Raw genomic sequence first — 57,671 nt, 5'->3', positions numbered from 1 at the left:
TTGTCGTGCTGAGCCATCGCTTGGCAATGCACAGCCGGAAGACCGTTTCCAGTTCGAGCGCGAAGGCTACTTCGTTGCGGATATGAAGGACTCGAAACCAGGTCAGCCGGTATTCAACCGTACCGTGACCCTGCGTGATTCGTGGGGCCAGTGATTCAGCGTCAAAGGAAATAACGTGCTAACGATCTACAACACGCTCACCAAGAGCAAAGAAGTCTTCAAGCCGCTGGATGGCAACAAGGTGCGCATGTACGTCTGCGGGATGACCGTGTACGACTACTGCCACCTCGGCCACGGCCGCAGCATGGTCGCGTTCGACCTGGTGACGCGCTGGTTGCGCTTCAGCGGTTACGACCTGACCTACGTGCGCAACATCACCGACATCGACGACAAGATCATCAACCGCGCCAACGAGAAAGGTGAATCGTTCGAAGCGTTGACCGAGCGCATGATCGCCGCGATGCACGAAGACGAAGCGCGCCTGAACATCAAGAAGCCGGACATGGAACCGCGCGCCACGGATCACATTCCAGGCATGCACGCGATGATCCAGACCTTGATCGACAAGGGTTACGCCTACGCTCCGGGCAACGGTGACGTGTACTACCGCGTTGCGAAATTCATGGGCTACGGCAAGCTGTCGCGCAAGAAGATCGAAGACCTGCGCATCGGCGCCCGCATCGAAGTCGACGAGTCGAAACAGGACCCGCTGGACTTCGTGCTGTGGAAAGCCGCCAAACCGGGCGAGCCGAGCTGGGAATCGCCATGGGGCGCCGGGCGTCCGGGCTGGCACATCGAGTGCTCGGTGATGTCCACCTGCTGCCTCGGCGAGACCTTCGACATTCATGGCGGCGGCAGCGACCTCGAGTTCCCGCACCACGAAAACGAAATCGCCCAGAGCGAAGCGGCCACCGGCAAGACCTACGCCAACGCGTGGATGCATTGCGGCATGATTCGCATCAATGGCGAGAAGATGTCCAAGTCCTTGAACAACTTCTTCACCATTCGCGACGTGCTGGAAAAGTACCACCCGGAAGTCGTGCGTTACCTGCTGGTGTCGAGCCACTACCGCAGCGCGATCAACTACTCGGAAGACAACCTCAAGGACGCCAAAGGCGCACTCGAGCGTTTCTACCACGCGTTGAAAGGTCTGCCGACGGTGGCGCCGGCCGGTGGCGAAGCGTTCGTCGAACGTTTCACCACAGTGATGAACGACGACTTCGGCACGCCGGAAGCCTGTGCGGTGCTGTTCGAGATGGTTCGCGAGATCAACCGTCTGCGCGAGAGTGATCTCGACGCAGCGGCCGGTCTGGCAGCGCGTCTGAAAGAGCTGGCGAGCGTGTTGGGTGTGTTGCAGCTCGAAGCCGATGACTTCCTGCAGTCGGGCGCTGAAGGGCGTGTCGATGCGGCTGAGGTTGATGCACTGATTGCTGCACGTCTGGCGGCGCGGGCGGGGAAGGATTGGGCTGAGTCCGATCGTATCCGTGACCAGCTGACGGCGATGGGTGTGGTGTTGGAAGACGGCAAGGGTGGCACGACCTGGCGTCTGGCTGACTGACCGAACCTGCTCTGCTTGGGAACGATCAGAACAAAACCCGCCTTGTGCGGGTTTTTGTTTGGCTGCGAGAAAGAGCCCCTCACCCTAACCCTCTCCCGGAGGGAGAGGGGACCGAATGGGGGATGCTCAAGAAATACACCGACCTGAAAGTTTTTCTCCGAATCCATAATCGCCACAATCTTTCAGGTCGATGCACAACGCCAGACACCTCGGTCAGCTCCCTCGCCCTCTGGGAGAGGGCTGGGGTGAGGGTTGCTTTTGACGTTCGCGTAGGTCTTGATGTCGGCAACGTGTTCAGCCGGATGCTGAGCGGCGATGATTATGGAAGGGAGACACCATGGCTAATCACTATCGCGAGTTGCTAACGACCCCCGGCGCCACGGGGTTAGTGCTCGCGAGTTCCATTGCGCGGCTGCCGCAGGCAATGATCGGCATTGGCATCATCACCATGCTGGTGCAGCAAACCGGCGTTTACTGGCTGGCTGGCACAGTCGCCGGTACGTTCACCCTGGCCAATGCGCTGCTCGGCCCGCATATCTCGAAACTGGTGGACCAGCATGGCCAGAGTCGGGTGCTGCCCGTCGTCACCGCGTTCAGCATTGCCATGTTGCTGGCACTGATCCTTGCCGTCTACCTGCGAGCGCCCGCCGCATTGCTGTTTGTTCTGGCGGCACTGGCGGGGACGATGCCGAGCATGCCGTCGATGATCCGCGCGCGATGGTCGCAGTTGTTCCGTGGCAAGCCGCAGTTGCACACCGCATTCTCGCTGGACACGGTTCTGACCGAACTCGCTTACATTGTCGGCCCGCCCCTGGCGATCGGTTTGAGCGTGAGCTTTTTCGCCGAAGCCGGGCCGCTGGTCGCGGTCGGGCTGCTGGCCGTCGGCGTGACGGCGTTTCTCCTGCAACGCCAGACGGAACCCAAAGTTGTCGTCGGCCACGCCAGCCAAAACGGCTCAACCCTGTTGATTCCCGGCGTGCGCACCATTGTTCTCGCGTTGCTGGCGATGGGCGTTATCGGTGGGGCAATCGATGTCGCCGTTGTGGCCTTCGCCAATGCGCAAGGCTGGCCGGGGGCGGCGACCTTCATCCTCGCTGCTTATGCGTTCGGCTCACTGGTGGCTGGCCTGACGTTTGGTGCATTGCGGGTTTCCCTGGCGATTGAAAAGCAGTTTCTGGCCGGGATATTGGTCACGGCGTTCACCGGAGTGCTGCCTGTTTTTGCAGCGGATGTTTATGTGCTGACAGCGGCGCTGTTTATCGCCGGCATCTCGTTTGCTCCGACGATGGTCGTGGTCATGAAAATGGGGACGATCATTATTCCTCCGTCGCGGATCACCGAAGGACTGACGTGGATGACAACCGGTATCAGCGTGGGTGTTGCACTCGGCGGCATGCTGGCGGGGTTGGTTATTGATGCCTTTGGCGCGCGCGCGGGATTTGCGGTGGCTATTGGTGCAGGTTTGATGATGGTGGTGGTTGTGCTGGTCGGGTTGCGCACATTGGAGGCGGCTTCGGTTGCGCATGTTGAGCCGGAATTTTCGCCCTCACCCTAGCCCTCTCCCCCAGGAGAGGGGACTGAATGGGGGATGTTCAGGAAATACACCGACCTGAGCGATTTGCGCTGAATCCATAATCGCCACGATGTTTCAGGTCGATGTCCGGCGCCAGACACCTCGGTCAGCTCTCTCTCTCCCTCCGGGAGAGGGGACTGATTGGGGGATGTTCGCGAGATACACCGACCTGAACGGGATGCTTTGAATCCATAATCGACTGGTTTTTCCAGGTCGATGTACCCCGCCAGACACCTCGGTCGGCTCCCTCTACCTTTGGGAGAGGGCTGGGGTGAGGGGAACGGGGTTCACTCAACCCTCAATCTGGCGCAGCCGCTTGTAAAGCGTATTCCGACTCACCCCCAAACGTCGCGCCAGATGCGAAATATTCCCCCCAGCCGCTTTCAACTCCCGGTTCAACGCCTCGACATCATTCAGATCCAGCCCCAACGGCACCGCGCTTTCAACCGGCTCCATCTCCAGATCCACAAAAAAATCATCCGGCAAATGCTCCAGCCTCACCGGTTGCTCCTCAGCCATCGCCAGTGCCACCTGCATCACGCTGCTGACCTGACGTAAATTCCCCGGCCACGGATGACGGCTGAACAGCTCCAGCACCTCCTGGCTCAACCCCGCCCACTGCGTCGGCTCACGGTGCTGCTCCCACAACCGCTTGAACAACGCCTCTTTATCACTGCGCTCGCGCAATGGCGGCAGCTCCAGGGTCAATCCGCCAATGCGGTAGTACAAATCCTCACGAAACCGGCCCAATTGCACTTGTTCGCGCAAAGAACGGTTAGTCGCCGAGATAATCCGCAAGTCCACCGGGAACAACTCGCTACTGCCCACCGGTTGCACACAGCGCTCCTGCAACACGCGCAGCAACCGCGCTTGGGTCGGCAACGGCATATCACCAATCTCGTCGAGAAACAGCGTGCCTCTGTCAGCCTTGCGAATCAGTCCGATGCTGCCTTTCTGGTTGGCGCCGGTGAACGCGCCTTTCTCGTAGCCGAACAGTTCGGATTCGACCAGTTCGGCGGGGATCGCTGCGCAGTTGACGGCAATAAACGCCTGTTTGCTGCGAGAGCTGGCCTGATGCAGAGCTTTGACGAAAACTTCTTTACCGACCCCCGTTTCGCCATGAATCAACAGGGGAATGTCTTTCTCCAGCAATCGCTCAGCCTGACGCACGGCTTTTTCCACGCGGCTGTCGCCGAAGTGCAGGGTGTTGAGGCTGATGGCGCCCGCTGGTTTGAACGGTGTTTCGGCGCTTCTCGCTTCTGCAAACAGCCGAGGCTGAATCGGTGCCTGTTTCGGCCGCTTCAACAAACACTGAAAACGATTACGCCCGGACGTCTGCAAGGCAAACGGCAACCCGTCCGGCTGATTGATCAATTCCAGCAGTGACACCTTGAACAGGCTTTCAACGCTCACTCGCGACAGACGCACGCCGAGCAGATTGTCGGCGCGGCGGTTGGCCGACAGCACCTGACCGCTCTCATCGAAGATCAACAACCCGGCCCACTGACTGTCGAGGTTGTTCAACCCGGTGTTGAAGGTCAGTTGAAAGTGCTGGCCATGGAACAGGTTGAGGATCAGCCGGTTTTCCACGGTCTGGCTCATCATCTTGACCATGCCCAAGGTGTGCGAGGGCGGCAGGTAGCTGTCGCTGGACACGTCGAGAACGGCGATGACCTTGCGCTCGGCATCGAAAATCGGTGCGGCGGAACCGGTCATGAAGCGGTTGGCTTTGAGAAAGTGTTCATCGTGTTCGATATGCACCGCTTGCTCACAGGCCAGCGCCGTGCCGATCGCGTTGGTGCCGCTGCAGCGCTCCATCCAGCTCGCCCCGGCCTGAAACCCCCGGGCCAGATTCGGCTCGATAAAGCGTTGCGTGCCCCACGAGGTCAGCACCTGGCCCTGATTGTCGGCGAGCATGATCAGGCAGTTGGAATTGCTGAGGATGTTTTCGTAATAGGGCAGGACTTCCTGGTGCGTGGTCTGCACCAGCGAATGATGGCTGTCAAGCAACTGCGCAATGCCGGCGGCGGGCAGTTGATCGAAGGCCGGCGTGCTCTGGTGGTCGAGACCGAACGCGCGGCAACGTTGCCAGGAGGTCTGGATGATCGCGTCGTGGGACAGCGGCGGGGCAGGTGCGGCCATGGCAGGTCAGCCTCTGATGCAGCGATTTTTATTGTTGTTATGAACGAAACAGACACCGTGTAGGAGCTGCCGAAGGCTGCGATCTTTTGATCTTGTTTTTAGAAACCAAAGTCAAAAGATCGCAGCCTTCGGCAGCTCCTACAGGGGAATCCGTTCGCAAAAAGCGTTCATAGAGTGTTGTTCACTATTGTTCATTGTCAATCGCCCGACTGTTCAAATGTGTTCAGCAATGAACGCCGTTTCCCCACGCTTTCAACGATTTTCACGACAAATCAATCACTTGCCATTTCTGGCACGAAACTCGCTCCCGTGCACAGGTCGCTTGACTCCAATAATAAAAAGGCCGAGCCATGTCACTCACCCTGGAGCACGTCAGCCGTACCGTCGAGGGCCAGATCTGGATCGACGATGCGTGCCTGAAATTCGAACCCGGTTCGTTCAACGTTTTGCTTGGCCGCACGCTGTCCGGCAAAACCAGCCTCATGCGTTTGATGGCCGGTTTAGACAAACCTGACAGCGGACGCATCCTGATGAACGGCGTCGACGTCACCCAACGCCCGGTGCGCCTGCGCAACGTGTCGATGGTTTATCAGCAGTTCATCAATTACCCGACCATGACCGTGTTCGAGAACATCGCCTCGCCGCTGCGTCAGGCCGGTGTGTCCAAAGAGATCATCCACAGCAAAGTGCAGGAAACCGCGAAGATGCTGCGCATCGAGAAGTTTCTGCAGCGCTATCCGCTGGAGCTGTCCGGCGGTCAACAGCAACGCACGGCCATGGCCCGTGCGCTGGTCAAGGACGCCGAGCTGATTCTGTTCGATGAGCCGCTGGTCAACCTCGACTACAAACTGCGCGAAGAGCTGCGTCAGGAAATGCGCGAGCTGTTCAAGGCGCGCCACACCATCGCCATTTACGCCACCACCGAACCCAACGAAGCGCTGGCACTGGGCGGCACCACGACCATTCTTCACGAAGGCCGGGTGATTCAGAGCGGCCCGTCGACATCGGTGTACCACCAGCCGCAATCCGTGTTGGCGGCAGAATTGTTCTCCGAGCCGCCTATTAACCTGATGCCGGGACGAATTGCCGGTAACGAAGTCAGCTTCGCCAACTTCGTACACTTCCCGTTGAACGTCGATCTGCGCCCGGTGGGTGAGGGCGAGTTCCGCTTCGGCGTGCGCCCCAGCCACATCTCGCTGGTGCCGAGCAACGATGACGATCTGGAATTGGCAGTCACCGTCGAAGTCGCCGAGATCAGCGGTTCGGAAACCTTCCTGCATGTGCGCAACGAGCATTTCCTGCTGGTGCTGCACCTGCCCGGCGTTCATGAATACGACGTCGATGCGCCGATCCGCATCTATATCCCGACCCACAAACTGTTCGTTTTCGATGCGCAGGGCCGTCTGGTGCAAGCACCGGGCCGGCGTGTCGCGAGGGTTGCCTGATGGCCGAAATCCGTTTGCAGCACCTCGCCCACAGCTACAGCAAAACCCCGAGCGGCGCGGAGGATTATGCAATCCGCGAGATGGATCACGTCTGGGAGCAGGGCGGCGCCTATGCGTTGCTCGGGCCGTCGGGTTGCGGCAAGTCGACCTTGCTCAACATCATTTCCGGCCTGCTCAGCCCCTCGCAGGGCCACGTGTTGTTCGACGGCAAAGCGGTCAACGACCTGACGCCGGAGAAGCGCAACATCGCTCAGGTTTTCCAGTTTCCGGTGGTCTACGACACCATGACCGTGTTCGACAACCTCGCTTTCCCCCTGCGTAATCAGGGCATGGCCGAGGCGAAAGTGCACAGCAAGGTGCAGGAGATTGCCGAGGTCCTCGACCTGCAAAACCTCCTGAGCAAAAAGGCGCGCAACCTCACCGCCGACGAAAAACAGAAAGTTTCCATGGGCCGTGGTCTGGTCCGTGACGACGTTTCCGCCATCCTCTTCGACGAACCGCTGACGGTGATCGACCCGCACCTGAAGTGGAAACTGCGGCGCAAGCTCAAGCAGATCCACGAGCAGTTCAACATCACCATGGTCTACGTCACCCACGATCAACTGGAAGCCTCGACCTTCGCCGACAAGATTGCGGTGATGTACGGCGGCCAGATCGTCCAGTTCGGCACGCCACGGGAATTGTTCGAGCGGCCGAGCCACACCTTTGTCGGTTATTTCATCGGCAGCCCGGGGATGAACCTGATCGACGTGCAGCCGCAACCCGGTGGCGTCGGTTTCGCTTCGACGCACCTGCCGTTGTCCGACGCCATGCAGCGCCATATCGAACACGGCCAGTGGAAAAATCTGAAGGTCGGCATCCGCCCCGAGTTTATTCACGTGTGGGACGAGCCGTTTGATGACGCGATGCAGGCCAGGGTCGTACACGTCGAAGACCTCGGCACCTACAAGGTCATGACCCTCGACCTCGACGGCGCGCCGCTGAAAGTACGTCTGGCTGAAGACAAACCGGTGCCACAGGGCACGGCGTATATCAGTTTTCCGGCGCAGTGGCTGATGGTCTATGCCGATGAGTTTCTGCTGGAAGCCGATGAAGAGGTGCAGCCATGAACAAGGTGCAGAACAACAAGGCGTGGTGGCTGGTGTTGCCGGTGTTCCTGCTGGTGGCGTTCAGTGCGGTGATCCCGATGATGACCGTGGTCAACTATTCGGTGCAGGACATCTTCGACCAGTCCAGCCGCTACTTCGTCGGCGCCGACTGGTACAAGCAGGTTCTGCTCGACCCGCGTTTGCACGATTCGCTGCTTCGCCAGTTCATCTACTCCGCGTGCGTGTTGCTGATCGAGATTCCGCTGGGCATCGCCGTCGCGTTGACCATGCCGACCAAGGGCCGCTGGTCTTCAGTGGTGCTGATCATTCTGGCAATTCCGCTGCTGATCCCGTGGAACGTGGTCGGCACGATCTGGCAGATTTTCGGCCGCGCCGACATCGGTCTATTGGGTTCGAGCCTTAACGCCATGGGCATCAGCTACAACTACGCCGCCAACACCATGGACGCCTGGGTGACGGTGCTGGTGATGGACGTCTGGCACTGGACTTCATTGGTGGCGCTGCTGTGTTTCTCTGGTTTGCGCGCAATTCCCGACGTGTATTACCAGGCTGCGCGCATCGACCGCGCCTCGGCCTGGGCAGTGTTCCGTCACATTCAGTTGCCCAAACTGAAGAGCGTGCTGCTGATCGCGGTGATGCTGCGTTTCATGGACAGTTTCATGATCTACACCGAGCCGTTCGTGCTCACCGGCGGCGGGCCGGGCAATGCCACGACCTTCTTGAGTCAGACGTTGACCCAGATGGCCGTAGGGCAATTCGACCTCGGTCCGGCAGCGGCGTTTTCGCTGGTGTACTTCCTGATCATCCTGTTGGTGTCCTGGCTGTTCTACACCGCCATGACGCACTCCGACGCCAACCGCTGAGGCCCGGCCATGAGCAAGAGAAAGCTGATCCCATTGCTGGTGTACATCCTGTTCCTGCTGGTGCCGATCTACTGGCTACTGAACATGTCCTTCAAGAGCAACACCGAAATCCTCGGCGGCCTGACCCTTTTCCCACAGGACTTCACGCTGGCGAACTACAAGGTGATCTTCACTGATCCGAGCTGGTACACCGGCTATTTGAACTCGCTGTATTACGTCAGCCTCAACACGGTGATTTCCCTGAGTGTCGCGTTACCGGCGGCCTATGCGTTTTCACGCTATCGTTTCCTCGGCGACAAGCACCTGTTCTTCTGGCTGCTGACCAACCGCATGGCGCCGCCGGCGGTGTTCTTGCTGCCGTTCTTTCAGCTGTATTCGTCGATTGGTCTGTTCGATACGCACATTGCCGTAGCCTTGGCGCATTGCCTGTTCAACGTGCCGCTGGCGGTGTGGATTCTCGAAGGCTTCATGTCTGGGGTGCCCAAGGAAATTGACGAAACCGCCTACATCGACGGCTACAGTTTTCCCAAGTTCTTCGTGAAGATTTTCATCCCGCTGATTGGCTCCGGCATCGGTGTCACGGCGTTTTTCTGCTTCATGTTTTCCTGGGTCGAACTGCTGCTCGCACGCACGTTGACCTCGGTAAATGCCAAGCCGATTGCGGCGGTGATGACGCGTACGGTTTCAGCATCGGGTATCGATTGGGGCGTGCTGGCGGCGGCGGGGGTGTTGACCATTCTGCCGGGCATGCTGGTGATCTGGTTTGTTCGCAACCACGTGGCCAAGGGCTTTGCCCTCGGTCGAGTCTGAGGAGCTGATGATGGAATGGATGAGCTGGACCACGCCTACCGCAGCATTCTTCATCGTCATCGGCCTGATTCTGGTCGGCATGACGACGTGGGAATTGCGCTCGCCGAGCATCCTGCGGCGAGGTTTTCTGCCGATTGCCACCACCCGTGGCGATCGTTTGTTTATCGGTCTTCTCGGCAGCGCCTACCTGCATTTGCTGGTGATCGGCGCCACCGACTGGAGCATCTGGGTGGCGTCCGCGTTGTCCCTGGTGTGGCTGTTGGCTGTGATGCGTTGGGGCTAGTCGAGTCGTTCGGCAACGCGGCTCCACAACTTAAACAGGAGGTCTCTATGTTCGACAAAAACAATAAGCTGCGACATAGCATTTCATTGGCAGCCATGCTGGCACTCAGCGGTTTGAGCGCCGCCGCGTGGGCGGATGCCTACGAAGACGCGGCGAAAAAATGGATCGGCAGTGAATTCAAACCGTCGACCCTGACGGCCGAGCAGCAACTCGAAGAACTGAAGTGGTTCATCAAGGCGGCCGAGCCGTTTCGCGGCATGGACATCAAGGTCGTTTCCGAAACCCTGACCACCCACGAATACGAGTCGAAAGTGCTCGCCAAGGCGTTCAGCGAAATCACCGGGATCAAGCTCACCCACGACCTGCTGCAAGAAGGCGACGTGGTCGAGAAAATGCAGACGGTGATGCAGTCGGACAAAAACATCTACGACGGCTGGGTCAACGACTCGGACCTGATCGGTACGCACTTTCGCTACGGCAAGACCGAATCGATCACCGACCTGATGGCCAACGAAGGCAAGAACTTCACTTCGCCGACCCTCGACATCAAGGACTTCATCGGCATCTCCTTCACCACCGCGCCGGACGGCAAGATCTATCAACTGCCCGACCAGCAATTCGCCAACCTGTACTGGTTTCGCGCCGACTGGTTCGAACGTGCGGACCTGAAAGCCAAGTTCAAGGAAAAGTACGGCTACGAATTGGGCGTGCCGGTGAACTGGTCGGCCTATGAAGACATCGCCAAATTCTTCAGCGAAGACGTCAAGGAAATCGACGGCAAACGCGTTTACGGGCACATGGACTACGGCAAGAAGGACCCGTCGCTGGGCTGGCGCTTCACCGATGCCTGGTTCTCCATGGCCGGTGGCGGCGATAAAGGCCTGCCAAATGGTTTGCCGGTGGACGAGTGGGGGATTCGCGTCGAGGACTGCCACCCGGTCGGTTCCAGCGTGACTCGCGGCGGCGACACCAACGGCCCGGCGGCAGTGTTCGCCACCACCAAGTATGTCGACTGGCTGAAGAAGTACGCGCCACCGGAAGCGGCGGGCATGACCTTCTCCGAGTCCGGCCCGGTGCCGTCCCAGGGCAACATTGCTCAGCAGATTTTCTGGTACACCGCATTTACCGCCGACATGACCAAACCGGGCCTGCCAGTGGTCAACGCCGACGGCACACCAAAATGGCGGATGGCACCATCGCCGCGCGGGCCGTATTGGGAAGAGGGCATGAAGCTTGGGTATCAGGACGTGGGATCGTGGACGTTCATGAAGTCCACGCCTGAGAAACAGAAACTGGCGGCGTGGCTGTATGCGCAGTTCGTCACTTCGAAAACCGTTTCGCTGAAGAAAACCATTGTGGGACTGACGCCGATTCGCGAGTCGGACATCAACTCGCAGGCGATGACCGATCTGGCGCCGAAGCTCGGTGGTCTGGTCGAGTTCTACCGCAGCCCGGCCCGCGTGCAATGGACCCCGACCGGGACCAACGTGCCGGACTATCCGCGTCTGGCGCAACTTTGGTGGAGTCACATTGCCGAAGCGGCGAGCGGCGAGAAGACCCCGCAACAGGCGCTCGACGGTTTGGCCAAGGATCAGGACGCAATCATGACGCGCCTGGAACGCTCCAAGGCTCAAGCCACTTGTGCACCTAAAATGAACCCGGAGCGCGATGCGCAGTACTGGTTTGATCAGCCAGGTGCACCGAAACCGAAACTGGCGAACGAGAAGCCGAAAGGCGAGACCGTGAGCTACAACGAACTGCTGAAGTCGTGGGCGGATGCGCGTAAGTGATGGTTGATGTGTGAAAAGCAAACGGCACCGTGAGGTGCCGTTTTTTTGCTGCCTGATCTACCGCCATCGCTTGCAGGCAAGCTCCCACAGGTTTCTGTGGTGGCCACACATTCCGGGTACACCCGAAAACATTGTGGGAGCTGGCTTGCCAGCGATTCGGTCTGACATTCAACATTGATATCGACTGACCCACCGCTATCGTCAGCAGGCTCGCTCGCACAGGTTTCAGGGGCGGTGATTAGACTAAAACAGCCAAATCGGTGTACCGCGCAACCAAAGCATCAGCCGTGAGCAACTTCATCGGTTCGGTCATTGCTGTGGCCACGATAATGCGGTCAAACGGATCGCGATGATGGTGCTCAAGATCCTTCACGGCAATCGCGTGTTCTGCCGTCACCGGTAGTTCGATGAATCCGCTATCGATGCAATATTGGCGAATTTCTTCCAGATCAACATTCAGCTTGCCGAGCCCGACCTTGATCGCCATTTCCCAGAAGGTGGCGGCGCTGATGTAGATTTCGGCGGCGTTCTCAATCAGTTTTCTGGCTTTGCCGGACAGTCTGGCGTCATCACTGAGTGTCCAGAGCAAAATGTGCGTGTCGAGCAGAAGCCTCATGCTTGAGTGCCCTCAAATGCATCAAGCATGTCATCGGGCAATGGTGAGTCGAAATCGTCGGGCAACACCAGTTTGCCTTTCATTGCGCCAATACGTTGAGCGCTGGGTTTTCCTACGGGAACGAGGCGAGCCATCGGCCGGCCATGCTTGGCAATCGTGATGACTTGGCCAGCAGCGGCATCATCGACGAGTTTGGATAAATTGTTTTTGGCTTCAGCCAACGGAACGATGATCATCAGCTCACTCCTGTATTCTGGACAAATATAGCCAGAATATTTCAGCGCTGCCAATTCATAGACTTATTCAGCCCATTCGCAAACGATATCCCTGTTCATTTTTTGCCTCTCGTCGGTATTCCATCTGCCACGGCCTCCACCATAGAGCTATCTACTCAAAACTGGCTGTAGGACAAAACGGAGGTTGCGGCGAGAGCTTTCGGCGTTTGTGTGGGGACGGGAGAAAATCGGTAAAAAATCGTACAAAAATATCGACTGACCCGCCGCCATCGCGAGCAGGCGAAGGCCTGTAGGTTTCAGTGGCGTTCACAAAACCTGAGTGCCCCGCAAATCACTGTGGGAGCTTGCCTGCAAGCGAAGGGGCCATTGGCGGCACCGCGGGAAACCCAAGCCGGAACACGGTCATCGCACCCGGCAAACTCTTCACCTCCGCCACACCCTGATGCAGGCTCATGATCGAGCGCACGATCGCCAGCCCCAACCCGGTGCTGCCCTGCGAACGCGAGCGGCTGCTGTCGACGCGGTAGAAGCGGTCGAACAGATGTGGCAGATGTTGTGCTTCAATTCCGGCCCCGGGGTTGCTGACCAGCAGGGAGGCCTGGGTCGCACCTTGTTCGATCAGCAACGTCACGGTTTTCCCGTTCGGGCAGTGGCGCAACGCGTTGGAAAGCAGATTGGAAATCGCCCGTTGAATCATCAGCCGATCACCCAGCACCGACGCGCTGCCGACAACGTTCAAATGAATGCTCTTATCCTGCGCCGACAGCGAAAACATCTCCGCCACCTTCGCCGCTTCTACCTCCAGCGCCACCGGTTCAAACGGTGCCAGCGATGACGGATGGCTCACTTGCGCCAGAAACAACATGTCCGAGACAATCCGCGCCACGCGCTCCAGTTCCTCGGTGCACGACACCAACACATCTTTGTACTCATCCACCGAGCGCTCGCGCGAAAGCGTCACCTGCGCCTTGCCCATCAGGTTATTGATCGGCGTACGTAGCTCATGCGCCAGGTCATCGGAGAACTGCGATAACTGCTGCACCCCGGCATCCAGCCGATGCAGCATGAAGTTGATGCCCTGCGCCAGTTCGCTCAGTTCCTGCGGCATGTTGACCACGGACAATCGATGGTCCAGATCCTGGGTCGAGACCATCGCCGCGACCTTGCGAAACTCACGCAGTGGCGCCAAACCACGCTGCACCGCGCCCCAGGCGGTCAGGCCGATGAACACCAGCAACAACGGCAGAGCGATCAGCGTCGAGCGCAGATAAGCGCTGAGCAACGCCTGATCGTGGGCGTTGTCCATCGACAGCAGCACCGGCACGCTGCTGCCGTCCTTGAGACGAATCAGCTTGGAAGCAGTGAGGAATTTAGCCCCTTCAGCATTGATGCTGTCGGAGTAAGCCAGTTGATCAGTGGTCGCCCGCACCGCTTTCAATTCAACCCGTGGATCGCTCAAACCACTGCCGGATTTGAGCAGCGGCGCGCGCAAATTCAGGCGGTCATAAATCGTCAGAGTGAGGTTGTCATGACCCATCACCTGATCGAGCAGAATATGCGGCTTGCCGGTGATTTCATTGGCATCGACGTATAACGACAAGCTGTGTTCGACCTGCGCCATCTTCTTCTCGAGACTGTCGCGGGACAGCGCATTGAGTTCATGGGTCAACGCGAAATAGGCGAGGATCGCCAAAAAAACCACCAGCAGCGCACCGAGAATACTCACCGTCAAACCCAGGCGCATCGACAGGCTGGAGGGCTTCATTCCCGTGCCTCCAGCACATAACCGACACCGCGCAGGGTGTGGATCAGTTTACTGTCGAACGGATCATCGATCTTCGCCCGCAAGCGGCGGATCGACACCTCGACCACATTGGTGTCGCAGTCGAAATTCATGTCCCACACCAGCGAGATGATCTGCGTACGCGTCAGCACTTCGCCGGACTGGCGCATCAGCAGATGCAGCAGGGCGAATTCCTTGGTGGTCAGGTCGATACGCTGCGCGCCACGAAACGCGCGATGGCGGCCCGGATCGAGTTCCAGATCGGCGACTTTCAGCACCTGCGGCACCGGGATGTTTTCGCTGCGCCGCATCAACGTGCGCACCCGCGCCAGCAGCTCAGGAAACTCGAACGGCTTGACCAGATAATCGTCGGCGCCCAGATCGAGGCCGCGAATTTTGTCGGCCAGACGCCCGCGCGCGGTGAGCATCATCACCCGCGTGGAGTGAGTGCGGCGCAGTTGTTCCAGTACGCTCCAGCCATCCAGTTCCGGCAGGTTCACATCGAGAATAATCAGGTCATACGCGTGTTGTTGCGCCAGGTGCAGGCCATCGGCACCGGTGGCGGCGTGGTCAACGACATAACCACTTTCGGTCAAACCCTGATGCAAGTATTCGGCAGCTTTAAGCTCGTCCTCGACGACAAGGATTCGCATGATCTTTCACCACTTTTATTTAATGGGTATTTAATTAAGGTGACCGGGAAAGTTATTGTTTTTGTAAGGTCTTCCGGACGTTGTTCAATAACGATAAGAAGCCCCTCACCCTAACCCTCTCCCAGAGGGAGAGGGGACTAAACGTGGGATGCTTCAGAACTGCACCGACGTGGACCATCTTTACGGAATCCATAGTCGACTTGATTTAACAGGTCGATGGAAAGTGTCATACACCTCGGTCGGCTCCCTCTCCCCCCGGGAGAGGGCTGGGGTGAGGGGAAGTGCGGACAATAAAGGTTGTAGCGGCTACAGGGTCAACCTCCAAGCGCTTTAAAACGCTGCTCTGCGACACCCGGTCACAGCACAAGCCACAAAATCCCCATGAGTTTGATTCCGGCAAGTGCAATTCAGCAGATAACTACCGTGTTTTTGTTTCGATGTATTTCGATAAAACCATTTGCACTTCGCATCCTAGAACAAAACAACTTCGGCAAACCGTGGATAACGGATTTGTAATGTTCCAGTCACCTTGTCGATAAGTTCAAAACCCTACCGTGGCGGCATCAAAAATCCTCAATTGAAGGAAGTCTTCCATTGCCCGGTTCAAGACAACTGACGGCGCGATCACGCCTGCGAAAAACAGCCAGCGGCATTCTGTTGTTGGCCAGTACCAGCCTTGCCAGTGCATCGACCCTGACCCTCGAACAAGCGCTGCAAACCGCCTTCGCCGGCAACCCGGAACTGGCCGCTGCGCAATGGGAAATCGGCATTGCCGAAGGCGATCGTCAGCAGGCCGGGCTGATCCCCAATCCTGAATTGTCGTGGGAGGCCGAGGACACCCGGCGCAATTCGCGCACCACCACAGTGATGCTCAGTCAGCCGATCGAACTTGGTGGCAAACGCGGTGCACGCATCGATGTTGCCAGCCGCGCGCAGGACGCCGCCGGCATCGAACTGGAGCGCAAGCGCAATGCCCTGCGCGCCGATGTCATTCAGGCGTTCAACAGCGCGCAAACCGCGCAGCAGCGTTTGCAGCTGTCCCGGCAATCCCTGCAATTGGCCGAGCACGGTTTACGTGTTGCCCAAGGGCGCATCGAGGCAGGTAAATCGTCGCCTGTCGAAGGCACGCGGGCGCAGGTGCAGCTCTCGGAAGTGCGCCTTGAATTGAGCCGCGCCGAACGCGATCAGGCCACCGCGTACCAACAACTGGCGCAGGTCATGGGCGCGCCGCTACCGACCTCGACCAAGGTGCAGGCGCTCACGCAAAGCATGCCGGCCGTACCACCACCGACAAGATTGCTCGAGCGTCTGAACGAGACTGCCGAACTGCGTCTGGCCAAGCTGCAGATCGATCAGCGCGAAGCATCGCTGGGCCTGGAAAAGTCCCAACGCATTCCCGACCTCACCGTGAGCATCGGCAGCCAATACAGCGAAACCGAGCGCGAGCGGGTCAACGTGGTCGGCCTGTCGATGCCGATTCCGCTGTTCAACCGCAATCAGGGCAACGTACTCGCCGCAGCACGCCGAACCGATCAGGCGCGGGATCTGCGCAACGCCACCGAGTTGCGCTTGCGCACCGACATCCAGACCAGCCTGGAGCAATGGCAGACCGCCAACGGCGAAGTCACCGCGTTCAACCAGACCATCCTGCCCGCCGCGCAAAGTGCAGTCGACAGCGCCACCCGTGGTTTCGAAATGGGCAAGTTTGGCTTCCTCGATGTGCTCGACGCCCAGCGCACGCTGATCGCCGCGCGCAGCCAATACATCCAGGCCGTCAGCGAAGCCACCGACGCCCGGGTACGCATCGAACGGATCTTCGGCGACCTCAGCGTCAGCCCTTGAATTTCACTTTTCACATCACTGCGCGCAGGTATGACGCAGAGGAGTTTCCATGGATAAAAAACTGATGGTGGTCGCGGTGGCGACGTTGGCGCTGGGCATTGGTATCGGCTCGCAGTGGTCAGGTAACGCAAGCATCGACGCGCATGCCGACGAGGCTTCCGAGCATGCCGATCACGCTGAAGAAGGCGCAGCGGCTGAACATGCCGAAGAAGGGCACATCGAATTGAGCGCCGAACAGATCACCGCTGCCGGCATTCAACTCGCCGAAGCGCAGGCGCAAAACATCAGCCGCGGCCTGCCGTTCCCCGGCGAAGTGCGCTTCGACGAAGACCGCACTGCCCACGTCGTGCCGCGCGTCCCGGGCGTGGTCGAGTCGGTGGCAGTCAACCTCGGGCAAACGGTGAAGAAGGGCCAGTTGCTCGCGGTGATCGCCAGTCAGCAGATCTCCGACCAACGCAGCGAACAAGCCGCCGCGCAACGTCGTTTGGCCTTGGCGCGTACCACCTACGAGCGCGAGAAAAAACTCTGGCAGGACAAAATCTCCGCCGAGCAGGATTTCTTGCAGGCGAAGCAGGCGCTGGAAGAAGCGGAAATCGCCATGAACAACGCCCGGCAGAAAATCAGCGTGCTCAGTGGCAGCGTGGTCGCCACGGGCGGCAATCGCTACGAATTGCGCGCACCGTTCGAGGGTGTAGTGGTGGAAAAACACCTGACGCCGGGGGAGGTGGTCGATGAAACCACGGCGGCGTTCACCCTCTCGGATCTGTCGCGAGTGTGGGTGACGTTTGGCGTTTCACCGAAGGATCTGAACAAGGTTCAAGTAGGCAAAGCGGTCACCGTCAGCGCCCCGGAATTGAACGCGGAAGTCGTTGGCAGCGTGGCTTACGTCGGCAGCTTGCTCGGCGAACAAACCCGCACCGCGACCGTTCGTGTAACGCTGGAAAACCCCCAAGGCTCGTGGCGCCCCGGTCTGTTCGTCACCGCGCTGGTGGCGACCGACAGCCGCGAAGCAAAAGTCGCCGTGCCGGAAACCGCGATCCAGACCGTCGAGGACAAGCCCACGGTGTTCGTGCGCACCGACGATGGTTTCGAAGCGCGCGCAGTAGAGCTGGGCAGCCGCGCCGCCGGCCACGTCGAGGTCACCCAAGGCCTGGAAGCGGGCGTGCAAGTCGCCAGCGCCGGCAGCTTCGTCCTCAAATCGGAACTGGGCAAAGCCTCAGCCGAGCACAGTCATTAATTCTGGAAGGTCCTCATGTTCGAACGCCTGATCCAGTTTGCCATCGAGCAGCGCATCATCGTCCTGCTCGCCGTTCTGCTTATGGCCGGCCTCGGCATCGCCAGTTATCAAAAACTGCCGATCGACGCCGTGCCGGACATCACCAACGTCCAGGTGCAAATCAACACCGGCGCCGCCGGGTTCTCGCCGCTGGAAACCGAGCAGCGCATCACCTTCCCGATTGAAACCGCCATGGCCGGTTTGCCGGCGCTGGAGCAGACCCGTTCGTTGTCACGCTCGGGCCTGTCGCAAGTCACGGTAATCTTCAAGGACGGCACCGACCTGTTCTTCGCCCGCCAATTGGTCAACGAGCGTTTGCAGATCGCCAGGGCGCAGTTGCCTGAAGGCGCGGAAGCAGTGATGGGGCCGATTTCCACCGGTCTCGGCGAGATCTTCTTGTGGACCGTGGAAGCCAAGGAGGGCGCACTCAAGGACGACGGCACAGCCTACACACCGACCGATCTGCGGGTGATTCAGGACTGGATCATCAAGCCGCAATTGCGCAACGTGCCGGGTGTGGCGGAGATCAACACCATCGGTGGTTTCGCCAAGGAATATCAGATTGCGCCGGACCCGAAACGCCTGGCCGCGTACAAGCTGACCCTCACCGATCTGGTCACTGCGCTGGAGCGCAACAACGCCAACGTCGGCGCCGGTTACATCGAGCGCAGCGGCGAGCAATTGCTGATCCGCGCGCCGGGGCAAGTGGCGAGCACCGAGGACATCGCCAATATCGTCATGGCCAATGTCGACGGCACGCCAATCCGGGTGAAGAACGTCGCGACAGTGGAAATCGGCCGCGAATTGCGCAGCGGCGCGGCCACGGAAAACGGTCGGGAAGTGGTGCTCGGCACGGTATTCATGTTGATCGGCGAGAACAGTCGCACGGTCTCGCAAGCGGTGGCCAGCAAGCTCGAACAGATCAATAAATCCCTGCCCCAAGGCGTGATCGCCGTGCCGGTGTACGACCGCACGCACCTGGTCGACAAAGCCATCGCCACGGTGAAAAAGAACCTCATCGAAGGGGCGATTCTGGTCATCGCGATTCTGTTCCTGTTCCTCGGCAACATCCGTGCGGCGCTGATTACCGCGATGGTGATTCCGCTGTCCATGCTGTTTACGTTCACCGGGATGTTCAGCAACAAGGTCAGCGCCAACCTGATGAGCCTCGGCGCGCTGGACTTCGGGATTATTGTCGACGGCGCGGTGGTGATCGTCGAAAACACCCTGCGTCGGTTGGCCCATGCGCAGCAGCATCACGGTCGTTTGCTGACCCGCGCCGAGCGTTTCAAGGAAGTCTTTGCCGCAGCGAAAGAGGCGCGGCGACCGCTGATCTTCGGCCAGCTGATCATCATGGTCGTGTACCTGCCGATCTTCGCCCTGAGCGGTGTCGAGGGGAAAATGTTCCACCCGATGGCGTTTACCGTGGTGATTGCGTTGCTCGGTGCAATGCTGCTTTCCGTGACCTTTGTGCCAGCGGCCATCGCGTTGTTCGTCACTGGCAAGGTCAAGGAAGAAGAGGGCGCGGTGATGCGTGGTGCGCGTCGTGTTTATGCACCGGCGCTCGCCTGGGTCATGTCTCATCGCACAATCGCAGTGGGTGCGGCGTTGGGCGTGATCGTCCTTAGTGGCGTGCTCACCAGTCGTATGGGCAGCGAATTTGTGCCCAGCCTCAGCGAAGGCGATTTTGCCCTGCAAGCGCTGCGCGTGCCGGGCACCAGCCTGACGCAATCGGTGGATATGCAGCAGCGGCTGGAGACCTTGATTCTGGCCAAGGTGCCGGAAGTCGAACGCGTCTTTGCCCGCACCGGCACAGCGGAAATTGCCTCCGACCCGATGCCGCCGAACATCTCCGACAGCTACGTCATGCTCAAGCCGAAAGAGCAGTGGCCGGACCCGGGCAAGTCCCGCGAAACCCTGATGGCCGAGTTGCAGGCTGCCGCCGCGACACTGCCGGGCAGCAACTATGAACTGTCACAGCCGATTCAGTTGCGCTTCAACGAACTGATCTCCGGTGTGCGCAGCGATGTCGCGGTGAAGGTGTTTGGCGATGACATGGACGTGCTCAACGCCACCGCTGCGAAGATTGCGACGGCGATGCAGAAGGTCAATGGCGCGTCCGAGGTCAAGGTTGAGCAGACTACCGGGTTGCCCGTGCTGACCATCAACATCGATCGCGATAAGGCCGCGCGCTACGGGCTTAATGTCGGTGATGTGCAGGACACCATCGCCGTCGCGGTGGGCGGGCGTCAGGCCGGGACGTTGTATGAGGGTGACCGGCGTTTCGACATGGTCGTGCGTTTGTCCGATGCCATGCGCAAGGACATCGACGGTTTGTCGGCGCTGCTGATTCCGGTGCCCGCACCTTTGAATGGAGCGGCGAATCAGATCGGCTTCATCGCGCTGCAAGACGTCGCCAGCCTCGACCTGGTGCTCGGGCCGAATCAGGTCAGCCGCGAGGACGGCAAGCGTCTGGTAATCGTCAGCGCCAACGTGCGCGGGCGTGATATCGGCTCGTTTGTCAGCGAGGCCGGCGAGGTGATCGAACGTGATGTGCAGATCCCGGCCGGTTACTGGACCCGTTGGGGCGGGCAGTTCGAGCAGTTGCAATCGGCGGCCAAGCGTTTGCAGATTGTGGTGCCGGTGGCGCTGCTGCTGGTGTTCGGCTTGTTGTTCATGATGTTCAACAATCTGAAGGATGGCTTGCTGGTGTTTACCGGGATTCCGTTTGCGTTGACCGGTGGGGTCATGGCGCTGTGGTTGCGCGATATTCCGCTGTCGATTTCTGCTGGCGTCGGATTTATTGCATTGTCCGGGGTGGCGGTGTTGAACGGCCTGGTGATGATTGCGTTTATTCGTAATTTGCGTGAGGAGGGGCGTTCGCTGTCCGACGCTATCAACGAAGGCGCGCTGACGCGGTTGCGGCCTGTGTTGATGACGGCGTTGGTGGCGTCGCTGGGGTTTATTCCGATGGCTCTCGCAACGGGAACAGGTGCTGAAGTGCAACGGCCACTGGCAACCGTGGTGATCGGCGGAATCCTGTCTTCGACGATCCTCACGCTGCTGATGTTGCCGGCGCTCTACCAACTCGCCCATCGCCGGGATGAGGACGCTGTTCCAACTAAATAGGTAATCCCCCTGTGGGAGCGAGCCTGCTCGCGAAGACGGTCTGTCAGTCAACAATGATGTGACTGAACCACCGCTTTCGCGAGCAGGCGCGCTCCCACAGGGGTTATGTGCACTGATCCGGCACATAACGGATATGTAATTTCCCCGCCACCGTCACGAAAGGTGCGCCTTGTTACCTTGATCCCGTCAGCTACTTAAACGAGGAATCAACGATGAAACTTGCCCAACTCAGTACCTTCGCAGCCGCTCTGGCGATCTCTTCCGTGGCCCTGGCCGAAGGCGGCGGCGACCGCACATTCGAGCGGATGATGACCAGCAATGACCGCTCCATGGAGCTGTTCGTCGCCAAGGAAAAAGCCGCCGGCAACCCGGTGGTCGTCAACGACAAGAAAGACGAAAAAACCCGCGATCTGTAAGCCTGATGCAGTTATAGAAGCCCTTCATCGCGCATCGATGCCGGGCTTTTTTTCAAGCCCGGACGGGAAGGAAATGGATATGAAAATACTCAAGTTGATCGCATTCGCCGCTGTCATGGCGATGTCTGTGAATGTGCTGGCTGAAGGTGGCGGTGACCGCACTTTCGAACGTGCGCTCAGCGCCAACGCCAAAGCCATGGAACAGTACGCCGCCAACCAGGGCAAAGCACCGCCGGTGGTGAAGGATTACGCGTACGGCATGAAGCTGGACGTGGTCAAAGTGGTGAGCGTGGTGAAGCCGCAGCCTGCGTGCAAAGTGGTGCCGACGGCCATGACTTATGAGGATTCCAAGGGTCAGCTCAACACCATCAAGTACAACGTGATGGGCGTGTGTCGAAACGGCGGCAGCTGAATCTGTAACGCCTGAACGCGGTCCCCTGTAGGAGATGCCGAAGGCTGCGATCTTTTGATCTTGATCTTAAAAATCAAAGTCAAAAGATCGCAGCCTTCGGCAGCTCCTACAGGGCCGAATTTCAATATCACGATGCGTATTTCAATTCGTGATGTTTAAAGGCTGTGTTAGAAATACGGAACCTTCCCACAATGTTTTCAGGTTGTCCGTCGGACGTCCGCTCTCTAGCCTGTGTGGGTCGCTGCCAATTCAGCGATCGGGATTGGAACCCCGCGGCTCAACTGAAGCAAAACGCACTGTTCATGACGTATGCTTGCGCACTTTCATGTGTGCACTCCGTTATGGCGGCTGTGCGCGGGAGACTTCGAGTCTGTCGGGTTTGCTCAGTTGCCCGGGTTCCAACCTGCGTACAGCTGCCACCCTTTCGCGTGGAACCGAAAGGGCCAGCTCCACCTTCAAGCTGAGTAAAACATTATGAAAAAGCCAACCCCAAATCCCCCCGAAGCAGACGCCATCCCCGACGCCAACTCAACATCCCCCCACGCCTCCGTCGACACCCGAAAACTCCACGAAGCCGCCGACCGCGCCCTCGACTTCTACCTCAAACCGTCAGCCGCGATCATGTCCGCGCCGTACATTCCCAACCAGATGTTCCTGGTCAATCCCAACGCCGACACTGAATCGCTGCTGGCCAACGCCAGTGAATCGCTGTCGTCGGCCACAGTCATGCTCGGTGACTTCGCGGCATTGCTGGAAGGCACTCATCGCAAGACGCTGTTGGGGATTGCGCAGGTCGTCATGCTCGGCGAACTGGCGGTGAACAAAGCGCTGGACCGGATCAACGTGCCGACCTAGTTGCCGCTTTTGATCTGAAGGCAGTAAAGAACCCGGCCCCGCACGCAGGGCCGGGTTTCTCCCGTGACGACTATTTCGCCGGCAGCGACTCGACATCCACAACGGCCGGCACCGGCGCGGCCTCATGGTTCAATTTGCGTCGGGCAATCTCGGCGCCGCGCAAACGCAGCGGCGTTTCGATAAAGCGGTAATTGAGTTCACTCAAGACCACCAGCACAACCACTGACGTCAGTATCAACTCCAGGGTAAAGCGCCCGTCCAGCGGCACGCCCTGACTCGCCGCCACACGCGTCCAGATCTCGGTACTCAGGTGATTGGTAAACACGTGGATCACGTACAGGCCATACGACCGCGAGCCGAGCCACTGCATGAAGCCACGCATGAACACCGGACAATAGATGTAGCCTTTCTGGTAACTCGCCAGCCAGACAATCACGAGCGCGACGATCGCGACCATGCCCACCGCAATCGGCATGGCGATCAGCTGTATGGCCACGGCGCCGAGCATGTAGAGCAGAAACAGCGTGCACAGCAGCGGTTTGAGCGTCCCCTGACCCAGCCCGAGCGGTTCGATCTGCTGGTAGAGACGGGTGCGAGTGAACAGGCACAGGACAATACCCCATAGCATGGCGTCGAGGCGGAAGTTTGCGAGCAGGCTGCTTGTCGGGGTGCCGAACGGATTTCGATCCAGACCGAATTGCAAGGCAATCAGCGCCAGCAGGGCAATGATCCGCCAGCGCGGCGCCGTGATAAACAGCAGAAAAAACGGCAAGAAAAAGTAGAACTGCTCTTCCAGCGCCAGGCTCCAGTAGTGAGGGCTGGAACCCAATAGCGAGTCGTAACCGTGTGCCAGGTTAGCGCTGAATGTCGCAACAGCGGTGAAGCTGCGCAGGTTGTCGAACCACGAACCGAAGGCGTTCGACTGGTTGAATACGAGGGAGAAGCACAGTGGCATGAGGATCCACAGCCAGGCGGTGGGCAATAGGCGGTAGGCGCGCCGCAACCAGAAACACGCTGCTGCCAGACCAAACTGACCCTGCGTGCGGTGCTTGTCGAAGTAGTCCAGATAAGCCTTGCTCACCACGAAACCGGAAATGCAGAAGAATAGATCTACCCCTGTCCAGGGCATGAAAATCGAGAATATCCTCAACAGCGTATCGGTATGGAACGGCAACATCATGGTGACATGGCTGAAAAAGGTCAGGCCGACAGCCACGCCTCGCAAGTATTCGATCTCCAGGTTTTTACGGCTACTCATCGGTCCCTCGTTATTGTTGTTTGTCCGCCCGGGCGAAGATGGCAGGTGGCCTGCGCTTCGGTCAAGGCAACGAGAGCTTTTTCCAGCGCAAAAAAAAGGCGCCCCGAAGGGCGCCAAAAGATTCACCTCTTACCAAAGGAGCAAGGCGCTTCTAAAGGTGAATTTGCATCGACCATGCAGTCAGAGAATGGCCAGTGGGTATTCGACAATCACCCGCACTTCTTCCAGGTCCGACTCGAACGCCGTGGCGCGGGTGGTGGCCTGGCGCAAGCGCAGTGACAGGTCTTTCATCGAGCCGGTTTGCACCACGTATTTGACTTCGATATCGCGCTCCCAACGCTTCTGATCGGTCAGCGGATTGCCCTCGGCATCGCGGCGCATGTACACGGCGTTAGCGTTGGAATAATCGGCGTCGGTGCCGCGCGCGTAGCGGGTCATGAACGACAAGCCCGGTACGCCGTAAGTGCTCATGTCGAGGTCATAACGCACCATCCACGAACGTTCTTTCGGTGAGTTGAAGTCGCTGTACTGGATCGAGTTGTCGAGGAAGATCGAGTCGGACTGGCGCAGGTAATCGAAGTCGTCATTGCCGTTGTTGCGCTGGTGGGAGAGGGCGACCGAGTGGGCGCCGAGTTTCACGCCGATACGGCCGCTCCAGATGTTGTTGTCGAATTCGCCAAGCAGTTGTTTGCCTTCGTCGACGGCCTTGTAATAGTTCAGGCCACCGAACAGCGACAGGTCATCAGAGAGTGGGTAGGTCCAGGCAGTACCGGCGTAGTACTGATTCCAGGCGTCCTTGAGGCGACTGGAGTACAGGCTGAAACTGAGGTTCTTGTTCAGCACATAATCGCCGCCGCCATACGCGATCCACGGCGAATTGACCGGGCCTGCGTAAAACGTGGCGAAGTTCTCGCGCATGTCGCTGGACACCGGTTGGCTCATCGCGTGCAATCGACCGCCCTGCACCGACAGACCTGCGATGCTGGTGTTGCTCGCCGTCACCCCGCGAAAGCTCTCCGGCAGCAAGCGCGAATCACCGGCCGCCACCACCGGATTGGCCGGGAACACATCACCGGCCTTGATCACTGTATCGAACGCCCGGATTTTCGCGGCGCCACCCACCTTGGTGTATTCGTCTCGCGCGTCGCCGTCGCTGTTGACCGGCAACACATCAAACGAGCTGCGCCCGCCATTACGGCCGTCGCCGGTATCGAGTTTCAGACCCATCATCGCAAACGCATCAACACCGACCCCGACGGTGCCTTGGGTAAAACCGGATTCGAACTTGCTGATGACCGCATGCGACCAGGCTTCGGAATAACCGTTGCCGGTCGGGCTTGACTGGCCGTTGCGATGATCACGATTGAAGTAGAAGTTACGGTTGAGCACCGTCAGGCTGCTGCCTTCGACGAAGCCTTCAGGCTTGTCTTCTGCAAACACCATGGACGGCCCGGCGCCGACCACCACCGCTAAAGCGGCCATCGACATTTTTGAATTGTTAACCATCAAACACTCCTTGGGTTCGGCAGAACGGGAACGTGCGTCGGCGTGGTTTTATTGTTCGACGGGCAAGGGCCCGCCGGCATTGGTCGCCGGGTCACATCGTTGCAAGCTGCGGATAACGCCAAGGTGATGAGGGAATTACAATTTCGTCATGTGGTTATATGGATTGAGTGAACGCCACATAAACCTGTGGGAGCGAGCCTGCTCGCGAAAGCGGAGTGTCAGCCAATCAAGATGTTGAAAGTGCCTACGCCTTCGCGAGCAGGCTCGCTCCCACAGTGGGTTGAGTGAGTCTGATAGATCACATGTGAGCAGATGTGGCTTTTATCTTTCGGAGGTATCCAGCAAACCGTGTGATAGAGGGGCATCAGTTTCGGCGGGAAGTATGAGTTTGCCCTTCATGGCGTCGATCTGTTCTACACGCGTCTTCTTCAAGGTGATTTTGCCTTGGCGTTCTTTGGCTATCGCATCAAGGCCATCCATCAACTCTGAAAAAATATCCCGTTTCATGGTTCGTGGATCTCCACTTGATAGGTGATGCTCAAATTTAACCGCAATTTCCTTGTGCAGAATGTCAGCCATTGCTCGCCGCTTTGCAGGCAAATTCCTAAAAAGGGGAGAGCGTTGTAAGTCAAAAAATCGCAGCCTTCGGCAGCTCCTACAGACCGCCCACCATCCCAATGTAGGAGCTGCCGAAGGCTGCGATCTTTTGACGTTAAATCCCACAAAAACAAAAACGGCACCCGAAGGTGCCGTTTTCATTTCTAGCCAGCCAAGCAATCAGCCCGCCAGACCCGCCTGCTGAACCAGGGTCAGCAATGGCTGCGGGTACACACCCAGGAAGAACGCGACCAGGGCGATGGCCAGCAGCATCACGCCGCCTGCCTTCTGTTCCCAGTGCAGCTGGGCGTCGTGGCGACGCAGGTTTGGCTCGATCAGGTACAGGGTGACCATCACGCGCAGGTAGTAGAACACGCCGATGGCGCTGCCCAGTACCAGCGAACCCACCAACCACCACTGATGCGATTCAACACCGGTAGCGATGATGTAGAACTTGCCGATGAAGCCAGCGGTCAGCGGGATACCAGCGAGGGACAGCATCATCACGGTGAGGACGGCGGTCAGGTACGGACGACGCCAGAACAGGCCGCGGTACTCGTACAGCGCGTCGGCGTCACGGCCGTTGTACGGCGAGGACATCAGGGTGATCACCCCGAACGCGCCGAGGCTGGTGATGACGTAGGTGACCAGGTAGACGCCGATGGCTTCCACCGCCAGACCCTTGCTCGCCACCAGTGCGATCAGCAGGTAGCCGAAGTGAGCGATGGACGAGTAACCGAGCAGACGCTTGAGGTTGCTCTGGGTCAGGGCCAGCAGGTTACCGAACAGGATCGAGGCGATGGCAATGACGGTCAGCACGTCGCTCAGTACGCCACTGCTCGCAGCAGGGGAGATCTGGAACAGACGCACCACCACCGCAAACACCGCAACCTTCGAAGCGGTCGCGAGGAACGCGGCCACCGGTGCCGGAGCACCTTCGTAAACGTCCGGCGTCCACAGGTGGAACGGTACCAGCGACAGCTTGAACGCCAGACCGATCAGCATCATGCCCAGACCCAGTTGTGCCAGCGAGCTAGGCAGGCCAGTCGCGGCCAGCGCCTGACCGATGCCAACGAAGCTCAGCGAACCCGAGTCGGCGTACAGCAGCGCCATACCGAACAACAGGAACGCAGAACCGGCGGCCGACAGCACCATGTACTTGATGCCGGCTTCCAGCGAACGCTTGTTGAAGAAGGCATAAGCCACCAGACCGTAAACCGGCACCGACAGCAGTTCCAGACCGATGAACAAGCCGGCCAGGTGCTGCGCGCTGACCAGAACCAGACCACCGGCGGCGGCCATCAGGATCAGCAGGTACAGTTCTTCACGGTTGCCCGGGTAACCCGAACCGCCATCGCCCAGATAGGCGTGGGCGAGGGTCACACAGGCGAGGGTGGCGACCAGGATCAGCGCCATGTACAGGCAAGCGAAGGTGTCGATCTGCAGCAATGGAGTCACGGCCAGAGGCGCGACTTTCAGGGCCGGCAGGATCGACAGCAAAGCCAGGTTCAGACCCGCCACCGAGATCAGGAAGGTCTGCGAGTGGTTGCGGCGCCAGGCGATTGCCAGCATCACCACGATAATGGTGAGGCTGGTGATCAACAGTGGCGCAAGCGCAATAAAGTGTTGAATCGTGAATTCCATAGCGCTCTTACCGGGCCGAAGCGAGTTGAGTGAAGGCGGTGCCGAGCCACTGCTGTACGCCATGCATCGTGGCGGCAGAAGTGTCGAGGAACGGTTGCGGGTAGACGCCGAGGTAAATCAGCAGCACCGCAAGGCCCAGCACCATGATCAGTTCGCGACCGTCCATGCCGTGCAGTACCGCGTCCGATTTCGACGGACCGAAGTAGGCACGGTGGATCATGATCAGCGAGTAGACCGAACCGAACACCAGACCGGAGGTGGCAATCGCGGTGACCCATGGCGCGCTGGCGAAGGAACCGATCAGGATCAGGAACTCGCCGACAAAGTTACCGGTACCCGGCAAGCCCAGCGACGCGGCGGCGAAGAACAGGCTGATGGCTGGCAGGTAAGCGATACGCGACCACAGACCGCCCATCTCACGCATGTCACGAGTGTGCAGGCGCTCGTACAACTGACCGCTGAGGATAAACAGTGCCGCCGCCGACAGACCGTGCGCCAGCATCTGGATCACCGCGCCTTGCAGCGCCAGTTGGCTGCCGGAGTAGATGCCGATCAACACGAAGCCCATGTGGGAAACGGAAGAGAAGGCGATCAGACGCTTGATGTCGGTTTGTGCGAAAGCGAGGAACGCACCGTAGAAGATCCCGATCAGACCGAGGGTCATGGCGATCGGCGCGAACTCGGCCGACGCATTAGGGAACAGCGGCAGGGCGAAACGCAGCAGACCGTAGGCAGCGGTTTTCAGCAAGATACCGGCGAGGTCGACGGAACCTGCAGTCGGCGCCTGGGCGTGGGCATCCGGCAGCCAGGAGTGGAACGGTACGACTGGCAGCTTGACCGCGAAGGCGATGAAGAAACCGAGCATCAGGATGTACTCGGTGGTCATCGACATCTTGGTTTTCAACAGGTCGGCGTAGTTGAAGGTAATCACGCCGGTGTTGTTGAAATTGACCAGCACCAGACCGAGGATCGCCACCAGCATGATCAGGCCGGAAGCCTGAGTGAAGATGAAGAACTTGGTCGCTGCGTAGATGCGGGTTTTCTTGCCGTCCGAAGAACTGTGACCCCAGAGCGCGATGAGGAAGTACATCGGCACCAGCATCATTTCCCAGAAGAAGAAGAACATGAACAGGTCGAGGGCGAGGAACACGCCGACCACGCCGCCCAGGATCCACATCAGGTTCAGGTGGAAGAAGCCAACGTGACGTTGAATCTCTTTCCACGAGCAGAGTACCGAGAGGATACCCAGCAGGCCGGTCAGCAGGATCATCAACAGCGACAGGCCGTCGAGGGCCAGGTGCACGTTGATGCCGAAGCGCTGGATCCAGACATGCTTGAACTCAAGCGCCCAGGTCGGATCGGCGCCGGGCGCCGGCGCAAATGAATAGTCACCGTGGGCCCACAGCCAGAGGCCGAGGGCGAGTTCCAGGGTCATGGTCAACAGCGCAATCCAGCGCGGGAGGGTAGCGCCGAAGCGCTCACCCATCCAGCACAGCAGGCCGCCGATGAAGGGGATCAGGATTAGCCAAGGCAGAATCATGACGGGCTCGTTTCCTTTCGCAAATTCGCAAGGTTCATATCAGACCGCTACCAGCACGATGGCGCCAATCACCAGCACGGCACCAGCAGCCATCGAAGCAGCGTACCAACGCAGTTGACCGGTCTCGGTGCGGCTCAGGGCAGTGTGACCACCCTTGGCCATACGCGGGATCAGACCGATGGTCTGGTCGAGCGGGTCTTTGCGCAGTACGTGGCTGATCGCCAGGTAAGGCTTGACGAACAGTTTGTCGTAGATCCAGTCGAAGCCCCAGGCAGCGAACCACCAGGCCGAAAGGAAACGGCCGATGCCGCTGTTGGCGATGGCCGTGACGAAGCGACGCTTGCCGAGGAACAGCAGCGCTGCCAGCAGGATACCGGCCAGGGCGATGGCGCCCGAAGCGATTTCCAGACTGTGCTTGGCTTCGCCACCGGCATGGCCAACGCTTTCTGGCAGAACGCCGTGCAGCGGCGGCACGATCATGGCACCGACGAAGGTCGACAGCACGATCAGCACCGACAGCGGCAGCCAGTGAGCGATGCCGTGACCGGCGTGGGCTTCAGTCTTGGCTTCACCGTGGAACGTGATGAAGATCAGGCGGAAGGTGTACAGCGAAGTCATGAACGCGCCGACCAGACCTGCGTAAAGCAGACCGTGGTTGCCGCTGGCGAACGCTTCCCAAAGGATTTCGTCCTTGGAGTAGAAGCCTGCGGTGACCAGTGGCAGAGCGGCCAGCGCAGCACCACCGACGATGAAGCTGGCGTAGGCCAGTGGCAGTTTTTTCCACAGACCGCCCATCTTGAAGATGTTCTGCTCGTGGTGGCAGGCAACGATCACCGCACCGGAAGCAAGGAACAGCAGGGCCTTGAAGAAGGCGTGGGTCATCAGGTGGAAAATCGCGCCATCCCATGCACCCACGCCCAGCGCCAGGAACATGTAGCCGATCTGGCTCATGGTCGAGTAGGCGAGGATACGTTTGATGTCGGTCTGTACCAGCGCGGCGAAACCGGCCAGTACCAGGGTCACGCCACCAACGATGCCCACCAGGTGCAGGATTTCCGGCGCCAGGGTGAACAGACCGTGGGTACGAGCGATCAGGTAGACACCGGCGGTCACCATCGTCGCGGCGTGGATCAGTGCCGAAACCGGAGTCGGGCCAGCCATCGCATCCGCGAGCCAGGTTTGCAGCGGCAGTTGTGCCGATTTACCGACCGCGCCACCCAGCAGCATCAGGGTCGCCAGGGTGATCCAGAAGTCGCCGACCTGGAATTTCTGCGGTGCCAGCACCAGCAGTTCCTGGATGTTCAGCGTGCCCACTTGCTGGAACAGGATGAACAGGCCGATGGCCATGAACACGTCGCCGATCCGGGTCACGATGAAGGCCTTGAGTGCGGCGTTACCGTTGTTGCGGTTGCTGTAGTAGAAACCGATCAACAGGTACGAGCACAGGCCCACGCCTTCCCAGCCGAAGTACAGGAACAACAGGTTATCGCCGAGCACCAGGAACAGCATGCTGGCGATAAACAGGTTGGTGTACGAGAAGAAGCGCGAGTAGCCCGCTTCGCCGCGCATGTACCAGGACGCGAACAGGTGGATCAGGAAACCCACACCCACCACCACGCCGAGCATGGTGATCGACAGGCCGTCGACGTACAGGGCGAAGTCAGGCTTGAAGCCTTCCACCGCCATCCACTGCCAAAGTACCAGGGTGTAGTGACCGCCTTCGGGTGGCGCGACGTTGAATTGCCAGATGACGTAGGCGGCGACAATCGCCGACAAGCCAATGGAACCAACGCCGACCAGCGCCGAGAGGTTTTCCGACCAGCGTCCACGGGAGAACGACAGCAGCAGGAAACCGATCAGAGGGAATACGAAAGTCAGAAAGATAAGATTCATCCGCGCATCTCACTGGCAGCGTCGATATCGAGCGTGTGGAAGCGGCGATACAGTTGCAGCAGGATCGCCAGACCAATACTGGCCTCGGCGGCTGCAAGGCTGATCACCAGGATGAACATGATCTGTCCATCCGGCTGCGCCCAGCGGGCGCCCGCCACGATGAAGGCCAGTGCAGAGGCGTTCATCATCACTTCCAGACTCATCAACACGAACAAAATGTTGCGGCGGACCATCAGGCCGACCAGACCAAGGCAGAACAGGATGCCGGCGACGGCCAATCCATGCTCGAGAGGGATAGCAGGCATGTCTTACTCCTTCGCCTCGTTACGGCCCAAATGGAACGCCGTGACGGCTGCGGCGAGCAGCAGCATCGAGGCGAGTTCGACCACCAGCAGATACGGACCGAACAGGCTGATGCCCACGGCTTTCGCGTCTACGGTGGTGTGGCCGATGGCCTGACCGCTCTGGTGAGCGAACAGCACATACAGCAATTCGGCCAGCAGCAGGGCGGCGAGAATCACCGGTCCTGCCCAGATGCCAGGCTTGAGCCAGGTGCGTTCCTGCTGAACCGAGGCCGGGCCCAGGTTCAGCATCATCACCACGAACACGAACAGCACCATGATGGCGCCGGCGTAGGCGATCACTTCCAGCACGCCGGCGAACGGCGCGCCGAGTGCGAAGAAGGTCATGGCCACGGCGATCAACGAGATGATCAGGTAGAGCAGGGCGTGCACGGGGTTGGTGTTGGTGACCACACGTAGCGTGGACACAACCGCGATACCCGATGCGAAATAGAAAGCGAATTCCATCGTTCTTCCTTAAGGCAGCAAGCTCTTCACGTTGATCGGTTCAGCTTCGTTCTGTGCGGAGCCTTTCGGCTTGCCAGCGATTGCCATACCTGCAACACGATAGAAGTTGTAATCAGGGTTTTTGCCGGGGCCGGAGATCAGCAGATCTTCTTTCTCGTACACCAGGTCCTGACGTTTGAACTCGGCCATCTCGAAATCCGGGGTCAGCTGGATTGCGGTGGTCGGACAGGCTTCCTCGCAGAGACCGCAGAAAATGCAGCGCGAGAAGTTGATACGGAAGAAGTCCGGGTACCAGCGACCGTCTTCGGTTTCAGCTTTCTGCAGCGAGATGCAACCCACCGGGCAAGCCACGGCGCACAGGTTGCAGGCTACGCAACGTTCTTCACCATCGGGGTCACGGGTCAGGACGATGCGACCACGGTAACGTGGCGGCAGGTAGACCGGTTCTTCCGGGTATTGCAGGGTGTCGCGCTTGCGAAAGCCATGGCCGAAGACCATGACCAGGCTGCGCAACTGGGTACCAGTACCCTTAACGATGTCGCCAATATATTTGAACATGGGTCAAATCCTCACTGAACCGCAACCGCAGGTGTGTTCCACAACACAACCGCAGCGGTTATCAGCAAATTGATCAGGGTCAGTGGCAGGCAGAATTTCCAGCTGAAATCCATCACCTGGTCATAACGCGGACGCGGAATGGATGCGCGCAGCAGGATGAACAGCATGATGAAGAACGCGGTCTTCAGTGCGAACCAGACGAAGGACAGTTGCGGCAGGATGCCGAACGGACCGTGCCAGCCACCGAAGAACAGGGTGACCAACAGCGCCGAGATCAGGATGATGCCGATGTATTCACCGACGAAGAACATGCCCCATTTCATACCGGCGTATTCAATGTGGTAACCGTCGGCCAGTTCCTGTTCCGCTTCCGGCTGGTCGAACGGGTGACGGTGAGTCACGGCCACGCCAGCAATGAAGAAGGTACAGAAGCCGAAGAACTGCGGAATGATGAACCACAGGTTCTGCGCCTGGTACTCGACGATGTCACGCATGTTGAACGAGCCGACCTGCACCACGATGCCCATCAGGGCCAGGCCCATGAACACTTCGTAGGACACGGTCTGCGCCGAGGCACGCAAGCTGCCGAGCAGAGCAAACTTGTTGTTACTCGACCAACCGGCGAACAACACCGCGTAGACCGACAGACCGGCCATGGCGAAGAAGAACAGCAGGCCGATGTTCAGATCCGCCACGCCCCAGGTCGGGGTGATCGGGATGATCGCAAAGGCGATCAGCAAGGCCGACATGGCCACCACCGGTGCCAAAGTGAAGATCACTTTGTCGGCAAACGGCGGGGTCCAGTCTTCCTTGAAGAACATCTTCAGCATGTCGGCGGCGATCTGGAACATACCGAACGGGCCAACGCGGTTCGGACCGTAACGGTCCTGCCACCAGCCCAGCAGGCGACGTTCGACAAAGCTGAGCAACGCGCCTGCGACCACAACGGCCAGCAGAATCACGATGGCTTTGATGACCGTCAGGATCACATCGATCACTTCAGGGGTGAACCAGGTCATTGCGCTGCCTCCTGCAGACCGTCGACGGACACGCCGGCGAATGCCGGTGGAATGCCGGCGATGCCCGCAGGCAAGGCCACCAGACCAGCGCCCAGTTCTTCATTGATGCGCAGCGGCAGACGCAGGGTCTGACCGGCGACGTTCAGGCTCAGCAGGGCACCGTCGTTGACGCCCAGACGATCCGCTTCGGATTTCGCCAGAGCCACGTACGGAGCCGGAATGCGCTCTTGCACCGGCGCAGCTTTCGACGAGTTCTCGTCGCTGCCGAACAGGTGGTAGAACGGCACAGCCTGCCAGGTGCCCGGCGCCGGATTGAATGCACGCGGCGCGGCAGCGAACCAGTTCAGCGAATCGCCGGTGCTTTCGATCAGGCGCGTGCCCGGATCGCCAGCACGCAGGTGACCACCGACTTCGTCCTGGAACTTGTTCCACGCTTGTGGCGAGTTCCAGCCCGGCGACCAGGCGAATGGCACTTGCTGACGCGGTTCAGCCGAACCCGAGTAACCTTCCATGGAGAAGGCGAACGCGGTGTCTTTGTCTTGCGGGGTACGCGGTTCGTGAACGCTGATGTCGGCGCGCATCGCGGTGCGACCGGAATAACGCAGCGGCTCACGCGCCAGTTTCAGACCCTTGATGCGGAATGCGGCCGATGGGGCTGCGTCGACGATGCGCGCCAGTTGCTCGGTGCTCGAAGCCACGGCAGCGGTGACGTGGTCGAGTTGCGTCCAGTCGATCGGCTGGTTCAGCAGAGTCGAACGCAGGGCGTGCAGCCAGCGCCAGCCTTCGTGAACCAGGATGCTCGCGTCCATGTATTGCGGGTCGAAAACCTGGAAGAAGCGCTGGGCGCGACCTTCCTGGCTGACCAGCGTACCGTCGCCTTCCGCGAAGCTCGCCGCTGGCAGAACCAGGTGCGCGCGGTCGGTGGTGGCAGTCTTCTGATGGTCGGCAACGATCACCACTTGCGCGGCGTTCAGGGCCGCATCGACCTTGGCTTTCGAGGTGCGGGTGTACAGGTCGTTTTCCAGCACGACGATGGCGTCGGCTTTACCGTCGATGACGGCTTGCAGCGCAGCATCCACCGACTCGCCACCGAGCATGGCCAGGCCGAGGCTGTTGGCTTCCGGCACGATCAGGCTGATCGAACCGTTCTTCTCGCGCAGCTTCAGGGCTTTGGCGATGTTCGCCGCCGCTTCGATCAGCGCTTTGGAGCCCAGCGAAGTACCGGCGATGATCAGCGGACGTTTGGCCGCGAGCAGGGCATCAGCAATGCGCTTGGCCAGTTCCAGTGCTTCAGCGTCCAGACCTTCAACGGCCGGGGCGCTGGCGTCCAGAGCGTGAGCCACGGCGAAACCGATGCGCGCCAGATCGTCCGGAGCTGCGTGCACGCATTCTTCGGCGATGTCGTCGAGCTTGGTTTCCGCCAGGCTGGCGATGAACAGCGGGTTCAGCGCGTGCTGACCGATGTTCTTCACCGCCGCGTCAAGCCAAGGCTGAACGCGCATGGCTTCGGCCATGTCTTCAGCTTTGCCTTTGACCGACTGACGCAGGGACAGGGCCATACGCGCAGCGGTCTGGGTCAAGTCTTCACCGAGGACGAAGATCGCGTCGTGGTCTTCGATGTCGCGCATGTTCGGCACTGGCAGCGGGCTGTCTTTCAGCACTTGCAGGACCAGACGGATGCGCTCCAGTTCGGAGGCTTCGATACCCGAGTAGAAGTGCTCGGCGCCGACCAGTTCGCGCAACGCGTAGTTGCTTTCGAGGCTGGCACGCGGCGAACCGATACCGACGATGTTGCGCCCGCGCAGCAGATCAGCAGCTTTATCCAGCGCGGCGTCGAGGCCCAGCTTGGTGCCGTCGGCCAGCAGCGGCTGACGTGGGCGGTCGGTGCGGTTGACGTAGCCATAACCGAAACGGCCACGGTCACACAGGAAGTACTGGTTCACCGAACCGTTGAAACGGTTTTCGATGCGACGCAGTTCGCCGTAACGTTCGCCCGGAGAGATGTTGCAGCCGCTCGAGCAGCCATGGCAGATGCTCGGCGAGAACTGCATGTCCCATTTGCGGTTGTAGCGCTCGGAGTGAGTCTTGTCGGTGAACACACCGGTCGGGCAGACCTCGGTGAGGTTGCCGGAGAACTCGCTTTCGAGGGTGCCGTCTTCAACGCGACCGAAGTACACGTTGTCGTGGGCGCCGAACACACCGAGGTCGGTGCCGCCGGCGTAATCCTTGTAGAAACGCACGCAGCGGTAGCAAGCGATGCAGCGGTTCATTTCGTGGGAAATGAACGGGCCCAGTTGCTGGTTCTGGTGAGTGCGTTTGGTGAAGCGATAACGGCGCTCGTTGTGGCCGGTCATCACCGTCATGTCTTGCAGGTGGCAGTGACCGCCTTCTTCGCACACAGGGCAGTCGTGCGGGTGGTTGGTCATCAGCCATTCGACAACACTGGCGCGGAACGCCTTGGATTCTTCATCGTCGATGGAGATCCAGGTGTTGTCGGTGGCCGGGGTCATGCAGGACATGACGATGCGACCACGGGTGTCGTTCTCGTCGGTGTACTGCTTGACCGCGCACTGGCGGCAAGCCCCGACGCTACCAAGCGCGGGGTGCCAGCAGAAATAAGGGATGTCGAGGCCCAGCGACAGACATGCCTGTAACAGGTTGTCTGCCCCGTCGACTTCGAGCGCTTTGCCGTCTACGTGGATAGTGGCCATGGTTCAAAGGTCTTCGTTGGCCCGGTGTCAGCGGGCGTGGCTAATGGAATCTTGTTATCCGTCCGAATCCAGTCAGCCCCGAAAGGCGTCATCGGACGAAAGGCGAAGGGCACGGACCCTTCGCCTTTTTAAGCGTTTACGCGCCGATTACGATCGGCCTTGCCAGAGGCGGGACGGCGGCGCTGACTGGCGCGATACCGGCTTCGAACTCTGGACGGAAGTATTTGATGGCACTGCCCAACGGTTCCACGGCACCCGGTGCGTGAGCACAGAAGGTCTTGCCCGGGCCGAGGAAGTTGACCAGACCCAGCAAGGTCTCGATGTCGCCTGGCTGACCACGGCCTTGTTCGATGGCCATCAGCAGCTTGACGCTCCATGGCAAGCCATCGCGGCACGGGGTGCAGAAACCGCACGACTCGCGCGCGAAGAACTGCTCCATGTTGCGCAGCAAGGAGACCATGTTGACGCTGTCGTCCACCGCCATAGCCAGGCCGGTACCCATACGGGTGCCCACTTTGGCGATGCCGCCAGCGTACATTTGTGCGTCGAGGTGTTCTGGCAGGAGGAAACCGGTACCGGCGCCACCTGGCTGCCAGGCCTTGAGTTTGAAACCGTCGCGCATGCCGCCGGCATAGTCTTCGAACAACTCGCGACCGGTGACGCCGAATGGCAGTTCCCACAAGCCCGGGTTTTTCACTTTGCCGGAGAAGCCCATGAGCTTGGTGCCCATGTCTTCACTGCCTTCGCGGGCCAACGATTTGTACCAGTCAACGCCGTCGGCAATGATCGCTGGCACGTTGCACAGGGTTTCGACGTTGTTCACGCAGGTCGGCTTGCCCCACACGCCAACGGCGGCAGGGAAGGGCGGCTTGGAGCGCGGGTTGGCGCGGCGGCCTTCGAGGGAGTTGATCAGTGCGGTTTCTTCACCGCAGATGTAGCGCCCGGCGCCGGTGTGGACGAACAACTCGAAATCGAAGCCGCTGCCCAGAATGTTTTTACCCAAAAGGCCCGCAGCCTTGGCTTCTTCCACGGCACGGTTGAGGTGCTTGGCGGCGGTGGTGTACTCGCCACGCAGGAAGATGTAGCCACGGTAGGTTTTCAGCGCGCGGGCACTGATCAGCATGCCTTCGATCAGCAGATGGGGCAGTTGCTCCATCAGCATGCGGTCTTTCCAGGTGTTCGGCTCCATTTCATCCGCGTTGCACAGCAGGTAGCGGATGTTGATGGATTCGTCCTTGGGCATCAGGCCCCACTTCACGCCAGTGGGGAAGCCTGCACCGCCGCGACCTTTGAGGCCGGCGTCTTTCACGGTCTGGACGATGGCGTCCTGATCCATGTCGGCGAAGGCTTTGCGCGCAGCAGCGTAACCGTTCTTGGCCTGGTATTCGTCGAGCCACACGGCTTCGCCGTCGTCACGCAGACGCCAGGTCAGCGGGTGAGTCTCGGCCGAACGCTGAATGCGGTTGGCAGGACCGAAAGATGTCAGGGTCATACGTAGCCCTCGAGCAGTTTGGCCACGCCAGCAGGCTGTACGTCGCCAAAGGTGTCGTCGTCGATCATCAGCGCCGGTGCCTTGTCGCAGTTGCCGAGGCAGCAGACAGGCAGCAGGGTGAAACGACCGTCGGCGGTGGTCTGACCCAGGCCGATGCCCAGATTGTTCTGGATTTCGCTGACCACCGACTCGTGGCCACCGATGTAGCAGACCATGCTGTCGCAGACGCGAATGATGTGACGGCCGACCGGCTGACGGAAGATCTGGCTGTAGAACGTCGCCACACCTTCAACGTCGCTGGCCGGGATGCCGAGGATCTCGCCGATCGCGTACAAGGCGCCATCCGGCACCCAGCCGCGTTCTTTCTGAACGATCTTCAGGGCTTCGATCGACGCCGCGCGCGGGTCTTCGTAGTGATGCAACTCGTGCTCGATGGCCGAGCGCTCGGTTTCACTCAGGGTGAAACGGTCTGTCTGGATAAGCGTGCTGTTCATGCTTAGCGGTCCACGTCGGCCATAACGAAGTCGATACTACCCAGGTACGCAATCAAGTCCGCGACCATGCTGCCTTTGATCACCGAAGGGATCTGTTGCAGGTGCGGGAAGCTCGGAGTACGGATCCGGGTACGGTAGCTCATGGTGCCGCCGTCGCTCGTCAGGTAATAACTGTTGATGCCCTTGGTCGCTTCGATCATCTGGAAGGATTCGTTGGCCGGCATGACCGGGCCCCACGAAACTTGCAGGAAGTGCGTGATCAGGGTTTCGATGTGCTGCAGCGTGCGCTCTTTTGGCGGCGGCGTGGTCAGCGGGTGATCCGCCTTGTACGGGCCTTCCGGCATGTTGCGCATGCACTGGTCGATGATCTTGATGCTCTGGCGCATCTCTTCGACGCGAACCATGCAGCGGTCGTAGGCATCGCCGTTGGCGGCCAGCGGTACTTCGAATTCGAAGTTCTCGTAGCCGGAGTACGGACGCGCTTTACGCAGGTCGAAATCGCAACCGGTCGAACGCAGGCCGGCACCGGTGACACCCCATTCCAGGGCTTCTTTGGTGTTGTACTGGGCGACGCCGATGGTACGACCCTTGAGGATGCTGTTCTGCAGGGCAGCCTTGGTGTATTCGTCGAGGCGTTTTGGCAGCCATTCAACGAAGTCTTTCACCAGTTTTTCCCAGCCGCGCGGCAGGTCGTGGGCGACGCCACCGATGCGGTACCAGGCCGGGTGCAGACGGAAACCGGTAATGGCTTCGATCACCGTGTACGCCTTCTGGCGGTCGGTGAAGGTGAAGAACACCGGAGTCATCGCACCAACGTCCTGGATGTAAGTCCCCAGGAACAGCAGGTGGCTGGTGATCCGGAAGAACTCGGCCATCATGATGCGGATAACGTCGACCTTCTCCGGCACCTTGATACCGGCCAGCTTCTCGACCGAGAGCACGTACGGCAGGTTGTTCATCACGCCGCCGAGGTAATCGATACGGTCGGTGTACGGGATGAAACTGTGCCACGACTGACGTTCGGCCATCTTCTCGGCACCACGGTGGTGGTAACCGATGTCCGGCACGCAGTCGACGATCTCTTCACCGTCCAGCTGCAGAATGATGCGGAAGGCACCGTGCGCGGAAGGGTGGTTCGGGCCGAGGTTGAGGAACATGTAGTCCTCGTTGGCACCGGAACGCTTCATGCCCCAGTCTTCAGGACGGAAGCGCGCGGCTTCTTCTTCAAGCTTCTGCTTGGCGAGGTTGAGGCTGAACGGATCGAATTCGGTGGCGCGCGCCGGGAAGTCCTTGCGCAGCGGGTGACCTTCCCAGGTTGGCGGCATCATGATGCGCGACAGGTGCGGGTGGCCTTTGAAGTCGATGCCGTACATGTCCCAGACTTCACGCTCGTACCAGTTGGCGTTCGGCCAGATGCTGGTGACGGTCGGCAAGCTCAGGTCGCTTTCGGACAAGGCGACTTTGATCATCACGTCACTATTACGCTCAAGCGACATGAGGTGATAGAACACGGTGAACTCGGCGTCCGATGGCAGCCCTTGACGCTTGGTGCGCAGACGCTCGTCCACGCCGTGCAGGTCATAGAGCATGACGTACGGCTTGGGCAGGTTGCGCAGGAAAGTCAGGACTTCAACGAGCCTGGCGCGCGCGACCCACAGTACCGGCATGCCGGTGCGGGTCGACTGAGCGGTGAACGCCTCGGCGCCAAAACGGTTGTTCAATTCGACGACCACATCCTGGTCGTCTGCCTTATAAGGCGGGATGTACAGAGCGCTGCCTGTAGTCATGGTTATTTTTTCGCTTTCGGTCAACGTAAAGAATGAAGCCAGCTTCTCGTTTCTTTTGTAAGAACAGATCTGGATCAGACTTCGTCAGGGCTGCGCAGGTTGGTGACTGCGATTCGCTGTTCGCGGCGCTGTTCCTTCTGCGAAGGCATGTCGGCGCGATAAACGCCTTGATCACCAACGACCCAGGAAAGCGGACGACGCTCCTGTCCAATCGATTCCTGCAACAGCATCAAGCCTTGCAGAAATGCTTCTGGACGGGGCGGGCAGCCAGGTACGTAGACGTCCACGGGCAGGAACTTGTCCACGCCTTGAACCACGGAGTAGATGTCGTACATGCCGCCGGAGTTGGCGCACGAACCCATGGAGATAACCCATTTCGGCTCGAGCATCTGCTCGTAGAGACGCTGGATGATCGGCGCCATCTTGATGAAGCAGGTACCGGCGATAACCATGAAGTCGGCCTGACGCGGCGATGCCCGGATCACTTCGGCGCCAAAGCGCGCGATGTCGTGGGGCGCCGTGAAGGCGGTGGTCATTTCCACGTAGCAGCACGACAGGCCGAAGTTGTACGGCCACAGGGAGTTCTTACGTCCCCAGTTGACCGCGCCACTCAGCACGTCTTCCAGCTTGCCCATGAAAATGTTTTTGTGAACTTGATCTTCTAACGGATCGGAAACGGTTTCCCGTTCGCCAATCGGATATTGCTCGTTAGGAGCATCGGGGTCGATCCTGGTGAGATTGTATTGCATTGCCAAAGCCTCATTGTTTCAGCTTCGCCTGCCGCTTGCGACGAGCTTCCGGAGCCCAGTCAAGGGCGCCCACTCGGAACAGGTAGACAAGACCTGCCAACAGAATTGCTATGAAAACGAGAGCTTCGACGAATCCGGTCCAGCCGCTTTCGCGGACGGACACAGACCATGCAAAGAGAAAGAGGGCTTCGATATCGAAGATCACGAAGAGCATCGCGACCAGATAGAATTTGGCTGAGAGCCGCAAGCGGGCGCCACCGGTAGGTAGCATGCCCGACTCGAACGGTTCGTTTTTGCTGCGGCCCCAGGCTTTTGACCCAAGGAGGCTGGAGACGCCAAGCATGAAGGCACACAGGCCGACGACACCCAGAAGGAAAATGGCAAAGCCCCAGTTGTGGGCCATGAGTCCTGTCGCTTCGGGCATGCTGGTAATCCTTAACAGAGAGCAAAGGTCTCTGAGCTTGATAAAGAAATAGGCAGTGACGATATGTCGCAGCAATCAATCGCGCTGATTTTATGGCTAAACACCCTGCAAGTAAAATTCCTATAGCGAAATTATTTATTGGAATAAGGACATAGCGCATCTCCAGTGCCCTGAAGCCCATGCGTTGCGGGCATTAGGCGGGTTTATGCAAATAATGTTTTGTAGAGAATGTAACGAACATAGTTGCGGCTAAATGATAATTGATATCGTTTGATGGGGTTTTGTAACTGTTTATCGGGATGTCAGTCGGGAAGTTGTCTTACTTGCACGTTACTGCAAGTAGCGACGGCGCCCGTTTTAGCGGATTTTTCTGACGGTTGTACCGCTCTGGATCAATGTTTTCTCCGAACGACACCGATCCCTGTAGGAGCTGCCGAAGGCTGCGATCTTTTGATCCTGCTTTTGATTCTGAAAAAACAAAGTCAAAAGATCGCAGCCTTCGGCAGCTCCTACAGGGGAGGGTATGTTTCCGGGCGCAAAAAAAACGCCCCGAACCAGTCGGGGCGTCAGTTTTGCGGCTCTGCGGTTAGCTTTCTATCCGATCCGCAAAGGCCGTTTGCTCAGCGAAGCCGAATCAGTGGAACTGTTCTTCTTCGGTCGAACCGGTCAGTGCAGTGACCGACGACGAGCCACCCTGAATCACAGTGGTCATGTCGTCGAAGTAGCCGGTGCCCACTTCCTGCTGGTGAGCCACGAAGGTGTAACCCTTGGCGGCGTCAGCGAATTCCTGCTCCTGCAGCTTCACGTAGGCAGTCATGTCGTTGCGGGCGTAGTCGTGCGCCAGGTTGAACATGCTGTGCCACATGTTGTGAATGCCGGCCAGGGTGATGAACTGGTGCTTGTAACCCATGGCGGACAGTTCGCGCTGGAACTTGGCGATGGTCGCGTCGTCGAGGTTTTTCTTCCAGTTGAAGGAAGGCGAGCAGTTGTACGACAGCAGTTGGTCCGGGTATTCCTTTTTGATCGCTTCAGCGAAGCGACGGGCTTCTTCCAGGTCCGGCTTGGCGGTTTCGCACCAGATCAGGTCGGCGTACGGCGCGTAAGCCAAGCCGCGGGCGATGGCTTGATCCAGGCCAGCGCGAACCTTGTAGAAACCTTCCTGAGTGCGCTCGCCAGTCACGAACGGCTGGTCGTACGGGTCGCAATCGGAAGTCAGCAGGTCAGCAGCGTTAGCGTCAGTACGAGCCAGAATGATGGTCGGAGTACCGGCAACGTCAGCCGCCAGACGCGCAGCGGTCAGCTTCTGTACGGCTTCCTGAGTAGGAACCAGTACTTTACCGCCCATGTGACCGCATTTTTTCACGGAAGCCAGTTGGTCTTCGAAGTGAACGCCGGCGGCGCCTGCTTCGATCATGCTCTTCATCAGCTCGTAGGCGTTCAGAACGCCGCCGAAACCGGCTTCAGCGTCAGCCACGATCGGCGCGAAGTAGTCGATGTAGCCGTCGTCGCCCGGGTTCTTGCCGGCTTTCCACTGGATCTGGTCAGCACGACGGAACGAGTTGTTGATGCGCTTGACCACGGTTGGAACCGAATCCACCGGGTACAGCGACTGGTCCGGGTACATGGATTCAGCGGAGTTGTTGTCCGCAGCCACTTGCCAGCCCGACAGGTAGATCGCCTGGATACCGGCTTTAACCTGCTGAACAGCCTGGCCGCCGGTCAGGGCGCCCATGCAGTTGACGAAATCTTTCTCAGGACGGAAGGAGGGCTTGGCACCCTGGGTGACCAGGTTCCACAGCTTCTCGGCGCCCATTTTTGCAAAGGTGTGCTCAGGTTGAACCGAGCCACGCAGACGGACGACGTCAGCAGCGGAGTAAGTGCGTGTCACGCCTTTCCAGCGCGGGTTTTCAGCCCAGTCTTTTTCGAGGGCTGCAATTTGCTGTTCGCGTGTCAGTGCCATGGAGATAAACCTCGTCGCGTCTTTATGAAAAGTTGTTCTGCGGTGGAAAATTCCTGCGCTCGCTGACCAGAAGCTTAGGTGCTCAAGTCGGATTCGGCGGGGTAGGCGACGGGATGAACGATGGGCTCGAGGGGAAGTGAGCAGGTAGTGGCGCACTGCAGGGCGCATTCGGGCGTCGTGGGCCTTTATACGGTCTACAGCGTGAAGCCGGGTTACCTAAATACGCTTCCGTCCCTCGGGACAACTTCGTTCCAGTCGGCAACCTCGTCAAACACACCTTGTGGGCGGTACAGACACGAAACGGTTCGCGGGGTAGGTGCGAACATCGCTTCGAAGGCCCTTTCCAGGGCCCCTGATTAGCGGGAGCGAGGCCATCATGCCTTCGCTTTTTTACCCCGTCAAACGTTTTGTAGTGCTTTTTTTCAAGCACTACATCTTTCGTCTAATACGACTAATCAGTCAGTTTTCGGTGCTTTAGTCCAACGCGTCGACTTTCACCCGCAAGGTCATGTCATCCCGGCCTTGAGTCGAGTAGCTGCGGGTCAGACCCTGTTTGTCGGCTTGGGTTTGGCGATTTACGCCGGCAAGAGTGATCCACTCGCCGAGGCGGCCGCTGACAGTTGTGTCGGTGCTTTGCACGTTCACTACATCGGGACGCTCCTGGCTCATGCGGTCACGGTTGGTGCTGATCGCCAGGTGAACGGTGTCACCGGTGACGCTGGCGGTGACATAGAAACCCTGGGTGACGTTGCGGTATTGGGTCTGGCTGCTGTAATCGCCGTAAGAATTTGTCTGGCTGCTGGTGATCGGCACACTCTGCCCGACCTGAATCAGCGCCGGCATGCCATCGGTGGCCTGCACTTGCTGCACGCCGCCCTCACGGCTGGCGGTGCTGCGGCTGATGATGCGGGCCTGGTTTGGCTGGGCGCCGTTGACTGAATAACCTTCGTCGCCACGGCCATTGTTTTCGTTGGTGTCAACGGTAATCAGCAAGCGCTTGGGCGCTGTATCCAGCTGCGTGATCAGCGCCTTGAGTTCCTCAATCTTGCCCGGCTCGGCCTTGATGATCAGTTGGTTGCCGTAGGCGCTGACCTGCCCGTCCTTGCCGAGGAAGTCTTGCGCCATTGGCAGCATATCAGCGCTGGTGCGGTAATTGAGGGGCACGATTTCTGTGGCTGCCATCACCGAAAAACTGCAACCGAGCAGCAGGGTGGTGAGCAGGGTGCGTAGGGACATGTCCGTTATCTCCGCTTTCGAAAGGCTTGATATTGCCAGTTTGTCGGCCTTGGGTGGGGCAAGTTGAATCGTAGACAGCAAAACGCCCCGGCATCCGAAAATGGCGGGGCGTTTTGTGGTGTGCTGGCGGGCCTCTTCGCGAGCAGGCTCGCTCCCACAGTAGATCTCCAGCGGACACAAATTGTGCGTCAGGCACAGATCCCCTGTGGGAGCGAGCCTGCTCGCGAAGGCCGCGCCGCGGTCTTAAGCCGAATGCCGAACCATATCGACATGCGGAATCCCTGCTTCCAGGAATTCTTCACTGACCAGGCTGAAACCCAGGCGCTCATAGAACGCCGTAGCCTGCACCTGGGCGCTGAGCATCTGCTGCTTCAAGCCACGTTCTTCCGCTTCGGCAATCACCGCTTGCATCAGCGCATCACCGACCTTCATGCCACGCCAGTCTTTCAGTACCGAAACCCGGCCGATGTGCCCATCAGGCAGCAAGCGCGCAGTGCCGATCGGAAAGTCGCCTTCAAATGCCAGAAAATGCACGGCGGTGGCGTCGTCCGCGTCCCATTCCAGCTCAGGTGGCACCGATTGCTCGGCGATGAACACCGTTTCACGAATGCGCCGGATCTCGGCGATGTCCTTCTGCCAGTCTGCGACACGAACGCGAATCTTATTCATCGGCGAACCCCAGGCTACCTTGCTTGACCAGTTGGCACAGCAGGCTGCAACCGTCTTCGTCGTTCAGCCACTCACCGAGGTTGTCGGTGTGCAGGGCGTCAGCGGCGCAGATCAGCTTCAGCAGTTCGCGCAGTTTGCCCGGCAGGTAACGGCTCTGACCGCTGGCGAACAGCAGCAGGTCGTCATCGACTTCCGACCAGGCCAGGCGCGCGCTCGGGTTGCGGATCAGCACCGCGCCGTCCTGCAGAGCGGCGAGGAAGTCTTCTTCTTCGATTTCTTCCGGGCCGACCACCAGTTCCGGGTAGCGCGGCTCGGTCATGTACTGGCCGAACCAGGTCAGCAGCAGGCGCTCGTCGCTCATGTGCTCGGCGAGCAGGGCTTTCAGGCGATCCAGTGCATCGTGCTGGATCTGGTGTGGATCGGCTGCAGGCTGCGCGTCGGCGTCGGTGTAGCGCTCTTCGTCAGTCAGGAACTGGCTGAGGAAATCGGTGAAGTGAGTCAGCACTTCGGAAGCGCTTGGTGCGCGGAAACCGACCGAGTAGGTCATGCAGTTGTCGACGGCGACACCGCAGTGGGCCAGACGTGGCGGCAGGTAGAGCATGTCGCCCGGCTCCAGCACCCACTCTTCGGTCTCGTGGAATTCAGCGAGGATGCGCAGGTCCGCGTGTTGCAGCAGCGGGCTCTCGGAATCGCACATCTGGCCGATTTTCCAGTTGCGCTTGCCGTGGCCCTGCAGCAGGAACACGTCGTAGTTGTCGAAGTGCGGACCGACGCTGCCACCCGGGGCGGCGAAGCTGATCATCACGTCATCGACGCGCCAGCTCGGCAGGAAGCGGAAGTTTTCCAGCAGTTCGCTGACTTCCGGGACGAATTGGTCAACCGCTTGAACCAGCAAGGTCCACTCTTTTTCCGGCAGTTTGCTGAATTCGTCTTCAGCGAACGGGCCGCGACGCAGTTCCCATGGACGCTCGCCGTGCTCGATGACCAAGCGCGATTCGACTTCTTCTTCCAGGGCCAGGCCGGCCAGTTCGTCGGCGTCGATCGGGCTTTCGAAGTCAGGAATCGCCTGACGGATCAGCAGTGGCTTTTTCTGCCAGTAGTCGCGCAGGAATTCGCGTGCTGTGAGGCCGCCCAGAAGTTGAAGAGGAATATCGGAATTCATATGTAACCTATTGAAAAAAAGCACTTTTCAGACGGGAATAAAAACGCCCGGCGCGGCCGGGCGTCTCAAACGGATCAAGCGGTCGATCAGATACGTTTGGCTTGCGCTACAGCGTTACCGATGTAGTTGGCCGGGGTCAGTTGCTTGAGCTCGGCTTTCGCTTCGGCAGGCATGTCCAGGCCGTCGATGAAAGTCTGCAGTGCTTCAGGGCTGATGCCCTTGCCGCGGGTCAGTTCTTTCAGCTTCTCGTACGGGTTTTCGATGTTGTAACGGCGCATCACGGTCTGGATCGGCTCAGCCAGGACTTCCCAGCAAGCGTCGAGGTCAGCGGCAATCTTCTGCTCGTTGAGCTCCAGTTTGCTGATGCCTTTGAGGCTGGCTTCGTAGGCGATCACGCTGTGGGCGAAGCCGACACCGAGGTTGCGCAGTACGGTGGAGTCGGTCAGGTCGCGCTGCCAGCGGGAGATCGGCAGTTTGCTCGCCAGGTGCTGGAACAGTGCGTTGGCGATGCCCAGGTTGCCTTCGGAGTTTTCGAAGTCGATCGGGTTGACCTTGTGCGGCATGGTCGACGAACCGATTTCGCCAGCGATGGTGCGCTGCTTGAAATAACCCAGGGAGATGTAGCCCCAGATGTCACGGTCGAAGTCGATCAGGATAGTGTTGAAGCGCGCGATCGCGTCGAACAGCTCGGCGATGTAGTCGTGCGGTTCGATCTGCGTGGTGTACGGGTTGAAGCCCAGGCCCAGCTCGTCTTCGATGAAGGCGCGGGCGTTGGCTTCCCAGTCGATCTGCGGGTAGGCCGACAGGTGCGCGTTGTAGTTGCCGACAGCGCCGTTGATCTTGCCCAGCAGCGGCACGGCAGCGACTTGAGCGATCTGACGCTCGAGACGGTAAACCACGTTCGCCAGCTCTTTACCCAAAGTGGTCGGGGAGGCCGGTTGACCATGGGTGCGCGACAGCATCGGCACGTCAGCGAAACGGATGGCCAGTTCGCGAATGGCGTTGGCGGTCTGGCGCATCAGCGGCAGCATCACGTCGTCACGGCCTTCGCGCAGCATCAGGGCGTGGGACAGGTTGTTGATGTCTTCGCTGGTGCAGGCAAAGTGGATGAACTCGCTGACCTTGGCCAGCTCCGGCAGCTTGGCCGCCTGCTCTTTGAGCAGGTATTCGATCGCTTTGACGTCGTGGTTGGTGGTGCGCTCGATCTCTTTGACGCGCTCGGCGTGCTCCAGAGAGAAGTTTTCAGCCAGTTCATTGAGAACGGCGTTGGCCTCGGCGGAGAAGGCTGGCACTTCCGGGATGCCAGCGTGGGCGGCCAGACGCTGGAGCCAGCGCACTTCAACCAGAACACGGGCACGGATCAGGCCGTACTCGCTGAAAATCGGGCGCAGGGCCTGGGTTTTGCCGGCGTAGCGGCCGTCAACAGGGGAAACCGCAGTGAGCGAAGAAAGCTGCATGGGGTGTTCTCGGACAGTCGGGCAACGAAATGGGGCGCGTATCATACATGAAAAAATCCGCCGGTCCGTTGCCAACTGACCGGCGTATTACGCGTTACAGACTACAAAGCTTTTATTACGCGGCGTTTTACTCGCTGCGCATCAACGGATACAGCTCTTTGAGCAGCTTGCGCCGGCTGATCACCAGCTGCCAGCGATGGCCGCCGAGCTGCCGCCACAGGCGTGCCGAACGAATCCCGGCGAGCAACAGGGCGCGGATCTTCGAGGCATTGCTCGGTTGCTGCAGGTTGCGCATGTCGCCGTGCACCTGAATGCGTTGGCGCAAGGTGCTCAGGGTGTCCTGATACAGCGCGCCGCAAGCCGCGACGACGTTCTCGTGGGCCGGGCCGAAGTGCTCGACCTGCGACTGGATCTGCGGCAAACGCTTGCCGATGATGTCGAGCATGTCGTCACGTTTGGCCAGTTGACGCTCAAGACCGAGCATCGACAGGGCATAACGCAACGGCTCGCGCTGCAATGTGCTCGGATCGCGCTCGAGGGCGCCGATCAGTGCGCGGTAGCCCTCGCGCAGATTGATGTCGTCGCCACCGTAAACATCCAGTGTGTCCTTCGGGTCGCGCACCAGCAGGCTGCCGAGCATGCAGCTCAGGCCGGCTTCGTTGGTCTGGCCGGTCTTGGCGATCCGGTCGACCAGTACGGCGGCGAGAAACACGCCGCCGAGCGCGGTCAGTTGTTCCTGAGTCGGGCTCATGCCTGGCTGCTCCACGGCTCGGCGACTTCGATCACGCCGCCACCGAGGCAGATTTCACCGTCGTAAAACACCACCGACTGGCCCGGCGTGACCGCACGTTGCGGTTCGTCGAACACGGCGCGGTAGCCGGTCGCGGTTTTTTCCAGGGTGCAGGCCTGATCGCTCTGGCGATAACGCACTTTGGCGGTCAGGCGCAGTGGCTGGCTCAGGTCGATCGGGTTGACCCAATAGATTTCCGAAGCGAGCAGGGCGCTGGAGAACAGCCACGGGTGGTTGTTGCCCTGGCCGACGATCAGTTCGTTGGTGTCCAGGTCCTTGCGCAGCACATACCACGGCTCATCGCCGGCGTCTTTCAAGCCGCCGATGCCGAGGCCCTGGCGCTGACCGATGGTGTGGTACATCAAGCCGTGGTGGCGGCCGATGACTTCGCCTTCGGTGGTCTTGATCTCACCGGGTTGCGCCGGCAGGTATTGCTTGAGGAAGTCGCTGAAACGCCGCTCGCCGATAAAGCAGATCCCGGTGGAATCCTTCTTCTTGGCGGTGGCCAGCTCGTATTTTTCGGCAATCGCGCGAACTTCCGGCTTTTCCAGTTCGCCGACCGGGAACAGGGTCTTGGCGATCTGTTCGCCGCCAACGGCGTGCAGGAAGTAGCTCTGATCCTTGTTCGGATCGAGGCCCTTGAGCAGTTCGGTGCGGCCATCGATGTCGCGGCGGCGCACGTAGTGGCCGGTGGCGATCAGGTCGGCGCCGAGCATCATGGCGTAGTCGAGGAACGCCTTGAACTTGATCTCGCGGTTGCAAAGGATGTCCGGGTTCGGCGTGCGGCCGGCCTTGTATTCGGCGAGGAAGTGCTCGAACACGTTGTCCCAGTACTCGGCGGCGAAGTTGGCGGTGTGCAGCTTGATGCCGATCTTGTCGCAGACAGCCTGAGCATCCGCCAGGTCGTCCATGGCGGTGCAGTATTCCGTTCCGTCGTCTTCTTCCCAGTTCTTCATGAACAGGCCTTCCACTTCATAACCCTGCTCGATCAGCAGGAGAGCGGAAACGGAAGAGTCCACGCCGCCGGACATGCCGACAATGACGCGCTTCTTGGATGTGTCAGAAGGGGCTGGATCACGCATAGGGATTCAATGAGTGTCTTGAAAAAGGACGCGATTCTAGCAGGCTCGCGGCCTCAAGGCTAAAGAGAAGGGCGGATCAGTTCGAGGCTGAAGTGATGACCGGCCAGATAATCGTCGATGCAACGGATGATCAGCTCGCTGCGCCAGTTGTCGCGCTGGGCCATTAATTCGTCGCGGGTCAGCCACTTGGCGCCGACGATGCCGTCATCGAGTTGGTAATCGGGGTGATGTTGCACGGCTTTGGCGCTGAAGCACACGCGCTGGTAGGTCACCCCGTTGCTCTGCGCGGTGTACAGGTAAATGCCGATCACGCCGGTAGGTTCGACGTCCCAGCCGGTTTCTTCGAGGGTTTCGCGCACGGCGGCATCGATCAGGGTTTCGTCCGGGTCGAGATGGCCGGCGGGCTGGTTGAGCACGTTACGCCCGGCCTTGTGCTCTTCGACCATCAAGAAGCGACCGTTGTCTTCGACGATGGTGGCGACGGTGATGTGGGGGAGCCATTCCATAAAACCTTCCTCAATCTATTGGTTGAAACCCAGTCCCCTGTGGGAGCTGGCTTGCCAGCGATGGCGGTTTATCATTCAGCATGGATAGTGACTGAACCACCGCTATCGCTGGCAAGCCAGCTCCCACAGGGTTTTGTGGTGATCATAAAGCCCGGAAACACAAACCCCGGCACAGGGCCGGGGTTCGTTTACAGCGCTACAACCTTAAACCAGCGCAGCAATCGCCGCGTTGAGGGTTGCGCTTGGGCGCATGGCCTTGCTGATCAGCTCGGCATTGGCGTGGTAGTAACCGCCGATGTCGACTGGCTTGCCCTGAACGGCGTTGAGCTCGGCAACGATGGTTGCTTCGTTCTCGGTCAGGGTTTTGGCCAGGGTCGCGAACTGCGCTTGCAGTGCAGCGTCTTCGGTCTGGGCGGCCAGGGCCTGAGCCCAGTACATCGCCAGGTAGAAGTGGCTGCCGCGGTTGTCGATGTTGCCGACTTTGCGCGATGGCGACTTGTTGTTGTCGAGGAACTGGCCAGTGGCCTGATCCAGGGTTTTCGACAGCACCAGGGCTTTCGGGTTGTTGTAGTTCACACCCAAATGCTCAAGGGACGCTGCCAGTGCGAGGAACTCGCCCAGCGAATCCCAGCGCAGGAAGTCCTCTTCAACCAGTTGCTGCACGTGCTTCGGAGCCGAACCGCCGGCGCCGGTTTCGAACAGGCCACCGCCGTTCATCAGCGGCACGATCGACAGCATCTTGGCGCTGGTGCCCAGTTCCATGATCGGGAACAGGTCGGTCAGGTAGTCGCGCAGGACGTTGCCGGTCACCGAAATGGTGTCCTTGCCTTCGCGGGTGCGCTGCAGGGTGAACTTCATGGCGTCGACCGGGGCCATGATCTGGATGTCCAGACCGGCAGTGTCGTGATCCTTCAGGTAAGCCTGAACTTTCTCGATCACCACGCCATCGTGAGCGCGCATCGGGTCCAGCCAGAAGATCGCTGGGGTGCTGCTGGCGCGAGCTCGGTTGACGGCCAGTTTGACCCAATCCTGGATCGGCGCATCTTTGGTCTGGCACATGCGGAAGATGTCGCCGGCTTCAACAGTCTGTTCCATCAGCAGCTTGCCCTTGCTGTCGGTGACGCGAACCACGCCGTCAGCCTTGATCTGGAAGGTCTTGTCGTGCGAGCCGTACTCTTCGGCTTTCTTCGCCATCAGGCCAACGTTTGGCACGCTGCCCATGGTGGTCGGGTCGAAAGCGCCATTGGCTTTGCAATCTTCGATCACAGCCTGGTAGATGGTCGCGTAGCAACGATCCGGGATCACCGCCTTGGTGTCGTGCAACTGACCGTCGGTGCCCCACATCTTGCCGGAGTCACGGATCATTGCCGGCATCGAGGCGTCGACGATCACGTCGCTCGGCACGTGCAGGTTGGTGATGCCTTTGTCGGAGTTGACCATCGCCAGCGAAGGGCGAGCGGCGTAGACGGCGGCCATGTCAGCTTCGATCTGCGCTTGCTGCTCGGCCGGCAGGGCCTTGATGCGTGCGTACAGATCGCCGATGCCGTTGTTCAGGTTGAAGCCGATCTCGGCCAGCACGTCAGCGTGCTTGGTCAGGGCGTCTTTATAGAACTCGGCAACGATCTGGCCGAACATGATCGGGTCGGAGACCTTCATCATGGTCGCTTTCAGGTGAACCGAGAGCAGCACGCCTTGAGCCTTGGCGCTTTCGATTTCAGCAGCGATGAATGCGCGCAGGGCGTTTTTGCTCATCACGGCGCAGTCGAGGATCTCGCCGGCCTGAACGGTGGTTTTTTCTTTCAGAATGGTAGCGGTACCGTCCTTGGCGATCAGTTCGATCTTCACGGCGTCAGCGGCGTCGATCAGAGCAGCTTTTTCGCTGCCGTAGAAATCGCCGGTGCTCATGTGAGCGACGTGGGACTTGGAGTCTTTGGTCCAGGCGCCCATTTTGTGCGGGTGCTTGCGCGCATAGTTCTTGACCGACAGCGGAGCACGGCGGTCAGAGTTGCCTTCACGCAGAACCGGGTTCACGGCGCTGCCCTTGACCTTGTCGTAACGTGCCTTGGCATCTTTGTCGGCATCGCTGGTCACGGTTTCCGGGTAGTCCGGGAGGTTGTAACCCTGAGCTTGCAGCTCTTTGATCGCGGCTTGCAGCTGTGGCACCGAAGCGCTGATGTTCGGCAGCTTGATGATGTTGGCTTCAGGCGTAACGGCCAGGTCGCCCAGTTCGGCGAGGTGGTCGGCTACGGCTTTGTCGCCCAGTTGCTCGGGGAAGCTGGCCAGAATACGTGCTGCAAGAGAGATATCGCGGGTTTCCACGGCGATATCGGCCGAGGCGGTGTAAGCCTCGATGATCGGCAGCAGGGAATAGGTGGCGAGGGCTGGAGCTTCGTCGGTGAAGGTATAGATGATCTTCGAGCGGGTGGGCATATTCGGATTAACTCTCTCTTCTTTGCTAAAGCGTGCGCAGAAACTCGAGGGGCGCCGGGTAAGCGCGTTCGTTCAAAGTCATCCATGAACCGAATGTCGAGATTCTTCGCGGTGATGTTGGGTGCATCAGTAGAGCGTCAAGCAGTCGGACTGCGGTAACAACCCGACCAATCAGGCGGAAAGTCTCGTGCTAGAGAGGCCAGCCGTCGTGACCCTGTGGTCAGCGGGCGGCATTATACATAGGTAGCTGGCAATCTGCCGATGGTTCATATGCAACGATTCTCGTCCATTGGTCTAAAGGTCGCAGGGCGGGGTGGGGCGTAGAGTCGTCGCGAATGCTTGAGTTTGGCGCTTTTCCCTTTGCTTTCAGGCTTGTACGAAACGAGATGTAGGCGCGCCACGAACAGAGGGTTTGCGTGTTGATTTAACTGGGTTACGCTCGAACCAAGCCAGATGTTCAATCCAAACAATGGAGTTCAGCATGGGTTACAAGAAGATTCAGGTTCCAGCCGTCGGCGACAAAATCACCGTCAATGCAGACCATTCTCTCAATGTTCCTGATAACCCGATCATCCCCTTCATCGAAGGTGATGGCATTGGTGTCGACATCAGCCCGGTGATGATCAAGGTTGTCGATGCTGCAGTTCAAAAGGCATACGGCGGTAAACGCAAGATTTCCTGGATGGAAGTCTACGCCGGGGAAAAAGCCACTCAGGTTTATGATCAGGACACCTGGCTGCCTCAGGAAACCCTGGACGCAGTCAAGGATTACGTGGTTTCCATCAAAGGCCCGCTGACCACCCCGGTCGGTGGCGGCATCCGCTCGCTGAACGTGGCCCTGCGTCAGCAACTCGACCTGTACGTCTGCCTGCGCCCGGTGCGCTGGTTCGAAGGCGTGCCGAGCCCGGTGAAAAAGCCTGGCGACGTCGACATGACCATCTTCCGCGAGAACTCCGAAGACATTTATGCGGGCATTGAGTGGAAGGCCGGTTCGCCGGAAGCCACCAAGGTTATCAAGTTCCTTAAAGAAGAAATGGGCGTCACCAAGATCCGTTTCGACGAAAACTGCGGCATCGGCGTCAAGCCGGTTTCGCTGGAAGGCACCAAGCGTCTGGCGCGCAAGGCGCTGCAATATGTGGTCGATAACGACCGCGATTCGCTGACCATCGTGCACAAAGGCAACATCATGAAGTTCACCGAAGGTGCCTTCAAGGAATGGGCCTACGAAGTGGCCGCTGAAGAATTCGGTGCGACCCTGCTCGACGGTGGCCCGTGGATGCAGTTCAAAAACCCGAAAACCGGCAAGAACGTTGTGGTCAAAGACGCCATCGCCGACGCCATGCTCCAGCAGATCCTGCTGCGCCCGGCCGAATACGATGTGATCGCGACCCTGAACCTGAACGGCGACTACCTTTCTGATGCCCTGGCGGCGGAAGTGGGCGGTATCGGTATTGCGCCGGGTGCCAACCTGTCCGACACCGTGGCGATGTTCGAAGCGACCCACGGTACCGCGCCGAAGTACGCCGGCAAGGATCAGGTCAACCCGGGTTCGCTGATTCTCTCGGCCGAGATGATGCTGCGCCACATGGGCTGGACGGAAGCGGCGGATCTGATCATCAAAGGCACCAACGGCGCCATTGGTGCCAAGACCGTGACCTATGACTTCGAGCGTCTGATGGATGGGGCCAAGCTGGTTTCGTCTTCGGGTTTTGGGGCTGCGTTGATTTCGCATATGTAAAAACGCGGGCACACAAAAACCGCCTGACTCGATGAATTGAGTCAGGCGGTTTTTTATGGCCGAAGATTGTGAGGCGTCAGCTGGTCACTTTTTCCTCGTAATTAGCAACCGGGGTTGCGTCTTTGACGGCGTCGACCGCGCAAATATTCACAGCGTGCAGGCCTTTGGGGGCTTGCACGATATCGAATTTCACCAATTGCCCCGCTTTCAAGGTCTTGTAGCCATCCATTTCGATGGCGGAGTAGTGCGCAAAGAAATCAATCTCTTTGCCATCCTCATCGCGGCCTTCGCGGGCGTCGGTAATGATAAAGCCGAATCCCTTGGCATTGTTGAACCATTTCACCTTGCCGACAGCCATGCTCAAATCCCTCTGCAACAGACTCCATCGCTGGAGTATCATCCAATTCATCCGCAATCTTATTCGTGAAAAGAATTGACTCCGCGGATCTTTTTTACCCACTGTGGGCTCTATTGGTTGTAACACCGTTTTCCCGATAGTCAAGGTGACCGGGCAGTCGGAGTTGAAAACGTGGACAACCGCCCCCACCACTGTATTTGCACAACTGACGAACCTTTCTTTCCATGCATGCAATCAGCCAGATTCGACTAACATTCAATCAGGATCGCCCGCTTCTCCAAAAGGATCTTCCACAGGAGCACGACGACGATTCGGCAGGCGTTGCTGTTCAGGAAGCAAAGCCTGCGTTACAGGCGCCGCCGATGTACAAGGTGGTTTTGTTCAACGATGACTACACACCGATGGATTTCGTCGTCGAAGTGCTCGAGGTGTTTTTTAACCTGAATCGCGAGCTGGCGACCAAGGTCATGCTGGCCGTCCATACAGAAGGGCGGGCAGTATGTGGAGTGTTTACCCGCGACATCGCCGAGACAAAGGCCATGCAGGTCAACCAGTACGCCAGGGAAAGCCAGCATCCGCTACTCTGTGAAATCGAGAAGGACGGTTAATCGCCGACCACTTGGGTATGAGGTGAAGCTATGTTAAACCGCGAGCTCGAAGTCACCCTCAATCTAGCCTTCAAAGAGGCTCGTTCGAAACGTCATGAATTCATGACCGTCGAACACCTTTTGCTGGCCCTATTGGACAATGAGGCTGCCGCCACCGTTTTGCGTGCCTGTGGCGCAAACCTCGACAAACTCAAGCATGACCTGCAGGAGTTCATCGACTCCACCACGCCATTGATCCCCGTTCATGACGAAGATCGCGAAACCCAGCCAACCCTGGGCTTCCAGCGTGTACTGCAACGTGCTGTTTTCCACGTACAGAGCTCGGGCAAACGCGAAGTGACTGGCGCTAACGTGCTGGTCGCAATCTTCAGTGAGCAAGAGAGTCAGGCAGTGTTCCTGCTGAAACAGCAGAGCGTTGCGCGCATCGATGTCGTCAATTACATCGCTCATGGCATTTCCAAAGTGCCGGGGCATGGCGATCACTCTGAAGGTGAACAAGATATGCAGGACGACGAGGGCGGTGAGTCTTCTTCTTCAGGCAATCCTCTGGATGCTTATGCCAGCAACCTCAACGAACTCGCGCGCCAGGGTCGCATCGACCCGTTGGTCGGCCGTGAATCGGAAGTCGAGCGTGTCGCGCAGATTCTCGCGCGTCGGCGCAAAAACAATCCGCTGCTGGTTGGTGAAGCAGGCGTGGGTAAAACCGCGATTGCCGAAGGTCTGGCCAAGCGCATTGTCGACAACCAGGTGCCGGACCTGCTGGCCAACAGCGTTGTCTACTCGCTCGACCTTGGTGCTTTGCTCGCGGGCACCAAGTATCGCGGTGATTTCGAGAAGCGCTTCAAGGCGCTGCTCAATGAACTGAAAAAACGTCCGCAGGCGATCCTGTTCATCGACGAAATCCACACCATCATCGGTGCCGGCGCTGCGTCCGGTGGCGTGATGGATGCTTCGAACCTGCTCAAACCGCTGCTGTCGTCTGGCGACATTCGCTGCATCGGCTCGACCACGTTCCAGGAGTTCCGCGGCATCTTCGAGAAGGATCGTGCCTTGGCGCGTCGCTTCCAGAAGGTCGATGTCGTCGAGCCGTCGGTGGAAGACACCATCGGCATCCTGCGCGGCCTGAAAGGGCGTTTCGAGCAGCACCACAATATCGAATACAGCGATGAGTCTTTGCGCGCCGCTGCTGAGCTGGCGTCGCGTTACATCAACGACCGGCATATGCCGGACAAGGCCATCGACGTGATCGACGAGGCGGGTGCCTACCAGCGCCTGCAGCCGGTCGAAATGCGCGTCAAGCGTATCGAAGTGCCGCAGGTCGAAGACATCGTGGCGAAAATCGCTCGGATTCCGCCGAAGCACGTCACCAGTTCCGATAAAGAGCTGCTGCGTAACCTGGAGCGTGACCTGAAACTGACGGTGTTTGGTCAGGACGCGGCGATCGATTCGCTGTCGACCGCGATCAAGCTTTCGCGCGCCGGGCTTAAATCGCCTGACAAGCCAGTCGGTTCGTTCCTGTTCGCAGGTCCCACCGGTGTCGGTAAAACCGAGGCTGCGCGGCAATTGGCCAAGGCCTTGGGGATTGAACTGGTTCGCTTCGATATGTCCGAGTACATGGAGCGTCATACCGTATCGCGTCTGATCGGTGCGCCTCCAGGCTACGTCGGTTTCGACCAGGGCGGTCTGTTGACCGAAGCAATCACCAAGCAGCCGCATTGCGTGCTACTGCTCGATGAAATCGAGAAGGCGCATCCCGAAGTTTTCAACCTGCTGTTGCAGGTGATGGACCACGGTACGCTGACCGACAACAACGGGCGCAAGGCGGACTTCCGCAATGTGATCGTAATCATGACCACCAACGCCGGTGCCGAAACGGCGGCGCGTGCTTCGATCGGCTTTACCCATCAGGACCACTCGTCTGATGCGATGGAAGTGATCAAGAAGAGCTTCACGCCGGAGTTCCGTAACCGTCTGGACACCATTATCCAGTTTGGTCGCCTCAGTCATGAGGTCATCAAAAGTGTGGTGGACAAGTTCCTTACCGAGCTTCAGGCGCAGTTGGAAGACAAGCGTGTGCTGCTTGAGGTCACTGATGCCGCACGTAGTTGGCTGGCGGCGGGTGGTTACGACTCGGCGATGGGCGCACGTCCGATGGCGCGTTTGATCCAGGACAAGATCAAGCGTCCGCTGGCGGAGGAGATTCTGTTTGGCGAGCTGGCCGAGCATGGCGGTGTGGTGCACATCGACATCAAGGATGGTGAGTTGACGTTTGACTTCGAGACCACGGCTGAGATGGCCTGACGGCTTGATGTTGATTGGGAAGGCGCCTTCGGGCGCCTTTTTTGTTGTCTGGTGTTTTTGGGTTTTGGGTGTATATCCGTTGCTGCGGTGATGGCTGCTTGG

General features: G+C 59.1%; 48 protein-coding genes and 1 pseudogene (1 of these 49 running past the window's edge). 18 read left to right on the top strand and 31 right to left on the bottom strand.

The genetic code is table 11. From position 1 onward, the window contains the following. The 3 genes from QZR14_RS20895 to QZR14_RS20885 form a co-directional block, all read left to right on the top strand. Positions 1–154, top strand: partial view of a glutamine--tRNA ligase/YqeY domain fusion protein gene (locus QZR14_RS20895; RefSeq protein ID WP_250606669.1) — the end only. The gene continues 1,544 nt to the left of window position 1, outside the view; the window shows 154 of its 1,698 coding nt (coding positions 1,545–1,698); the start codon falls outside the window, past its left edge; it ends in the stop codon at positions 152–154. A gap of 21 nt (positions 155–175) precedes the next feature. Then, entirely contained in the window at positions 176–1,558 is a 1,383-nt protein-coding gene (gene cysS, locus QZR14_RS20890; protein ID WP_311997633.1) for a cysteine--tRNA ligase, read from the top strand. 337 nt (positions 1,559–1,895) lie between these two features. Then, the gene (locus QZR14_RS20885; RefSeq protein ID WP_311997632.1) at positions 1,896–3,113 is read left to right on the top strand and encodes an MFS transporter; all 1,218 of its coding nucleotides are present in this window, start codon (positions 1,896–1,898) and stop codon (positions 3,111–3,113) included. 309 nt (positions 3,114–3,422) lie between these two features. Here QZR14_RS20885 and QZR14_RS20880 read toward each other — a convergent pair whose 3' ends face one another. Further along, complete coding sequence (locus tag QZR14_RS20880; protein ID WP_311997631.1) at positions 3,423–5,273, bottom strand: sigma-54-dependent Fis family transcriptional regulator; 1,851 nt, start codon at positions 5,271–5,273, stop codon at positions 3,423–3,425. 350 nt (positions 5,274–5,623) lie between these two features. Here QZR14_RS20880 and QZR14_RS20875 point away from each other — a divergent pair, with 350 nt between their 5' ends. The 6 genes from QZR14_RS20875 to QZR14_RS20850 are packed head-to-tail and all read left to right on the top strand — an operon-like array spanning position 5,624 to position 11,573. Next, the gene (locus QZR14_RS20875) at positions 5,624–6,718 is read left to right on the top strand and encodes an ABC transporter ATP-binding protein (protein WP_095048092.1); all 1,095 of its coding nucleotides are present in this window, start codon (positions 5,624–5,626) and stop codon (positions 6,716–6,718) included. Then, complete coding sequence (locus QZR14_RS20870; protein WP_311997630.1) at positions 6,718–7,827, top strand: ABC transporter ATP-binding protein; 1,110 nt, start codon at positions 6,718–6,720, stop codon at positions 7,825–7,827. The genes QZR14_RS20875 and QZR14_RS20870 overlap by 1 nt, the downstream gene beginning before the upstream one ends. Then, positions 7,824–8,690 (top strand): carbohydrate ABC transporter permease, encoded by an 867-nt coding sequence (locus QZR14_RS20865; RefSeq protein ID WP_007912484.1) that lies wholly within the window; start codon positions 7,824–7,826, stop codon positions 8,688–8,690. Before QZR14_RS20870 ends, QZR14_RS20865 begins: the two co-directional genes overlap by 4 nt. 9 nt (positions 8,691–8,699) lie before the next feature. After that, positions 8,700–9,500: a carbohydrate ABC transporter permease gene (locus QZR14_RS20860; RefSeq protein WP_003192012.1), complete on the top strand. Its 801-nt coding sequence runs from the start codon at positions 8,700–8,702 to the stop codon at positions 9,498–9,500. A gap of 10 nt (positions 9,501–9,510) precedes the next feature. Continuing rightward, positions 9,511–9,783: a DUF2160 domain-containing protein gene (locus QZR14_RS20855; RefSeq protein WP_007912485.1), complete on the top strand. Its 273-nt coding sequence runs from the start codon at positions 9,511–9,513 to the stop codon at positions 9,781–9,783. A gap of 47 nt (positions 9,784–9,830) precedes the next feature. Then, positions 9,831–11,573 (top strand): ABC transporter substrate-binding protein, encoded by a 1,743-nt coding sequence (locus QZR14_RS20850; protein WP_258708478.1) that lies wholly within the window; start codon positions 9,831–9,833, stop codon positions 11,571–11,573. 238 nt (positions 11,574–11,811) lie between these two features. Here QZR14_RS20850 and QZR14_RS20845 read toward each other — a convergent pair whose 3' ends face one another. The 4 genes from QZR14_RS20845 to QZR14_RS20830 form a co-directional block, all read right to left on the bottom strand. Further along, positions 11,812–12,189, bottom strand: coding sequence for a type II toxin-antitoxin system VapC family toxin (locus QZR14_RS20845; protein WP_250608053.1), 378 nt, complete (start codon positions 12,187–12,189; stop codon positions 11,812–11,814). Then, on the bottom strand, positions 12,186–12,425 hold the full coding sequence (locus QZR14_RS20840) for a type II toxin-antitoxin system Phd/YefM family antitoxin (protein WP_095048089.1): 240 nt from the start codon (positions 12,423–12,425) through the stop codon (positions 12,186–12,188). Before QZR14_RS20840 ends, QZR14_RS20845 begins: the two co-directional genes overlap by 4 nt. 331 nt (positions 12,426–12,756) lie before the next feature. Next, positions 12,757–14,190 carry a heavy metal sensor histidine kinase gene (locus tag QZR14_RS20835; protein ID WP_311997629.1) on the bottom strand — a complete coding sequence of 478 codons (1,434 nt, stop codon included), beginning with the start codon at positions 14,188–14,190 and terminating at the stop codon, positions 12,757–12,759. Continuing rightward, on the bottom strand, positions 14,187–14,861 hold the full coding sequence (locus QZR14_RS20830) for a heavy metal response regulator transcription factor (protein WP_311997628.1): 675 nt from the start codon (positions 14,859–14,861) through the stop codon (positions 14,187–14,189). The genes QZR14_RS20835 and QZR14_RS20830 overlap by 4 nt, the downstream gene beginning before the upstream one ends. Before the next feature lie 594 nt (positions 14,862–15,455). Between QZR14_RS20830 and QZR14_RS20825 the strand changes: the two genes are divergently transcribed. The 6 genes from QZR14_RS20825 to QZR14_RS20800 all read left to right on the top strand — a co-directional run bounded on the left by QZR14_RS20825 (position 15,456) and on the right by QZR14_RS20800 (position 22,791). Further along, entirely contained in the window at positions 15,456–16,703 is a 1,248-nt protein-coding gene (locus QZR14_RS20825; RefSeq protein ID WP_311997627.1) for a TolC family protein, read from the top strand. A 49-nt stretch (positions 16,704–16,752) separates the two neighbouring features. Further along, positions 16,753–17,940 (top strand): efflux RND transporter periplasmic adaptor subunit, encoded by a 1,188-nt coding sequence (locus QZR14_RS20820; RefSeq protein ID WP_311997626.1) that lies wholly within the window; start codon positions 16,753–16,755, stop codon positions 17,938–17,940. Positions 17,941–17,955: 15 nt separating this feature from the next. Next, a complete protein-coding gene (locus QZR14_RS20815; RefSeq protein WP_311997625.1) occupies positions 17,956–21,108 on the top strand; it encodes a CusA/CzcA family heavy metal efflux RND transporter in 3,153 nt (1,050 codons plus the stop codon). A 212-nt stretch (positions 21,109–21,320) separates the two neighbouring features. Continuing rightward, entirely contained in the window at positions 21,321–21,524 is a 204-nt protein-coding gene (locus QZR14_RS20810) for a co-regulatory protein PtrA N-terminal domain-containing protein (protein ID WP_311997624.1), read from the top strand. A gap of 79 nt (positions 21,525–21,603) precedes the next feature. Beyond that, positions 21,604–21,936, top strand: a complete 333-nt coding sequence (locus QZR14_RS20805) for a DUF2790 domain-containing protein (RefSeq protein ID WP_311997623.1) — start codon at positions 21,604–21,606, stop codon at positions 21,934–21,936. Between the two features lie 474 nt (positions 21,937–22,410). Continuing rightward, positions 22,411–22,791: a DUF6124 family protein gene (locus tag QZR14_RS20800; RefSeq protein ID WP_311997622.1), complete on the top strand. Its 381-nt coding sequence runs from the start codon at positions 22,411–22,413 to the stop codon at positions 22,789–22,791. A 70-nt stretch (positions 22,792–22,861) separates the two neighbouring features. On the opposite strand, the gene QZR14_RS20795 is transcribed toward QZR14_RS20800, so the two are convergent. The 25 genes and pseudogenes from QZR14_RS20795 to QZR14_RS20675 form a co-directional block, all read right to left on the bottom strand. Continuing rightward, on the bottom strand, positions 22,862–24,049 hold the full coding sequence (locus QZR14_RS20795; RefSeq protein ID WP_311997621.1) for an acyltransferase family protein: 1,188 nt from the start codon (positions 24,047–24,049) through the stop codon (positions 22,862–22,864). 180 nt (positions 24,050–24,229) lie between these two features. Beyond that, positions 24,230–25,555, bottom strand: coding sequence for an OprD family porin (locus tag QZR14_RS20790; protein WP_311997620.1), 1,326 nt, complete (start codon positions 25,553–25,555; stop codon positions 24,230–24,232). Positions 25,556–25,966: 411 nt separating this feature from the next. Next, a pseudogene (locus QZR14_RS20785) lies at positions 25,967–26,062 on the bottom strand (transcriptional regulator); the annotation flags it as partial. 270 nt (positions 26,063–26,332) lie between these two features. Then, the gene (gene nuoN / locus QZR14_RS20780; RefSeq protein ID WP_311997619.1) at positions 26,333–27,796 is read right to left on the bottom strand and encodes an NADH-quinone oxidoreductase subunit NuoN; all 1,464 of its coding nucleotides are present in this window, start codon (positions 27,794–27,796) and stop codon (positions 26,333–26,335) included. A gap of 7 nt (positions 27,797–27,803) precedes the next feature. Beyond that, positions 27,804–29,336, bottom strand: a complete 1,533-nt coding sequence (gene nuoM / locus QZR14_RS20775; protein WP_250608070.1) for an NADH-quinone oxidoreductase subunit M — start codon at positions 29,334–29,336, stop codon at positions 27,804–27,806. 39 nt (positions 29,337–29,375) lie between these two features. Continuing rightward, positions 29,376–31,229, bottom strand: coding sequence for an NADH-quinone oxidoreductase subunit L (nuoL, locus tag QZR14_RS20770; RefSeq protein WP_250608072.1), 1,854 nt, complete (start codon positions 31,227–31,229; stop codon positions 29,376–29,378). After that, a complete protein-coding gene (gene nuoK, locus QZR14_RS20765) occupies positions 31,226–31,534 on the bottom strand; it encodes an NADH-quinone oxidoreductase subunit NuoK (protein ID WP_003180046.1) in 309 nt (102 codons plus the stop codon). Before nuoK ends, nuoL begins: the two co-directional genes overlap by 4 nt. Positions 31,535–31,537: 3 nt before the next feature. Further along, positions 31,538–32,038 carry an NADH-quinone oxidoreductase subunit J gene (gene nuoJ, locus QZR14_RS20760; protein ID WP_007951462.1) on the bottom strand — a complete coding sequence of 167 codons (501 nt, stop codon included), beginning with the start codon at positions 32,036–32,038 and terminating at the stop codon, positions 31,538–31,540. A gap of 9 nt (positions 32,039–32,047) precedes the next feature. Next, positions 32,048–32,596, bottom strand: coding sequence for an NADH-quinone oxidoreductase subunit NuoI (nuoI, locus tag QZR14_RS20755; RefSeq protein WP_003223795.1), 549 nt, complete (start codon positions 32,594–32,596; stop codon positions 32,048–32,050). A gap of 11 nt (positions 32,597–32,607) precedes the next feature. Then, the gene (gene nuoH / locus QZR14_RS20750; RefSeq protein ID WP_007964859.1) at positions 32,608–33,615 is read right to left on the bottom strand and encodes an NADH-quinone oxidoreductase subunit NuoH; all 1,008 of its coding nucleotides are present in this window, start codon (positions 33,613–33,615) and stop codon (positions 32,608–32,610) included. Next, a complete protein-coding gene (nuoG, locus tag QZR14_RS20745; protein ID WP_250608074.1) occupies positions 33,612–36,326 on the bottom strand; it encodes an NADH-quinone oxidoreductase subunit NuoG in 2,715 nt (904 codons plus the stop codon). Before nuoG ends, nuoH begins: the two co-directional genes overlap by 4 nt. A gap of 136 nt (positions 36,327–36,462) precedes the next feature. Then, on the bottom strand, positions 36,463–37,818 hold the full coding sequence (gene nuoF, locus QZR14_RS20740) for an NADH-quinone oxidoreductase subunit NuoF (protein WP_007920184.1): 1,356 nt from the start codon (positions 37,816–37,818) through the stop codon (positions 36,463–36,465). Continuing rightward, positions 37,815–38,312 (bottom strand): NADH-quinone oxidoreductase subunit NuoE, encoded by a 498-nt coding sequence (gene nuoE, locus QZR14_RS20735; RefSeq protein WP_003223804.1) that lies wholly within the window; start codon positions 38,310–38,312, stop codon positions 37,815–37,817. Before nuoE ends, nuoF begins: the two co-directional genes overlap by 4 nt. A 2-nt stretch (positions 38,313–38,314) precedes the next feature. After that, positions 38,315–40,099, bottom strand: coding sequence for an NADH-quinone oxidoreductase subunit C/D (gene nuoC / locus QZR14_RS20730; RefSeq protein WP_250608076.1), 1,785 nt, complete (start codon positions 40,097–40,099; stop codon positions 38,315–38,317). A 74-nt stretch (positions 40,100–40,173) separates the two neighbouring features. After that, on the bottom strand, positions 40,174–40,848 hold the full coding sequence (locus QZR14_RS20725; protein WP_003223809.1) for a NuoB/complex I 20 kDa subunit family protein: 675 nt from the start codon (positions 40,846–40,848) through the stop codon (positions 40,174–40,176). A gap of 10 nt (positions 40,849–40,858) precedes the next feature. Then, on the bottom strand, positions 40,859–41,272 hold the full coding sequence (locus QZR14_RS20720; protein WP_003223812.1) for an NADH-quinone oxidoreductase subunit A: 414 nt from the start codon (positions 41,270–41,272) through the stop codon (positions 40,859–40,861). Positions 41,273–41,906: 634 nt separating this feature from the next. Then, complete coding sequence (gene aceA / locus QZR14_RS20715) at positions 41,907–43,232, bottom strand: isocitrate lyase (protein ID WP_016775277.1); 1,326 nt, start codon at positions 43,230–43,232, stop codon at positions 41,907–41,909. A gap of 474 nt (positions 43,233–43,706) precedes the next feature. Then, entirely contained in the window at positions 43,707–44,468 is a 762-nt protein-coding gene (locus tag QZR14_RS20710) for a secretin N-terminal domain-containing protein (RefSeq protein ID WP_311997618.1), read from the bottom strand. Between the two features lie 243 nt (positions 44,469–44,711). Next, positions 44,712–45,137 (bottom strand): GNAT family N-acetyltransferase, encoded by a 426-nt coding sequence (locus QZR14_RS20705; protein WP_034155132.1) that lies wholly within the window; start codon positions 45,135–45,137, stop codon positions 44,712–44,714. Further along, positions 45,130–46,299, bottom strand: coding sequence for a ribosomal protein uL16 3-hydroxylase (locus QZR14_RS20700; protein ID WP_123450774.1), 1,170 nt, complete (start codon positions 46,297–46,299; stop codon positions 45,130–45,132). The genes QZR14_RS20705 and QZR14_RS20700 overlap by 8 nt, the downstream gene beginning before the upstream one ends. Before the next feature lie 86 nt (positions 46,300–46,385). After that, positions 46,386–47,756 carry an adenylosuccinate lyase gene (gene purB, locus QZR14_RS20695; protein ID WP_003223822.1) on the bottom strand — a complete coding sequence of 457 codons (1,371 nt, stop codon included), beginning with the start codon at positions 47,754–47,756 and terminating at the stop codon, positions 46,386–46,388. A 127-nt stretch (positions 47,757–47,883) separates the two neighbouring features. Beyond that, positions 47,884–48,507: a high frequency lysogenization protein HflD gene (gene hflD, locus QZR14_RS20690; RefSeq protein ID WP_122600567.1), complete on the bottom strand. Its 624-nt coding sequence runs from the start codon at positions 48,505–48,507 to the stop codon at positions 47,884–47,886. Then, a complete protein-coding gene (gene mnmA, locus QZR14_RS20685) occupies positions 48,504–49,628 on the bottom strand; it encodes a tRNA 2-thiouridine(34) synthase MnmA (protein ID WP_103386161.1) in 1,125 nt (374 codons plus the stop codon). Before mnmA ends, hflD begins: the two co-directional genes overlap by 4 nt. Positions 49,629–49,687: 59 nt before the next feature. Then, positions 49,688–50,134, bottom strand: a complete 447-nt coding sequence (locus QZR14_RS20680; RefSeq protein WP_311997617.1) for an NUDIX hydrolase — start codon at positions 50,132–50,134, stop codon at positions 49,688–49,690. 204 nt (positions 50,135–50,338) lie between these two features. Then, on the bottom strand, positions 50,339–52,564 hold the full coding sequence (locus QZR14_RS20675) for an NADP-dependent isocitrate dehydrogenase (RefSeq protein ID WP_311997616.1): 2,226 nt from the start codon (positions 52,562–52,564) through the stop codon (positions 50,339–50,341). A 481-nt stretch (positions 52,565–53,045) separates the two neighbouring features. Here QZR14_RS20675 and icd point away from each other — a divergent pair, with 481 nt between their 5' ends. Beyond that, positions 53,046–54,302 carry an NADP-dependent isocitrate dehydrogenase gene (gene icd / locus QZR14_RS20670; RefSeq protein WP_311997615.1) on the top strand — a complete coding sequence of 419 codons (1,257 nt, stop codon included), beginning with the start codon at positions 53,046–53,048 and terminating at the stop codon, positions 54,300–54,302. 76 nt (positions 54,303–54,378) lie between these two features. On the opposite strand, the gene QZR14_RS20665 is transcribed toward icd, so the two are convergent. Next, positions 54,379–54,660 (bottom strand): cold shock domain-containing protein, encoded by a 282-nt coding sequence (locus QZR14_RS20665; protein WP_311997614.1) that lies wholly within the window; start codon positions 54,658–54,660, stop codon positions 54,379–54,381. A gap of 224 nt (positions 54,661–54,884) precedes the next feature. On the opposite strand from QZR14_RS20665, the gene clpS reads away from it, so the two are divergent. Continuing rightward, on the top strand, positions 54,885–55,268 hold the full coding sequence (clpS, locus tag QZR14_RS20660; RefSeq protein WP_011334948.1) for an ATP-dependent Clp protease adapter ClpS: 384 nt from the start codon (positions 54,885–54,887) through the stop codon (positions 55,266–55,268). 30 nt (positions 55,269–55,298) lie between these two features. Continuing rightward, positions 55,299–57,569, top strand: a complete 2,271-nt coding sequence (gene clpA, locus QZR14_RS20655; RefSeq protein ID WP_007964841.1) for an ATP-dependent Clp protease ATP-binding subunit ClpA — start codon at positions 55,299–55,301, stop codon at positions 57,567–57,569. Positions 57,570–57,671 lie beyond the last annotated feature (102 nt).

Source organism: Pseudomonas sp. rhizo66 (assembly GCF_031931925.1).
Classification (GTDB): domain Bacteria; phylum Pseudomonadota; class Gammaproteobacteria; order Pseudomonadales; family Pseudomonadaceae; genus Aquipseudomonas.
Note: the sequence above shows the minus strand (reverse complement) of the source record. Positions and strands in the feature narration are given on the sequence as shown.

Bases quoted from the DNA above. Each gene is read 5' to 3' on its own strand.
- nuoG (WP_250608074.1), bottom strand. From the start codon at position 36,326: ATGGCCACTATCCACGTAGACGGCAAAGCGCTCGAAGTCGACGGGGCA.
- QZR14_RS20805 (WP_311997623.1), top strand. From the start codon at position 21,604: ATGAAAATACTCAAGTTGATCGCATTCGCCGCTGTCATGGCGATGTCT.
- hflD (WP_122600567.1), bottom strand. From the start codon at position 48,507: ATGAGCCCGACTCAGGAACAACTGACCGCGCTCGGCGGCGTGTTTCTC.
- purB (WP_003223822.1), bottom strand. From the start codon at position 47,756: ATGCAGCTTTCTTCGCTCACTGCGGTTTCCCCTGTTGACGGCCGCTAC.
- QZR14_RS20815 (WP_311997625.1), top strand. From the start codon at position 17,956: ATGTTCGAACGCCTGATCCAGTTTGCCATCGAGCAGCGCATCATCGTC.
- nuoM (WP_250608070.1), bottom strand. From the start codon at position 29,336: ATGATTCTGCCTTGGCTAATCCTGATCCCCTTCATCGGCGGCCTGCTG.
- QZR14_RS20725 (WP_003223809.1), bottom strand. From the start codon at position 40,848: ATGCAATACAATCTCACCAGGATCGACCCCGATGCTCCTAACGAGCAA.
- QZR14_RS20860 (WP_003192012.1), top strand. From the start codon at position 8,700: ATGAGCAAGAGAAAGCTGATCCCATTGCTGGTGTACATCCTGTTCCTG.
- QZR14_RS20850 (WP_258708478.1), top strand. From the start codon at position 9,831: ATGTTCGACAAAAACAATAAGCTGCGACATAGCATTTCATTGGCAGCC.
- aceA (WP_016775277.1), bottom strand. From the start codon at position 43,232: ATGGCACTGACACGCGAACAGCAAATTGCAGCCCTCGAAAAAGACTGG.
- nuoK (WP_003180046.1), bottom strand. From the start codon at position 31,534: ATGCCTGCTATCCCTCTCGAGCATGGATTGGCCGTCGCCGGCATCCTG.
- QZR14_RS20675 (WP_311997616.1), bottom strand. From the start codon at position 52,564: ATGCCCACCCGCTCGAAGATCATCTATACCTTCACCGACGAAGCTCCA.
- nuoH (WP_007964859.1), bottom strand. From the start codon at position 33,615: ATGACCTGGTTCACCCCTGAAGTGATCGATGTGATCCTGACGGTCATC.
- nuoJ (WP_007951462.1), bottom strand. From the start codon at position 32,038: ATGGAATTCGCTTTCTATTTCGCATCGGGTATCGCGGTTGTGTCCACG.
- nuoF (WP_007920184.1), bottom strand. From the start codon at position 37,818: ATGACCCTGACATCTTTCGGTCCTGCCAACCGCATTCAGCGTTCGGCC.
- QZR14_RS20870 (WP_311997630.1), top strand. From the start codon at position 6,718: ATGGCCGAAATCCGTTTGCAGCACCTCGCCCACAGCTACAGCAAAACC.
- QZR14_RS20705 (WP_034155132.1), bottom strand. From the start codon at position 45,137: ATGAATAAGATTCGCGTTCGTGTCGCAGACTGGCAGAAGGACATCGCC.
- nuoE (WP_003223804.1), bottom strand. From the start codon at position 38,312: ATGAACAGCACGCTTATCCAGACAGACCGTTTCACCCTGAGTGAAACC.
- QZR14_RS20720 (WP_003223812.1), bottom strand. From the start codon at position 41,272: ATGCCCGAAGCGACAGGACTCATGGCCCACAACTGGGGCTTTGCCATT.
- icd (WP_311997615.1), top strand. From the start codon at position 53,046: ATGGGTTACAAGAAGATTCAGGTTCCAGCCGTCGGCGACAAAATCACC.
- QZR14_RS20840 (WP_095048089.1), bottom strand. From the start codon at position 12,425: ATGATCATCGTTCCGTTGGCTGAAGCCAAAAACAATTTATCCAAACTC.
- QZR14_RS20820 (WP_311997626.1), top strand. From the start codon at position 16,753: ATGGATAAAAAACTGATGGTGGTCGCGGTGGCGACGTTGGCGCTGGGC.
- QZR14_RS20680 (WP_311997617.1), bottom strand. From the start codon at position 50,134: ATGGAATGGCTCCCCCACATCACCGTCGCCACCATCGTCGAAGACAAC.
- QZR14_RS20880 (WP_311997631.1), bottom strand. From the start codon at position 5,273: ATGGCCGCACCTGCCCCGCCGCTGTCCCACGACGCGATCATCCAGACC.
- QZR14_RS20845 (WP_250608053.1), bottom strand. From the start codon at position 12,189: ATGAGGCTTCTGCTCGACACGCACATTTTGCTCTGGACACTCAGTGAT.
- QZR14_RS20830 (WP_311997628.1), bottom strand. From the start codon at position 14,861: ATGCGAATCCTTGTCGTCGAGGACGAGCTTAAAGCTGCCGAATACTTG.
- nuoC (WP_250608076.1), bottom strand. From the start codon at position 40,099: ATGACTACAGGCAGCGCTCTGTACATCCCGCCTTATAAGGCAGACGAC.
- QZR14_RS20865 (WP_007912484.1), top strand. From the start codon at position 7,824: ATGAACAAGGTGCAGAACAACAAGGCGTGGTGGCTGGTGTTGCCGGTG.
- QZR14_RS20875 (WP_095048092.1), top strand. From the start codon at position 5,624: ATGTCACTCACCCTGGAGCACGTCAGCCGTACCGTCGAGGGCCAGATC.
- QZR14_RS20810 (WP_311997624.1), top strand. From the start codon at position 21,321: ATGAAACTTGCCCAACTCAGTACCTTCGCAGCCGCTCTGGCGATCTCT.
- nuoI (WP_003223795.1), bottom strand. From the start codon at position 32,596: ATGTTCAAATATATTGGCGACATCGTTAAGGGTACTGGTACCCAGTTG.
- QZR14_RS20665 (WP_311997614.1), bottom strand. From the start codon at position 54,660: ATGGCTGTCGGCAAGGTGAAATGGTTCAACAATGCCAAGGGATTCGGC.
- clpS (WP_011334948.1), top strand. From the start codon at position 54,885: ATGCATGCAATCAGCCAGATTCGACTAACATTCAATCAGGATCGCCCG.
- QZR14_RS20795 (WP_311997621.1), bottom strand. From the start codon at position 24,049: ATGAGTAGCCGTAAAAACCTGGAGATCGAATACTTGCGAGGCGTGGCT.
- nuoL (WP_250608072.1), bottom strand. From the start codon at position 31,229: ATGAATCTTATCTTTCTGACTTTCGTATTCCCTCTGATCGGTTTCCTG.
- QZR14_RS20835 (WP_311997629.1), bottom strand. From the start codon at position 14,190: ATGAAGCCCTCCAGCCTGTCGATGCGCCTGGGTTTGACGGTGAGTATT.
- QZR14_RS20855 (WP_007912485.1), top strand. From the start codon at position 9,511: ATGGAATGGATGAGCTGGACCACGCCTACCGCAGCATTCTTCATCGTC.
- QZR14_RS20700 (WP_123450774.1), bottom strand. From the start codon at position 46,299: ATGAATTCCGATATTCCTCTTCAACTTCTGGGCGGCCTCACAGCACGC.
- clpA (WP_007964841.1), top strand. From the start codon at position 55,299: ATGTTAAACCGCGAGCTCGAAGTCACCCTCAATCTAGCCTTCAAAGAG.
- nuoN (WP_311997619.1), bottom strand. From the start codon at position 27,796: ATGGAATTCACGATTCAACACTTTATTGCGCTTGCGCCACTGTTGATC.
- QZR14_RS20800 (WP_311997622.1), top strand. From the start codon at position 22,411: ATGAAAAAGCCAACCCCAAATCCCCCCGAAGCAGACGCCATCCCCGAC.
- QZR14_RS20710 (WP_311997618.1), bottom strand. From the start codon at position 44,468: ATGTCCCTACGCACCCTGCTCACCACCCTGCTGCTCGGTTGCAGTTTT.
- QZR14_RS20790 (WP_311997620.1), bottom strand. From the start codon at position 25,555: ATGGTTAACAATTCAAAAATGTCGATGGCCGCTTTAGCGGTGGTGGTC.
- QZR14_RS20885 (WP_311997632.1), top strand. From the start codon at position 1,896: ATGGCTAATCACTATCGCGAGTTGCTAACGACCCCCGGCGCCACGGGG.
- mnmA (WP_103386161.1), bottom strand. From the start codon at position 49,628: ATGCGTGATCCAGCCCCTTCTGACACATCCAAGAAGCGCGTCATTGTC.